Here is a 55056-nt window from a genome sequence, read left to right on the forward strand (position 1 = left end):
TTTGGACGTTGACTTTATGCAGGGCAAAAAGGCTTCGACAGAAGTGATTGCCATCGCAATATTCCAAGAGTTGAAACCAGTGTTTGAGGACCAAAATGTGCAATTACATGGTGTGAAACTGACCGAAACAGAAAACAACTACGTCGAGTATTTCGGCGAATAATTTAGGACCTCTAACATTTCCGTTTGGAGGATTGATACCGGAAAATTTAATATTATAGTGAGCCCACGCAGCGGGTTCTAAATTACCTTATACGAGAATACAATGAGCAAGATAACATCTTTGGATAGCGAAGACCAAGAGGGGTATATTAAAATTGATCAGTATAATCAAAAACATGTCGAGGACATCGCATCGCATTACCCAACGATACTTCGAGCGCTTGGGGAAGACCCAACAAGAGAGGGGCTAATAAAGACGCCCGAGCGGGTAGCTAAAGCCCTGCAATACCTAACGCATGGCTATGATGTGGATGCCGCGCAGATATTGCGTGGAGCGATGTTTGAAGAAGATTACAGCCAGATGGTCGTGGTTAAGGACATCGAAGTGTATTCGATGTGTGAGCACCACATGCTGCCCTTTTTTGGCAAAGCGCACATCGCTTATATTCCAAATGGTCATATTGTTGGTCTAAGTAAGATTCCACGCGTGGTGGATGCCTTTGCTCGCCGCCTCCAAGTGCAAGAGCGCCTCACCAATGAGATTCGCGACTGCATACAAAATACGCTTAACCCTGCTGGGGTGGCCGTCGTAATGGAATGTAAGCACATGTGCATGGCGATGCGTGGCGTGCAGAAACAAAATTCGGTAACCACAACGTCAGCATTCACGGGTGCCTTCCAGAATGATGTTACACGATCGGAATTCCTGCGCCTTATCACCGCAACGCTTAGTTAGTGTAAAAAACAACCCAAAAGAGCCCTTTAAGCATAATTAAAGGGCTTTTTGTTATTTTATCCGGGCGCGATAAGAACTTAATAATTGTTAAATTTTTTTGCTTTACCAGTTGACTTTCTAATTTTGTGACGATGTTTGAAAATCAGGATGCGTTAAATACCTATTTGGAAGGAACATGTGATCCGGAAAATGAGCTTTTAAAACGTATAGCTCGGGAGACCTATCTACGTGAGACGATGCCTCATATGTTATCGGGTCATTTTCAAGGAAGGGTCCTCTCGATGTTATCTCATCTAGTTCGTCCCAAGCGGGCACTAGAGGTTGGAACCTTCACCGGTTATGCGACGTTGTGCTTGGCCGAAGGTCTTGCCGAAGGCGGAGAGCTCCATACAATAGATATCAATGAAGAACTGCAGGAGCGCGTGCAGGGGTATTTTGATGCATCGACCTATAGCAAGGTGATAAACTATCATATAGGCGATGCGGCAGATGTTCTGAACGAAATTCACGGTAATTTTGATCTTGTTTTTATCGATGCCGACAAGAAGCGTAACCTGTATTATTTCGAACATCTTATAAAACGAACGGTAACAGGCGGGTTGATCTTGATCGACAATGTACTATGGAAGGGAAAGGTTTTAGCAGAAAACCCGGACAACCAAACAAAAGCAGTCCTGGAACTGAATCAAACACTGGCAAATGATGATCGGGTTGAGAAACTGATCTTGCCGATTAGAGACGGGCTTTTTGTGCTACGCAAAAAGTAATTGTTGAACTAAAATGAAAAATATGCGTAAGACAGGACTAGGTAATTACATTGCCGCACTGTTAATTTTATTTGTTGCTACCTCAACGTACGCACAAAAATTTTCACCAAGTAGTTACATTGCTGAACATAAAGATATGGCGCAGCAATTGATGATCGAAACAGGAGTCCCCGCTTCTGTAATTTTAGGTGTCGCTTTTCATGAAAGTGCATACGGAAACAGTAAACTCGCAAAGCACTTAAACAATCATTTCGGCATTAAAGGCAAAAATAACAGTAAAAAAATACGGTCGGCATACAAAGGTTATGGTGATTCCGAGGATTCTTACGAAGATTTTGTTGGCCTATTGCAACGCCGAAAAGCCACAGCTAAGCTTTTCAAATCGAAAGATAAAGGTGATTATCGCGGTTGGATTGCGGGTATTGCGCGGGCAGGATATTCAGAAGCGAGCACCTGGTCGGCAAAGGTGATTCACATCATCAACCGTTATGACCTTGATCAATATGATAACGTTGCCAACAAGGAAGATCTAACCGAGCAGCGCGTCGCTACAGCGGGGCCCGCAGCCGGAGAAGACATGTTGCTGCGCTCCATGGAAACCAAGGATTCGGGCATCAAGCTTAACCATACAAATTCCCATGTGGTGCGAAAAGGTGACACCCTTTCGGAATTAGCGAAACGCTACGGAACAACAATACAGAAACTTAAGAATCAAAACAATCTTCGCTCGGCGAACCTATCCATTGGTCAACGTTTAATGCTATAGATGAAAGGAAATATTGTATTTTTCCTGCTCGGGATCTTGCTATTGGGCTCCTGCAGCTCGCGAAAATCGACTGTGTTAAGCGCAGGAAAAGGGAAATCGTCCTCGGTTACGAGTAGCAAAAAAGGAGGCACATCAATATCGGGATTGAGTTATATTGATCGGTATAAAGATATCGCTATCGCCGAGATGAATCAGTATGGCATCCCGGCAAGCATTAAGCTTGCGCAAGCTCTACTGGAATCGGGTAACGGAAATAGCTACCTAGCAACAAAAGCGAATAATCACTTCGGTATAAAGTGTGGCGGAACTTGGAAAGGCAAATCCATGAACAGACCCGATGATCGGGCCCGGGATTGCTTTCGCGTATACCAAAATCCAGAACAGTCATTCGAAGATCACAGTAAGTTTTTGCTGCGTAAGCGCTACGAAAAACTTTTCACGCTTGATAAAGACGACTATAAAGGATGGGCACGTGGACTTAAAGAAGCGGGCTATGCCACAAACCCGCGCTACCCACAACTCTTAATTGACCTGATTGAACGTTACCAGTTGGACAAATACGACCGCTTGGAATCGTCCTACGCCGCCAAAGAGGTGCGTGAGGAAAAGGTGGAAGAAATTATTCACATCAAAGAGGTGGTCGAACCGGATCAGGAGCCCGAACAGTTTAAAAGCGCCGTGGCGATGATTATTCATGAGGTTAAAAGTTCCGACACTTTGCTCAGCATTTCCAAGAAATACGACATTTCTGTCGAACAAATAAAAACACTCAACTCTTTAACTTCCGCGGACCTGTCGGTGGGCCAGATGCTCGTCATATCGAAATAAAAGGCTAAAAGGTGTTAAAATTTGGAAAAGTTAACCGCTTTGCTGTAGTTTTATAGTTGTGAAGTTTTTACATTATCTAATCTTATTTTCTTTTTTACTTACTACTGGTATTGCGCTGCGCGCGCAGACGACCCAGGCGATTCAAGGCATAGTCTTTGATAAAGCTACGGGGCAGCGTATAGGTAGCGTGTTTATAAAGAACGCAAAATCGAAAGCTAATACCTATAACAACGTGCGCGGTGAATTTGGAATCCCTGTGACAGCAGGGGATACCATTATCGCAGCCAAAGAAGGTTTTAGTTCCGACACGTTGGTTTACCAGGATCAGAGAGTGCTCCTAGTATACTTACAGCGTAGCTCAATATACATTGCGCAAGTTGATGTTTTCGCGCGCAAATCGCCCGAGGAGATCTTAGCGCAGCGCCGCAAGGACTACAACAAGGCGTATAAACTGGCCGATCCAGGCTCCATATTCAGCGTGGGTCCCAGCGGCGCGGGTATCAGTATCGGCTCGATCTTTAATATGCTTAGTAAGGAAGGTAAAAATGCCAGGCGATTTACCAAGGTAATCCAGCGGGAGTATGAGGACAACGTTGTGGACTCCAAGTTTACGCCCGATTTGGTGCAAAATTTAACAGGGCTATCGGGCCAAAAGCTGCGCGTTTATATGAGTAACTTCCGGCCGAGTTATGCTTTTGTGATGATGGCCACGCAGTACGAATTATCCGCATACATACGAAGCAAGTATGAAATATTTAAATTAAATCCTAACTTGCGCTATTTACCGAAACTGCCGGATTTAGATTTAGAAGTTAATAATTAAAAACATGACGTTCAATAGGCTAATTGTACTTTTTGCACTTTATGCAACACTCAGTGTGGGCGTTGCTTACGCACAGATCGACCTCAAGGACTTGCGCGCAACGCCGGACACCAATATTGTAGACAAAGCCCCGGCTCCTGTAGATCAACTAAACAATATCATTGTCCCCATTCCGAATTTGGATTTAGAAGTTGATTACTGGAAGCATTGGACTAAGTTTGGAATTAATGCCAACCAGGCGGCTTTCAGTGGCAACTGGAATGCCGGAGGGGTTAATTCCGTGGCTGCCGGTCTTTTGGGATGGCACAAATCGGAGTATAATAAGAATAATTTTCAGTTTACGACTGAAATTGACTTAAAATATGGTATTGTTAGAAATGAAGGCCAGTTAGCGAAGAAGAACAATGACCGCATTTTCTGGGATAATAAGCTCGCTTATAAGCTCTCAAAGAGCTGGGCACTTTATTTCTCGCTCACTTTTGAGTCGCAGTTTGATGTGGGTTACAAATATAAGTTCGATGATGAGCTTGGTCGGGAACTCGTATCAGATACAATATCTAATTTCATGGCGCCGGGATATTTTACCGAATCTTTCGGTTTGGAATATAAGCCCGATGAAACATTTTCCGTTCGTTTCGGTACAGGTACGGCGCGTCAGACACTCCTAATAAATCGGGAGCGTCTTGGTCCGGAGCCAGACTATGGTGTGGAGCCCGGGAAAGAGTTTAAAAATGACCTGGCTTTTCAGCTGACAGCAAACCTCGATCGTAATTTGTCGAAGAATTTAAATATTAAATCAAGGTATAATCTGTTTGCAGACTATAACGATATTGGTGATCCGGATCACCGGCTGGACGTCACCCTGACAACAAAGATCACCAATCTTGTCAACGTGTCCTTGGGCGGTATAGTTGTCTACAACTCGGATGAAGCTCCTGAAGTGCAATATAGCCAGGCACTGGCATTAGGAATGACGTACACTTTACCAAGATAGTTAATTTGCAGTTGAGAGGATTTGGATTCTTATTTTGTATGTTGCTTGTTAGTTGCTCGACAAAGCAAAAAACTTTGGTTAGTAGCAAAGTCTCGGCACCTATACAAGTTGATACCACAAAGATTAACGTAGACTCTGTTGTCATTCCGTCTATTCGCGATACATTTGCCCAGGATGCACGACTTGATATACCAAATATTAGCGCTCCCGAAGATAAAGTCGGCGTGCAGATGCGTGAGGGCATTAATAAGAACGCCGATTGGTCACCAGCAATACATTATGATGTACGGAGGCCAAATTACGTTATCATTCACCACACAGCGCAACGTAGCTTAGCACAGACAGTACGAACCTTTCAGCTGGAGCATACGAAGGTGTCTGCACACTATGTTATAGGAAGAGATGGCCAGGTCGTACAGATGCTTAACGATTATTTGCGGTCTTGGCATGCCGGGCGCTCGAAATGGGGGACTATTACAGATATGAATTCCGTGTCCTTGGGCATTGAGCTGGACAATAACGGGCGTGAACCGTTTTCCGAAGCCCAGATACAGTCCCTGTTGACATTGCTAGAAACCTTGAAGACTAAATACCGTATTCCCTTTACCAATTTCATCGGACATTCGGATATCGCGCCGGCAAGAAAAAACGACCCGAGTGTGCTATTTCCATGGAAGCGGCTAGCAGCACGAGGTTTTGGCGTGTGGTATGATGAGAGTAATTTACAGCCCGTTCCTGCAAACTTTAACTACGTAGATGCTTTGCGTATTATCGGTTACGATGTGTCGAACCTACCCAGGACAATTGCAGCGTTTAAAAGGAAATTTATTCCACAAGATCCCAGCGCTGTCCTTTCTGAATACGACAGGCGGGTGCTGTATAATCTATACCAGCGTTATTATTAACGAACCTTAATGAGCCTAATGTTTCACGTAAAACATTTTAGGCTTTCGCTCTAAAAAAAGAAAGATTTATTGTTTTTCGATAGCGTGAACTTCGGTACGGAAAATCTGCTGTAGTATAAATCCAAATACGATCACACATATACAACCCACTAAATTCAACCACAGATAAGCCATAACGTCGCTCCACCAGAGGGCGAATATGAGTATTTCCGATATTATAGCGGCCCAAAACACGGCCTTGCCCCCTATCTGTTTTACATAGAATGCAACTAAGAAGACACCAAGGATTGTTCCGTAGAACAATGACCCCAAGATATTAACGGCCTCTAGCAAGTTGCCAAGCTGGCTGGCATACAAAGCAACGCCCAGGGTGATAAGTCCCCAAATAAGCGTAAACACCCTTGACGCATTTAAGTACCCTTGATCGGAAGCGCGCTTATTGACAAATCGTTTATAGATGTCGACCACCGTAGTGGAGGATAAGGAATTGATCGCACTCGCGGTTGCACCCATGGATGCTAGGAATATAATTGCAATGAGTAGTCCAATGAAGCCCTTGGGGAACGTGCTGGTAACAAATGACAAGAAGATGTAGTTATTATCGTTAAGTTCGGCGGTAGGGTCGTTCTTGACAAGTAGCTCTTCAACCTGTTTGCGAAGAACTTTGTCTTGTTGGTTTTTAGCTTGTAAGGCCACTCTGCTTTGATCGATTTTGGCTTGATCATCAGACTTCAAGGCGCCGGTAAGCTGCCGAACGACTAGGGTCTTCTCCTCGCTCAGTTGTTCGTGGCGCGCCATAATTTCCGCGTACTCTTCCTTGTAAGCACTATTTTCAATCTTGTTGACCTCTACTTGATTGAAAAATAAGGGCGCGGTATTAAACTGGTAGTATGCAAATACGAGAATGCCGATAAGTAAGATACAAAATTGCATAGGAACCTTTAGTAGCCCGTTCATCAAAAGCCCCATGCGCGAGTCACGCACCGAAGAGCCCGTGAGGTAGCGGCCAACTTGGCTCTGGTCAGTTCCGAAATAAGAAAGCTGTAGGAAGAACCCTCCTATTAAGCCTGTCCATACCGTATATTCATTGCTAAGGTCAAAACTCCAGTCAATGGCATTGGTCTTTCCGGATTTACCTGCTATATGTAGCGCCTCTTTAAAGCCGATATCCGAAGGAAGTAGGTGAACGACCGTCGCTCCTGCTGCCAGGAGTGCCGTAAATATTATGCCCATCTGTAAAAGCTGCGTATAAGAAACAGCCTTGGTCCCCCCCCAGACTGTATAGAGAATGACAATAGAACCAATGATGAGCGTTGTATAGGTCACATCAAGCCCCAAAATACTCGACAGGATGATGGAAGGGGCGAAGATGGTGATTCCGGTGGATATCCCGCGCTGAATAAGAAATAGTATAGCAGTAAGTGCCCTTGTTTGTACGTTGAAGCGTTTTTCTAAGAATTCGTAAGCCGTATAAACTTTCAGTCGGTGGAAAATGGGGACGAATGTGACACATAACACAATCATCGCTATGGGTAGACCAAAGTAAAACTGTACAAAGCTCATTCCCGAGGAATACGCCAGCCCGGGCGCAGATAGAAAGGTAATAGCACTGGCCTGGGTGGCCATTACCGAGAGCCCGACATTATACCAAGGTAACTGCCGGTCGCCGACGATATAACCGTCTATATTCTTGATGCCTCTACTCTTGTACATTCCATAAGCGACAATAAGTAGAAGCGTAAAAAAGAGTACTATCCAGTCAATAGTACTCATGAAAAATGTTGGGTGAACCAATACATGAGTAAAATACAAGCGGCAAGCCACATGCATATCAGCATATAGAAGCTACGCCAGGTTGTTACGAGTGGTGGAAATCCCCTATCTGTCATGTGGTTTATGTGGTAGAAATGCACTAATAAAGAAAATGCCGAAAATTAATCCGATTATAGCGCCTATGATAAATCCTAATAATGTACCGGTAGTCACGATAGATATTAAGGCTCCAAACACAGTTCCAATTACAAGGATAAGGCCTTTGTCGTTCAATTGTACGTTGTCTTCTACTTGATTTTCCATTTTGATATTATGTCTATTTTTTATTTTGTTAACAAATTTACAAATAATCTATTAGCTCCGGGAACTCCGGCGGGTAATTGTCGGAAAAAAGATATGGAAGTATATACGAATTTTCCTTTTCCGTGGTTTAAAATCAGTAGTGAGCCGTTGTGCTGATCTTCGCCCGTGTCGGCCATTGTTAGAGGCGTGCTGTAGGCAGGATCGATATCCTGAGCAAAGTAGAGGCCCCTTTCTTGCACCCACCCATCGAAATCTTTTGCGGTGATTTTATTTGGGTAGCTCCACAGCGGATCGGACGGATCGGTAAACGTTACTTTAGCATCCTCTTGGGTGACCCGTGCGCGACTTAATGTAAATGGTTTCGGAGCAAATTTTTCTTTCTGTAAACGGCTATTCACGTTGTATTGCATAAGTGCAACACCACCTTGTTCCACATAGGCATATATGATAGGGAGTTTATCCGCAAGGTATGGATTAACATTCATTGCACGAATGCCCATGATTACCGCCTGGTAGCCTTTTAGTTGATCCAGCGAGAGTTTGCTCGCATCAATGATATCTACTTGGGTTCCGATGTTGCGTAGGGCCTCGGGCACCAGATCGCCCGCGCCTGCGATATACGCCACCTTTTCTATGGGGTTTACAAGGTCAATGGTGCGTAATGTCGCGCGCGCTGGAGGAAACCAGACCTGCTGGGCAATATGGTCGTAACGAATTTGGTGAAGATCTTTTAATTCATCTCCCTGGTAGCGGAAGCTGAGTGTGGCGCTATCACCATGCTGATCCCCCAAAGCCTCAACCTGCAGCATTTTGGTGATTTTTGGATTGTTTTCATCGAAATCCAACACTATTTCTTGGGGGCTAATTTTCCAGCGCTTAGCCGATAGATCTATGGCTACCTTCGTCTGTTTGGCCTGGCCGGTGTTGTTGCTAAACTGAACAACGATTGTTTTGGCCTGCCCTTTTCTAATCAGCTGGTTGCCCGTTATGGAGGCGGTGATCTGCGGAACGATCTCTAAGAAGGAATATACTTCGCCCTGCACAGGATCAATCAGACGGTGCTGGATCGGCGTGTTTACCGTCAGGCGGACTCCTCCCACCCATATAGTAATAGCGCTGCTGGGCAGATCTGGGTTGCTCGGAAAACCAATATTTTGGGGCTCAACATCAAATTTCCCTTTTCCTACGGGTTTCTCCAGCCAATAAGGTTGCGTGATTTTGGTCGCGGTGTAACTTCCCTTAATCTGCAGGGATTCGTTAAATGGAATCTTTTTGTCCAGTACGTTGTTGTCGATACGTTCAAGGGTAACGTCGACGTGTGGGCTACGGACTATAATCTCCGTATTAAAATCCGTGGTTTCGCCGAGAGTTATTCGGCCTCGGTCCGCAATTGATTCTACTTTTATACCCGCGCAAGCTAGCAGCAGACTTTCTACCTCTTGGGTTTTACGTGTTTTCCAGTAGCCTTCGTCTAGTTTTTGAATTTCTTTCCAAAGTTTTGCTAAACCAGCAATGGAGTTCTGAGGGGAATTCGGGTCGTAACTTTTTATGATCTGCTCGACTTGCGGCTGCACGTGATCGGCATTGGGCACTCTTCCCCAGCTCAAGTCGATCGAATCGAATAGATCTTCGCTGGCGCGCTTGCCCTCGACATGCTCGAATGACTCGACCGAGAGCCCGTTTGTCGCACCGGAACCGAAACCCTGGCTTTTGTGCTGCGAGCGGCTGATGGCAGATATTTCTCCATAAGATTTCCCCAACAAAGGGTTAAATGCTCCGATATCGATTTTTAGTTGCCCCTGGCTCCCTTGCATGCGCATAAAGTTTGCAGTATTCCATATAAGACGAGTGGCCTTCCAAGGAGAAACCTGCTTTAATTGCTCGGGAAACATATCGGGGTTCGCTGCGGCCGTGTAGGCAAGTTGGGCGAGTATAGCGGATGCCTGGTGGTGTCCGTGGCCCCCTCTTTCGTCGGGCGGAAAGCGAGTAATGATTATATCAGGCTGTAATTTTCTGATGATCCAAACAGCCTCACGCAACGCTTCTTGTTTTTGCCAAAAACGGAATGTCTCGTCGTATGTTTTTGAAAAACCGAAGTCGTAGGCCGAGGAAAAATATTGCTCACCGCCGTCGACCTTACGCGCCTGAAGCAGTTCTTGTGTTCGGATTAATCCGAGTTCGACGCCTTGCTCCGTGCCGATCAGATTTTGTCCTCCATCACCTCTGGTTAACGATAGATAAGCGGTGCGCACTTTTCGCTCGGAAGCGAGGTATGCGATAAGTTTTGTGTTTTCGTCATCCGGATGTGCGGCAAAATATAGGGCCGTCCCGAGTACGTTCAGCCGTTCCATTCTGAGTAAGATTTCCGACGAATTAAGGGGAGTGGATGATTGCCCCTGCGCGAGGCTTGCAACGAATAAGGATATGAATAATATAAAGTAACTTCTGCACATAGCCCTAAAAATAGCAAATTTTTTACCACCTGCCCACCGGTAATAGTTAATTGTTTTTCGAAGCAGTGTAGAAACGGTGTATGTGAGCGTTGCTTGTCTATGCATGTAACCGGTCTATGTCTCGTAAAGGGTGAGGACTTGGTTGTGCTTATAGCCGATTTTTTGAAGGGTTAGGTGTCGACAATCGACGTGCAGGACAAAAAATAAAAGGAATCAAATCGCCATTTGATTCCTTTTACCAACAATTAAAAATCTTTTGTCTAAAACTTCCAATTCACACGGTGAATTTTGTAAAAACCAAATAGTAATAGTCCTCAGTTTTAAAATAGTAACCTTTAGTGTTAGTAAAAGTAGGATAAATAATAATAGCTTTTTCGTATACTTGTATAAAACTTTTCCACAAAGGAGAAGTTATGAACAACGGCGTTGAAGAAAGCCTTATTCGTCAATAGTTGCGTACTATTTATCGATCGAACCCAATACGCGTTTCATAAAATTGTTTAACGCGTCTTTTTTAGGAGCTCCGTCTTTTATTAATTTATCGACTTCGATTGCACCATACATATTGGATATTAATTCGCCAATTACGTCGAGCTCTTCATCTTTTAAAGAAGACACCTCGGTTAAAGCTTCAAGCGTTTCAATAGATTCTAATACGAAGTCAGCGTCGTTTTGCTCAATAAACTCGAGTAAATGTTTAATTACTGGTAACTTCATTCAATAAACCTGTTAATCCGTCAATTTTGTTTGTTTGTACTTGATTTACCAACTTGCCTCCTTTGAATGCAGCGAACGTTGGTAAGTTGTCTACGTTCGCGAGTTTTCTTGACTCAGGGTATTTTTCGGCATCTACGATTACGAACGATATTTTTTCGTTTTCAGCAGCCATTTTTTTGAACTTAGGCTTCATAATGCGGCAGTTTCCGCACCACGATGCTGCGTATTGAACCAATACAGTCTCATTGTTGTTTACAAGTTCTTGTAAAGAGTCATTTTCTAATTCTAATAGCATGATAAAATATTTTAATTAGGGGAGAATGAAATATCCTCCCCCCTTGTTAATACAAATAATTAGTTTGCTGAAAGGTATGAAGCAACACCTTCACGTGTAGCGTTCATAGCGTCTTTTCCTTCTTCCCAGTTTGCTGGACAAACTTCACCATGTTTTTGAACATGAGTATAAGCGTCTACTAAACGGATATATTCTTTTACGTTACGACCCAAAGGCATATCGTTTATGGACTCATGGAATACTTTACCGTCTTCGTCGATTAAGTATGTTGCGCGGTAACTGACAGCAGATCCTTCTACTAGAGTACCGTATTCCGGGTGTTCTACCTCGTTCATTTCCAAGATGCCTAAGACACTTGAAAGGTTACGATTTGTATCAGCAATGATAGGGTATTCTACTCCTTCGATTCCTCCATTGTCTTTTGCCGTGTTTAGCCATGCAAAGTGAACCTCGGCAGAGTCGCAAGAAGCACCAACAATAATGGTGTTTCTTTTTGCTAATTCTTCGGAAGCTTCTTGGAAAGCGTGCAGTTCAGTGGGGCAAACAAAAGTAAAGTCTTTAGGGTACCAAAACAATAGTACTTTTTTACCTTCAGATTTTGCCTTTTCAAAAATGTTAAGTGTGAAGTTGTCACCTAAGTAGTCGATCGCGTCAACCGTAATGTTAGGGAAATTTTTACCTGTAAAGCTCATATTATATATTCTTTCTTTTTGTGTTACAAAAGTAAACTTTTTAATAGTGTAAAAGAATCGAATATCTCGATAAAGAATAGTTAAAATCTATTTGTTAAGCGGATTGTTAATAGTTTTTAATTATTGTAATTAAGGATTAAAAATAAGTATTTTTGCTCCTGCTGAAAACATGCGGCGAGGGCCCCGTAGTTCAACGGATAGAATAGATGTTTCCTAAACATTTGATAGCAGTTCGATTCTGCTCGGGGCTACCAAAGTTGCGAAAGAGGCAAAATCCAGACCTAATTCTGGTATGCCTCTTTTTTTATTGGTTATAAGTTGCTGAAAATAAGCGATATATGAGAATATCAGATTTATCCTCGGGGTTCGACATTCGTCTGTTTTCTTGCTATAGCTGATACCCTCCGGGAAGAGCAGAAACTGGATACGTTTTTTGGTGTTATAGTCGGCAGAAACCCACTTTAAGGGCAATTCAAGAGCGAATTGCAAGGCGAAACCGACGTTCTCGTCAAGGTTCGACACCTGTCGGGAGAGCTTCATCAGATTTTCCTCGATTTCGGCCTTTTCCCCATCGTATTTTTTCCGGTATTTCCGGTACAGGTCACCTCCAATTTCTTCCTCAACGTAACGTTCCTCCAGCCTGTTGATCTTTTTTAGGACTTCGGTGTGCTGGTCCTGCAGGTTACGGTAGTCGTCCTGATCCCCTGTGGTCAGTTCGTTGAATTTGACGATAGCCTGCTTGTATACTACCTCGATCATGCCTTTGGCCTTATCCACCTTAAATGTATGAAGTATACGCTCAAAAAGCGTATTGAGCGCGTTTGCGCTTTTATTGTTATTGCATGCTTTTGTGCTGCATTTGTAATAATGCAGGTTCTTTTTCTTTACAATATAACCACGCATGGGCTTTCCGCAGTGGTCGCATACCAGGAAACGCTTGAGCGGAATCTCCGAGTTTTCCCCGTTGATCCGGTATCCCTGCGCGTTTTCCTTGAGCAGGCCATTTACCTTCAGGAAGACCTCGCGTGAGACCAGTCCCTCGTGGTTCCCTTCCACGACCTTTCCCTCCAGCATGTTGTGTACCATCATGCCGCAATAGAATGGGTTGCGTAGTATCTTGGACATATGCTGGTGGCAGACCTTTAGGCCCTTTTCGGCAAGCCTTGCCCTTATGGCCTCGATGGAAAGGTTATCGTGGGCTTTCCAGTGGAACGCCTGGCGGATGAGCCTGCCCTTGGCATTGGCCACTATTTTGCGTTTGCCATTTTGCCTGGTGACCTCGTAACCCATGGGCGGTTGTGTGGGCCAGTCCCCACGCAGGAGCATTTCCCTCGTACCTGCCATGCATTTCTGCCTGCGCAGCTGGTTGTCGAATTCCCCGAACAGGAAGAGCATCTTCTGCTGCATCTGTCCGGATGCGTTGGAGGTGTCGATGGGCTGCGTTACCGATATGATCTCGATACCAAGCCTCCGCAGCTCATTGGTGAGCCAGATGGAATTGTCATTGCGGGAAAAGCGCTCAAGGCTGTACACCAGGATGTAGGATATCTTTCCCTTGAACTTCTTCACGAAGGCGATCATGGCGGTAAACTGCTTCCTTTCGTCGGTTTCCGCACTTTCGTAGGTTCCACCGAAGGTGGCGGCGAGGTTGTACCCCATCTTTTCGGCGTAGAGCGTACAGGCTTTGAGCTGCGTGGCGAGGCTCAGGTTGTCGGCCTGCTGGCTGCTGCTCACCCGTGTGTAGATCACGCAGTCCTTGCTGCTCTTCAATACCTTGGGTTCTTTTTTTCCTTTTGCAAAGGTGTCAAAAAAAAGTGTTTCGGACATAAGCGAACAATTAAAACGTCAGTATTAAATAGTGCTCTAATATACTAAATATCAGTGTTTTTACCTTGATTTTCTTTCTGTTTTTTGTAACATTCGAGTGCGATTTCGACAAAAGTCTTGACAGTGCGTATGACCTCTTCTGCCTGTTCGTCGGTAAAATGGGCGAACATCGGGATCGCCTTGACTTCCTGCACTGTGACATCGTGTTTCCGTGTTATATCTTCCTTTTTAACGTATTTCATAAGGTGGGTGTCTGGGGTAGTGAGAGAATGGTTGATAGAACTGAAAATAAATCAACAATCAGTTGATATACAGCACATTGTTATGTATATTTGTAGTGTAATCAAGGAGGCAATACCATGAAGACTTTTATCTATTTATGCATCACCGCCATGTTTTCCGCCGGAGCCCTGCTCGCTGCGACGACGATGTCCAATCCGTGGCCGGTATTTGCTGTTGTCGTTGGGGTGTGGGTACTGTTCGTGCGTGGCGAGGGGAATCGGGATAGGGAGAATGCACGGCGCAGGCAGCGCGAGGAACTGTTCGATGAGTGGCTGCGTTCGCAGAACCGTGGCGGAAGACATTATTGATGCCGGGCGGCAGGTTATTGGTTCCCGCCGCCGCAAGATTTCAGAAGGTTTTATGTGATGCCCCGGTGGGGTATTTTTCTTTTTTGCCCGTAACAGACCTTACCTTGTAAGGCCCCGGGGGCTGTCCGGTCCGGTTTTCTTCCTTTCCAGCAAGAGTTCGAGGATTTCCATATCGGTTTCGTAGGATTGGCCTTCAAAAAGGTATACGCCGCTTTCATCATATTCAAAGCGGGAAAAATCCTCATAATCGAGACGGGAGTCGGTCAGTATGCCCTGCCCATAGTTTGCCTCGCCGAATATCCCCATAGCGAACTCCGAATACATGTGCATGAACCCGGCCTTGAAATGGTCGGCTGTCTGTACGAGGATTTCCGTGTTGGGCACCCATCTCGTGTCATAATAAAAGGTACCTTCTTCGAGATAGATGTCAAACAGGTAGCCATCGTCCGATTGTATGAACGGTGGTAGCTGGCCTCGACCGGTTTCCTTTTCCCGGGAGGCCATTGCTTGGAACATCTGTTCCATTTCCTCAAGTTTCCGGGGTTCTCCCGTAAATATCACGATGTTGTTGCACCAGTTCGCCATAATCGGTAATTTATAGGGTTCATACCTCGCTGCTTTGTTCTTTTTACCGGTAAAGGCAATGCGCCGGGGCGTCAGCGGTTACGCCCGACCGACAATGGCCTGTCAATGGAAAGGATTTCGATCTGGGATGCCCTGAACACAACATATTCCGCCTGCTCATTGCCGAGATCGGATAAAATGCCGTCATATCCGGCGGCGATCATCATTCCGTGCGCATCCTCGTTGTTGAGGCCATCGCGCATTTCGCCCAGTTCCCCGAGGCTGATCTCATCGTAGATGGTCTGGAGCGCCGTGGCATTGTCCAGCTTGTCCCCGGTTAGGATTTCCCAGATGGTGGATGCCTGGCTTTCATCGCTAAAAATGGAATGCAGCCGCAGGTCGATGGGATTCCTGATGTCGAGATGGGCGGTGATGATCGTATCGCCGAAAAGCAGGGCGTTTTCTTTTTTGTCTGCAAAGAAAAAACCGTGCAGGGTATTGTCCCAAGCGGTATTGCTGCCCCTGAATGTATCCTCGAACCGCTCGAAGAAGGCGTGTGTACCATGGTAGAACAAGGCACGGGGATCGACTGTCGGTCTTTCATATTGTTCCATCATCTTCCCTATCTAAGTGTTCATCGAAATCGGCCTCCAATTGTTCGCCGATGGGATAATTGGCCACGAGCATCTCGGTCTTGGTTTTCTGGTCACCGCCCTTGGCATTGACCGATACCTTCTGCCTGACCGACCATTTCTGCCAGCCATACTTTTTCGTGTATCGCTCCAGTGGGGGTGACGGATAGGATGAAAGCAGGAATTTGCCCTGTATCTTGCTGAGCAGGTAGAGCAGTTCCTCGTAATCCCGTTCGCTGTACCCGTCATAATGGCCGAGGTCGGAATTATAATACGGCGGATCGCAGTAGAAGAAGCTCTCGGGCGTATCCCTGCTGGCGATGACGTAGAGGGCGTCGGCACATTCCATCTGGCACCGTTGCAGCCGGGTAGCGAATATCTTGGTGAACCCGTCCCTTTTGGTGTTGATCTTCCTGGTGGTCGTATTATTGGTCACGTCGAATCCCCAGCTGCCGTCGAGCATGCCGGCAAAGGACTGGGCGCTGAGCATCCATACCGCCCATGCCCGTTTGATATCGGAAAACAGATCGGGGTTGTTGTATATAACCCAGGCCTTGCGGTGCAGGTCACGGCTATGGAGGCTGGTACGTATCTCAGCCTCAAGGCCGGTAAAATCCTGCTTGACCACACGGTAGAAGTTGACCAATTCGCGGTTGGTATCGTTGATGACCTCGACCCTGGAGGGGCGCTTGGCGAAAAGGATGGCGGCCCCACCAACGAAGGGTTCGCAGTAAAGGGTGTGCCGGGGGATGAGTGATATGATCCGGGCGGCGAGCTTCTGCTTGCCGCCATAATAACTGATGGGAGTCCGGAGCCTGATCTTGGTCATGTATACTATATATAAGGTGTGATTGTATCAGAGAATGTCATTGATGGTAAAGTCCATCAGCTGGCCGTCCACCAGCAGGGTGACCCGGCACTTGATATCGGGCATGCCCATGCTGTGTACGGGGAAACGCCTGCCGTTGAGGTGGTAGTGCGGCGAAGAGGGTTCGAGGTTGAGGGTGGCGGAGCCGGATCCCCTAATCCGGTCGATCCGTTGGAATATGCGTTTCATATGCAATGGTTTTAAAGGTGTGGTCGTCTTTTCCCCTGTCATGGGGTGGTCCTGTGGATTGGTAAAAGGCGTGGTCTTAAAAGGTACAGGTGAAGCTTGCCGGGTGGCTGGGCGTACCTTTTAAGTCCACGCGCGGGTGTCCGAAGGTCTGCGGTCGGCCCGGCGCACGAACGCACCCGGCGATAGCGTGGTGCGCGGCGGCGAGGACGTTCCGCAGTCCTACAGGGCAATGGGAGAACCTGTCCTAACGTTGTCTGCTCCTGTCCGTGGAAGTATCGCCGAATTCCCAGGGAAGCTGCGTACGTGAATTGTCCAGGGTCAGCTGGTCGGTACGTTTTTGCAACAGGCAGGCAAAAAGACCTAGTTCCGGGAGTTTGAAAGAGCGATCCCGGAGCAGGCCATCCACCAATTCCCCGGCTTCTTTGAGTTGCCCGCCGGTCTGCGCCTTGTTGATGACCTGCCGGATATGTTCGGCGGAAGGCTCGAGGGCAACCTGCTGCAAACAGATATATTCAAAGAAAGCACGGTCTTCGTATGGAGGCCTGTAGGTCAGGTTGTAACTGACGTCGAACTGCTCTGCAAGGCGGTTGAGTGCAGCGATCGGTGGTGACCACCGCGACTCGAAATTGAACGAGTCGCGGTAAATGGAGATGTCAAGGAACGGTGGCGAATTATATTCCAGGGAAGCACAGTACGCCAATGCCTTATCGCTGTTCGCCCCTGAGAACGTCACGGAGTTGGAGCAATAGTTGGCCATATGCTACCGCCCCCGCTTCTGGCCTTCCTGCTGTTCCGGCTCCTGCTCCCAGGGCAACGGTTCGGCCTGCCGCCCCGTATGATGGGCAGGGTTTTCGGCAGTTGCCTGTTGCTGCCTTTCTTTGTCCCTTGCGGCAGCCCTTTCGGGGAATATGGCCTCATCGCGTATCTCCACCCTGTTCTTATCATAGATGTCGATGGTCTTCATCTGGGGATTGGCGGCGATGGACACGGGGACGTTCTTCTTCCCGATGGTCAACTCGGCATGGAAATAGTTGCCGTTTCGTAGGGTGGCCTGGGCTTCCTGCACTTTTTCGGCGGTATCCAATCCCTTGAGGGGATATTTGCCGAGGGCATCGGCAAGATCATAACCGTATTCCGGCCGGAAGGTACGCAGGGGATGGTTGCCATAAGCATCGGTGATATCGAGGTTGAGCTTGAACCACATGTTCACCTTATCGGGCTGTGTACCCTGCTGCTGGCCATCGTCCCTGGCACGCAGGAAAACCTCCTTTTCGAGCGATAATCCCGAGAGCAGTTTGTGGGCCTGTAGTGCGGTAATCCGATGATCCCGCGCCAGGTCAAAGCGCTGTGACATCACTATGGGATTGTCCGCTTTGCGTAAGGTCACGTCATAGGTATTGAGGAAATACATGTCGCTGTCCTTGGATCGGTTGAAGTTGATGGCGAAGGAAAGGTGGTCGGTACGCGGGGCGTTCATATCCTTTGCGTCCAGCGGCCTGCGCTCGCTGGTGATGCCGAGGCTGAAAGCTGGCATCTCGCGCCGGATGGCGGTTTCCAGCACGTCGTTGAGCCTGCTACCAAAGCCCAGGCCGTCGAGCGTTTTCTTGAGGTACTCCAGATTGTTCTCGTTCATGTTGTTTTGATTTTAAGGGTTAAAAAATTCAGTAAGCGGTCAGAAAAGGGTCATCTGACCCCGATGCGGCAGTTTGTAGCCGTTCTCGATGGCGAGGTTTTCGCCGATGGCGGTCACCAGTTCCCCGATGGAGGCGTAATCCGTGCCGTCAAGGGCCTGCGTATGGAAGAAATGGGAACGGTAGCCGGTTTCGCTGATGATGCCGGACTCCGCGCGGTATTCGATGTGGCTGATCAATGGGTCTTTCTGGTCTTCCGCCTTTTTATCGGGCCAGTAGAACCGGTAATTGACCTGTACGGGAAAATCGAAGACCCTGATCTCGAGGTTGGTGTTCTGTTTGAATTGTTCGGGTATCATGGTGTATTGATTTGTTGGTCCTGCAGGCGGACATGCGCTTCCAGCATGGCCGAAAATGATACCGCTCCCTTTGGTTTGATGGTACGGTAGGCGGATCGCAGTCCGGTGAGCACGCGGAAGCGGTGCAGGGAAAATTCCGGCACGGGGATGCGCAATTGCCCGCCCCTGTGGGAAAAGACGACCTGCCCGTCGTCCAGCCTAAAGACGGTATCCCTGCGCATCAGCCATAGGGCGGCCTTGCAGTCGAGCACCTTGCCACAGAGGTCGTCGTCGAACACGCCGACCGTCCTGGCGTTGGGATAGCGATACCTCAGTGCAAGTAGCTGCGTGGCGGTGGGCAATAGTCCAATAACGGTAAATACATTACTACCGGGCCTGCCGAGCAACTGGGGATGGAGGTGACAGAAACAGAGAGCATCGATCGCGGTGTGGAAAAGGAAATGCTGCCTTGCCATGTGCGGTTCCGCTGCACTGTCCATCACCTTGAGGATCGGTGTACCTGCGGGGGTGATGTCCATCCACGCTGCAAAGTAGTCCCGTACCCGGCTGTCAATATGCTGCAACGACAGCATGGACGCCTAACGGGAACGGCTTTTGCCCAGGTTCCTTTCCTGTTGTTCCAGCTCCTGTGCGGGATCGAATGCTTGTACCGCTGTGTTTTTGGATCGCTGCCACTGCTGCATGTCCAGCATCGCTCTTTGATAGCCCTCAGTATAAGCGTCCTTCTGGCCATTTTTGTTACCGAAGAGATTACGAAGGCCACGGAGCAACAGGTAGGAAATCCCACCATCGAGGATGAGCGAGTACATGAGTGCGTCGCGGTTGGAGGTTACCCCGCTACGGCTGCTAGCGCGGCGTTGCAGGCGCGTTCCCTCGGAAAGCTGGAGGACATCGCCGTTGCGGTACTGCTCTTTCTGGAGGTCGGACAGCTTCTCGCCATTGATCTTTGCCGGAACCTTCACTTTGGTAGGGTCAGTGGATATGAATTCCCTGGTTTCCGGGTCGTACTCGATGACCCACGACTTTTTCTTTCCGTCCCCCGCCTGATAGGTCTTCAGGACATGGGTGAGCGTGCCCTGCTCGAGCTGTTCCGCTTCGGCATCCAGCAGCAGCGGATGTTTCTTGATGTCTCGGTAGATGGGGTGCAGCTGGAGGGTGATGTGGCCATCCGGGGTTCGTTCGAGCGAGAGCTTGGCATCCATCTTTTTGATGTGTATGCCATCGCTGTTGAGGTCGCGGAGGGTGATGAGGTCTGTCCGGTGTCCTGTGAGCAGGGCACCGAGATCTTCCTCCGATAGGTCTGGCCTGCCGTTCCTGATCAGTCCGATTTTCCGTAATTCCCCTATGGGGAGCTCGTTTTCGTTGAATTGATTGTCCATAAAAAATGATTAGTGTTCGTTATCGATCTGTTGGATAAGTCCATGCAAAAACTTCCATGGGTTGATGTAGGTGCCGCCAGCGTGTATGCTGAAATGCAGGTGCTCGCCCGTGGCCCGACCTGATCTGCCGGTCCTGCCGATAGGATATCCTGCGGTAAGCTGCTGTCCCGGTACCACGATGATGCGCGAGAGGTGACCGTAGACGCTCAGCACATCGCCGTGGTCGATGCGCACGAAATTGCCCAGGTTCCTGTGGTAGCCGGTTTCGGCCACCGTCCCGTCCATGATGTTGCGCACTGCCTGCCCACGTGCGGCAAGGTCGATGCCGTTGTGGAAGTCGGGCATGCCGGTTATGGGGTGTTTCCGCCAGCCGAACGGTGAGGTGATCCGGTATTCTTCCAGTGGCAGGCTAATGCCGGGCGCGGATGGTATGGGTTTAGGTACGGCAGGTATCGATGCATGGAACGTCGCGGACACAGGAAGATCCGTCAATGTTGGTTTGGGTATTACAGGATAAAGTGCGATGCTCTTGATGGTATGGGTCTGTGCGACCTGTCCGTGCGATGGGAGCATCAAGGCCAATATCGCGAGCAGCATTCCGGTGCGTGGGATCAGCCGGGTCACCTTCCCAGTCCTTTCTCCCAAAGGGCATCCCTGTCCTGCGGGAGGGTCAGTTCCAGCCTGCTGGACAGGGGCATGGTGGCGAAGCGCAGGGTCTGCTCGTTTGCCAGTGCCATGCCGAGGGCCTCGTGCTGCTGGCGCGGGGTTCCGTTCTCGAGCAACATACTGATGCGGAGCAGGGTCTTGAAATCTTGGGCTTCCATGTGCCGTAAGGCCTCCATCATGTCGCGGTACAGCTCGTTATGCGGCTTGAGTACCAGCAGTGCATCGCTGGCATAGAGCGACCGGCGTGCATCGGCAAAGCTGACCTCTATGACTTCATTGTCATAGCTTACGTGGGAAATCGTTCCGAGGTGCCCCTGCCTGTCCGCAGGGTCTGTGGTCAGCATGGGATGCACCAGCACGGGTTTTCCTATCAAATTTTCCATAATGTTTTTTATTAAGATGAATTGATTGATCTACTGCCTGAAACCCGGCCGCATGGATCCAGTGCGTGCTGGCTGCGGGCGTGGAGGTGTCGGCGGCCTGAACCCGGAAACGATGTCCATGACCTCGGCATTGATCCGATAAAAATTCTGCAAAAGGACTTCGTCCTTCCGTCCACCAAAATCATAGAACACGGGCAGTTCCCGGTAGGCTTCTTCCTCGGCCTTGATGGCCCCGAGGTCAAGGTCGATACGGCAGTTGACGGCCGAAGTCTCGAACTGTCCGGTGTATTCCTCCACAGCATCCGAGGCGAGGATGCCGACCATTTCGCCCGCTTTGAGCGATGCGATCTTGCCCGCAGGGATGAGCGGTTCGAGTTTTTCGTTTATCGACAGGGATGTTTTTGTCCGGTCGATGGATAGGCTTTCGCCCATCTGTTTTACTTTCCCGAAAAGACGTTCCATCCATTCGAGCCCGTCCTTATCGCGGATCGATCCGCTGAGGATGTTCCCGACGATGGAGGTGATCGTATCCGCTGTTTCCTTGCCGTACTGCTGCCGGAACATGGTCAGTCCCTGAACCCCCAAAATGGCACTGACGCGGTTACTTCTGGCCTGTGAGATGATGTTTTCGACCTTATACAGGTATAAAGTCGGCGCTTCGTCGACCACCAGACCGACCGGGATATTGCCCCTTGTGTTGATCAGTTTGGTGATCCGGTTGATGACCACCGAATAGGATGCGGAGTTGGTGCTCTGCGTATTCGGGTTGCTGGCCAGTATAAGGATGGACGGCGCTTGGGGGTTGCTGATCTTGAGGTCGAAGTCGTCACCGGAGAACACCCAGAAGGTTTCCTTGGTGGCCAGCCTGCTGATAAATATCTTGAGCGTACCGACCTGTCCCTCGAGCTGGTCAAATGCCCGTGCCTTGTATGCGGTCATGAAGGGTGAAAGCAGGGATTCGAGTTCCTTGTTACTGAACAGCACCGTAAATATTTCTTCGTAGGAGCGGTTGAGGAATGCCAGTACGTGCGGAAAGCTGGAATATTTGCCACCGTCGTGCTTGCTGAAAAAGTAAATACATGCCGCTAAGAAGTTAACGGCCGACTGCGTGAAAAACTGATCGCTCCCGGACGCCTTGTCTCCTTTTTTCATTGCTTCCACCAAGGCCTCGGCGGTTTCCGATGCCTCGGCCAGGGTCTGCAGGTAGTCGCTCCGCCAAGGGTTGATGCGCCTGCTCTTCTCCGGCTCGTTCAGGTTGATGACATGGAATTGGTAGCCTTTCAGTTTACCCTGTTGTTTGCCGAGCAGGTAATGGTAATAGGTGACCTGACCAAGATCCGGGAACTTGAAATCGAATACGCAGAGCGTCCATTCGAGGGCCACGAGCTGGCGCAGGATCGGCATAAAGACCGAGAAGCTCTTGCCCGATCCGGGTGTCCCGATCACGAGGAGGCCACGAAATAAGTTCTCCAGCACGATAAAACCCTTGCGTACCTTTTTTTTATAATAAAAGAGCATGGGGATGTTGACCGCATAGGGCGTGATCCGCGGTTTGGTGGGCTGCATGAAGGATTCCTCTTCGACGTTCCACTTATCCTTGCCGAGTTTGGAGCTGATGATCTTGGATATATTGTCCATGGCGACGTGCAGGAGCAATGTTCCTCCCAGCGTGCATGCTATGTAGCCCAGATCGTACCAGCTGGTGTAGGGCAATGGCGAGGTTCCGGATCTGCCGTAAAACCAGAGGCTTGTGGCCAGGAGCATCAAGCCTGCTACCAATGGGTAGGTAATGGCATTCCTTGGATTAAGGTCTTTCTGCTTGCGGCTGAGCGTACCGATGGACACGAGGCAGATCAGGATCAGGGTAAAGAGCTTGCTGTGGATCGGGTAATGATATATGGGTATCCGTGCCATACGCACCAGAAAATGCGAGAAGCCGTAGCGTTCGCCTGTTTGACTTGCCACGAGATTTTCGGCATAGACGAACATTAGGATGTCGAGTGCTACGGACAGGTATATGCCGAATTGCAGGAAGCGGTGCATCGCCTGCTGTTCTTTGCTTTCTTCCATAAGTCTTAGCGTTTAAAAGTTGGAAGGCTGCCTTACGGCAGTTTTCCATAAATAATCTGTTTTTTTAGCGGTTAGCTGTGGATGGTAATTCAGTTTGAATACATTATTATTGGTTCTGGCTGTAGCATTTCCGATATTTGTGCCGTTTCCTTATTAAAATAGCCAGTTCACTAAAATTTTGTTATGCACCAAAACACTTTACCAATTGCAGCATTGCTTTTTGTCGTGACCATTTTCGTCCATACGACAGCCGCCCAAACAAAAGTTGGCGTCCGGGCCGGAATGAACCTATCGGGTGTCCATCTGGTTGATGAGCAGGGCGACAAGCAGGAAACGGGAATGATACCACGTTTTCAGATCGGCCTCACGGTGGATATTCCCATTGCTACGGATTTTTACATACAACCAGCCGCCCTATACTCCGGAAAAGGGTTCAAGCAGGACGGAGGCTGGTTAGCCTCATCCGACAGCGAATTCAAAGCAACTGCTTCCTATGTTGAAGTGCCTGTTAATGTGCTTTATAAGCCTCAAATAGGAAATGGTAACCTGATTGTCGGGGCGGGACCCTATGTTGCATACGGAACCGGTGGCAAATGGGAAGCGGATCAGGGGCAGGTTGCCATTGGTGACATCATGATTGAACCCCATGGCGATGTCATCTTCAAAAACGACGTCGCCGACGGTGAATTTGGTAATTATCTATATGGTAAACCATGGGACTTTGGTGTCAATTTCCTTGCGGGATACGAATTCCTGCGCAAATTTTCGGTGCAATTCAATGCCCAATTCGGGGTTTCAAATCTCCGGCCCGATGTCGGTGAGGCAAAACCTGACGGGAAGCTCAGGAATACCGTGTATGGTATTTCCGTTGGATATAAACTGTAACCGTATTTTCTTTCGTGACCTACTATTTTAAGACTGATACGCTCTGATAAAAAACACGAGCTTTGTCCCCGTTTTGAAATGTCAATCGTTATTAGGGCAAACAATAAAATTTTAAAAATCATGAAAGAATTTGCGTTAATTTTTAGACTGAAAGACATTGCCGGTTTCCAGCCATCGCCAGAGCAGATGCAGGAACGAATGAATTGGTTGGCAGGTATTGCTTCCCAAAACAGATTGGTTGATAAAGGTAACACGCTTTTGCCCTTTGCAGGAAGTGCCAAAACCGTTGAATCTGATAACATCGTAACAGATGGCCCCTATACCGAAATCAAGGAGTTTATCAGTGGTTATATCGTTGTAAAAGCCGATACCATTAATGAAGCGGTAGAGATGGCAAAAGGAAACCCGATTTTTAAAATTGGTGGGAGTATTGAGGTAAGAGAAGTTTTAAAACGTGACTAATATATTGGATAACCCATCACATATCGATATTTTACCTCACCTATTCCGACAGGAATATGCAAAAATGACGGCTGTTCTATGCCGTCATTTTGGCTTGCAGCATATTGAAATAGCCGAAGATATTGCAAGCGATACATTTTTAAAAGCATCCGAACATTGGGCTGTCAACGGAATACCTGAAAACCCGACCGCATGGCTTTATACAGTTGCCAAAAACAAAATCAAAGATTATTTTAAACATATTTCTCTTTTTGAAACGCAGATCAAGGAAACCATAAAACCAAATGAAGCCGAAACGGAAAAGGATTTTGAGTTTAGCAATCAACATATTTTCGACAGCCAGTTAGCCATGATTTTTGCGGTCTGTAACCCTAAAAATCCGACTGAAGCTCAAATCTGTTTAGCACTTCAAATCCTTTGCGGTTTTAGTGTAGAAGAAATCGCCAATGCCTTTGTTGCAAAACAGGAGACAATTAAAAAACGACTGCACAGGGCAAGAACCAGTCTCCGAAACGATAATTTTCAAATTAAGAATTTAGGCGATACGGAAATAAAATCAAGATTAGACACCGTTTTAAAGACGCTGTATTTATTGTTTAACGAGGGGTATTTTTCTAAAACCAACAATCAGCAAGTTAGAAAAGAACTTTGTTCCGAAGCTGTACAGCTCACATTGCTATTAACAGAAAGCCCATTGACAAACCTGCCGAAAACCAACGCTTTACTTGCCTTAATGTGTTTTCAAAGCTCACGATTGGAAGCAAGAACAAACGGTAAAGGCGAGGCCGTCTTGTTTGACGAGCAGGATAGAAGTTTGTGGGATAAATCCCTTATCCAAAGAGGAAATTACTATTTAGTAAATGCTACGAATGGGAATGAAATCTCAAAATACCATTTGGAAGCAGGTATTGCGTATTGGCACGCTACACCTACAGACGAAAACAAATGGCAGCATATTCTACAGCTTTACAATCAGCTTATTCTCATCGAGTATTCGCCAATAACGGCATTGAACAGAACATTTGCCTTTGCTAAAGTATATGGACATGAAAGAGCCATTCCCGAAGCCGAAAAACTAAATTTGGCGGACAGTAATTACTATCATGAACTTGTAGGTTACCTATATGCGGATACGGATATTTACAAAGCAATTTATCACTACCGACAAGCCTTTAAACTGACAAAATCCAAGACTGAGAAACAAACCTTAGCAAAGGAAATCGAACGACTAAAAAACCAAAACAGCAGGTAACATCGAATCCACTGCAAGAAATTTTAACGCCGGATGCCCCGGCCATTATCCTGTCCGTCATCATCGGGTTCCCACGGATTGCGTTGTGGAGCCTCTGGAATTCGGAGGATGTGTTCGTCGCCTTCCCTGAAAGCATTGCTGGCTTCGAGTACCCGTTGCATGGCATCCATGTCCTCGCCGGTGATGGTGGCGCTGAACCGCTGTGCCCTTTGGAGCATGCGGATAAAGGTATCCGGCTCGTTCCTGCGCGTGAGCTGGCGGAGCGCGCCGAGGTAGTCCTCCCGGAAAACGGTTGGTATAATGATCTTCGTCTGGCCTGCGGCGGTCAGTTCGGCGTTCATCATGACCCTTGCGAGCCTGCCGTTTCCGTCCAGAAAAGGATGCACCTCGCTGACCATGAACATCATGTAGGCCGCCTTCGCAAAGGGGTGGTTAAGGGCGCGATAGAAATCAAAGCCCCTGATGAGTGTACCCCTGACGAGCGTATGGTCGACGAATTCGGTATCGCCCGCACGGTTATTTCTGTCCTTGAATTCGCCGGGGTTCTTGGTCGGCCTGGCGACCATCAGCGTCCTGTGACGGTAGCGCAGTATTTCCAGCAATTGCCCGGCATCTTCGGGTGTGATGGACATTTCCTGCCGGTTGGCCACGATCTGGTAGGTACCGAGCACGTCGTGGGAGTCCTCGTCCCTTGCGGGCAGGGGCTTTCCGGTCTCGATGATCCGCAGGGCTTCCTGCACATCAAAGCGTGTCCCCTCAATGAAGTTGGAGAAATAGGCCTCGTAGAAGGCGAAGTTACGGAACGCCCTTGCCGTGTCGTTCGCATCGGGCAGACCGGCAAATTCGCGCTGCTGGAGCTGGACGAAAAGTTGTTCGAAGACCTCCAGCCTTGCGGGATCGTAGGGGTGGCCGAAAGCGCGGGCGATGGTGACCGGGGATTTGAGGATATTGGTGGGTTTGGTGGACAGGATTGCCCCGACCATGCGGTCGAGCTTTCCGAATTCCTTTTCCATGCCGAGCGTCCCGGAGATAAGCCTTGCCCGGTCACGCAGTTCGTTGAGTCCTTCCTCGCCCTTGACGCGCACGATCTGGTCGAGCTTTTCCTCGATTTCGGGCAACGGCAGGGTCTTGGACTGGCCTCCGACCTTACGGGATTCCTGCAGGTTTTCCAGCAGGGCACGTTCCTGGCCGGAAACATAGAGGCCATCGGTAAACAAGTTGTCGCTCCCCGTCGCTCCCGGCCCGCGCATGATGTTGAGGGCAATGCCCGGCAGTTCCACTTTGCGGTTGTGTGTATGCGTAAGGAAAATATCCCCGGTCTGGCTGGGCCTGTATTCCAATGCCGAGCGGTGGCTGAGCAGGATGCCGGGATACAGCTGTCCGATGATCCTGAACAGGTTGCGCCGTACAATCTCCGCAGGGTCTTCCTCCAGATTGGGTGTATATACCCTGGGAGCTATCTTTTTCAGCTTGCGTGATTTTTCCAGCTTGCCTATCGTCCTGCTGACCTCGGGGTTGCTCGATGAGAATATGACCTCCTGCAGGTGAAGTGGGATGTCCTTGTCCATGGTGCGGGGTTTTACAAATTTTTCGCCTTAATTATCTGATCCGGTTGCTTTAACACAAATTTTTCGGATTAATTTAGTCAAATATACAAATTTTTCGGATTAGTAAGCTAAATACCCCTGCCGGGTTGCTGTTGCCGGTCGAGCCGGTCGATCTGGAATTCGATCCAATCCTCCACGCTGAATACGATCGCCCGTGAAATTTTGGCGTGCGTCATCGCCCAATCGAGTGCCTCCTGCTGGCGTTCCGGCTGCCCGGTTGCATGGAGCTGGTACATTTCCAGGATATCCACGACTTCCGAAGCGTCCATATCCATCTCGTATACATCCGTTCGCAATTTATCCACTACGATTTCCGGTGGCACGAGCATCAGCAGGGCATCGGTACTGTAGAGGCCGATCATCTGGTTCCTGAACCTGACATAGGCCGAACAGTCTTCATAAAGGACGTGGCTGATCGTTGCCAGATGCCCCTGCATATTCACGGGATCGGTGGTCAGGTCGGGATGCACCATGACTGTTGTTCCTACAAGTTCTTCCATGTAAATCTGTTTTAATAATGGTAAGGCTACCTTCCATATTTGGTTTATTTAACTTGGGGTAGGGCGATTTTTCCCTCTTTTATATATGCGACTTAAATGCTGATAGTTTATTAAAACCTTCTACCGGATCTCTGTTGTGCGCCGAACCTGTTTACCCGGCCTTCTGCCAAATCCCTGACGCTGCAAACAATTGCTTCGGAAAGCTTGTCGTGGCTAACTGCCCAATCAAGTGCCATCTTTTGGGCTTCCGGAAGCCCGGTAGCGTGAAGTTGGTACATCTCAAAAACATCGATGGCATCCGGAATTTGCAAGTCCATTTTGTCCGGATTACGTAGCCTATCTACGACGATGTCTGCGGGAATCAACATGAGGAGGAGGTCTGTGGGGTAAAAGCCGATTTCGCTTTTTTCGAATTTGACACAGGCGGCACGATAGTCATCAAAAATCCGGGTAATTTTTCCCGTGTATCCCTGCATTTCCATGGGATCCTGTAGCATGTCAGGTTGCACCATGACTGTTGTCCCAATCAAGTCTTTCATAATCATCTGATTAAAGGGGTAAAAAGCATTAGAAGCTATCCGCATTGAGGATATCGCCGTACCTGATCTTGAGAGTGATTGTCCTGCCCGATATCTGCTTTTCGGAGAGTTCTACGTTCAGCACCTTGCTGGAGGGGAACGTCGCTTTTTTCAGGACGTATATATTGCGGTAGCTTTTCCTGAACGATCCGTGCGGATAGAGCTGCCAGATCGGTTTGATCTCGATGGATTGCACGTTGGTGGCCTTGGTGATCTTTTTGTCCTCGATCTTGAAGCGCAGCTCGTCGATGTCGTAGGACAGGTTGGTGCTGTTTCGATAGGTGATATCCAGCAGCACGAGGTTGCCAACGGTGTAAACGCTGTTCAGTTCGGCGCGGATCCCGTAGGTGCTTGCCTTGCGGATGGGGACGGGTCTGCGCCTGGAGAGCAGGGATAGCGCATGGCTGCGGAGTTCGGGTGTGGTCAGCTCCACGGGTGTATGGATCGGCCTGGTATGGTGTGGCAGGATATCGAAACCTGTAGCGAGCCCAGCCTCCGGTGCACCGTCGATCAGGTGCAGGTTGTACTGTGCGATGAAGTCCTCGCCGATGACGGTGACGACCCCCAGATTGTGCGAATGCAGGCCCGTGGCCTGTGCGGTGTCAGGCACCCACTTTAGCCGCAGTACGTTCGGCTCGGCCAGGTCGCCCACGACCTCATGGGTGGATATGTCGACGTAACGGATGGGCTGGGGCGATATCAGGTGCAGCGAACTACGGCTGTCAAGCATGATATCGGGGAGTTCTTCCCGGTAGGTTCCGGCGTTCTCCTGTGCGTTCAACTGTATTCCTGCGAGTAGCAGGGTTAGGATAATCAATAGATTCTTCATGATAATGCGAGGGATTTGTTAGTAACTCTTTTGGTTAGTCTGTAATTGTTCGGGATCGATCAGGTACACCAGTGTGTTGTACTTGATCTTGGCCTTGTTCTGCCGGATCATTTTATTGACCGCGGTGGTGGTCGACTGAAACATCTTCTGCACCATGCTCATGACCAGCTGGCTGTTGTTTTCGGCAGCCTGCTGGAGGGTAACCCCCTGGCTGGCATTGCCGCCCAGCTCCTTGGTGAATTCACGGAAAGCGGATGCCGGAACGTACAGCCCCTGTAAGCCGTCGTGGTCGTAGACCTCCAGGCGGACGGGAAGGATGTGCTGGCCGTTCATGATGGAGGTCACGGTCAGGTTGACGCGCTGGCCGGTAAAGCCCGAAATCTGGGCATAGATATAGGTGCCCTTCCTGATGAGGAAGCTCCCTGCCATCATATCCTCGAGCAGGCGTATGCGCAGGCGCGATCCGGCGTATCCCTTGATGTCCTGGTCGACGATAGCGGTGATGAAGGTTTCCTCGCTTTCGGGTCTTATGGTATTGAATACGGCAGCACTGCCCGAGGTTTTTGTGACAGCGAGACGGGTCTGTTCGGCCTGTTGCCCGGCGAGCTGCTGAACCTGCTTGAGGCGCTGCTGCTCGGCACGGTATTCGGGGTCATTGGCCTTGCCCATGCTGTCGAGCAGTTCCATCTGCTGGCGAAAGAGCGCCATGGGATCGGGTTGGGGTGGCTGGGACTGTGCAGCTGGCGGTGAGGTCGGCTGCCGGTTGATGCCTGCAAGTGCCTCCCGTAATGCCCTGTCGTGCGGGTCTGGCGTGCCATTGCCGCCCTGCCGGTCGGTTGCATCGGGGAAAACTCCCGGCTGCGTACCGCCATAGCGTCCTTTCATGGCGCGGTCGATGGAGTCGAGCTTGCGGCGTTCGTGTTCGTTATACAGGGTACCCGGCACCTCGACCGTTGCCTGTTCGTCCTGGAGGCTGCCGATGGCGGTATAGCCATCTGCCTGCCTGTACTGGTTACGGTAAGCGTCGAGCTTGTCGGACAGGGCGCGGTCGCGTACCTGGTCGGAGACCCCGGCCAGATCGGCCTGCAGGGAGTCCCTTCCTGCCTGTGGGGGTTGCTCCTTACCGAAGCTGCTCTTGTATACATAGAAGAATATGCACAGGAATGGCAGCAGGATGAGCGGTATGACGTACCGCGGTTTTTTGAAATCTATGTTCATGGCGCTGGATTTGTTTTCTTATTGTTCATAATGGACCGCTGGATCAGTTCGAAGCGCTGGAGGGCATCGGTGAGCAGGATGCTGTCGGCCGCGCTGAGCGTGTCCTTTTGGACGATCGCCGTAATGACCTGCTGGAGGTCTGCGACCTCGCGGATGGCCGAATAGGTATCGATGATCCCCGTCACTCCGGCCCCTGCACCGCTGGAAGGCGGTGGTGAGAATGCCGGGAGCTTATGTGGCGTACCGACACGCATGACGGTGAAGGCGAGGATGCCCGAGCCGAGCATACAGGCGACCATCACGCCGAAGAAATGGATGGGATAGCGCTCCACCAGCCTGCGGAAGGATGTTCCGGTGCGCCTGATACGTTCGCGCAGTCCTTCCCATGCACGGGCATCGGAAGCGGGGTCAGAAGGTGTTTTTCTGTACATGTTGGATGTCTTTGTTTTCTATTGTTTTCCACCGCGTGATGAGTACGGCGTGCGGGTTGTTGTCCGAGCGTATCTCCAGGTCATTGAGATAGCCCTCGGTGACGAGCGAACGGGTGATGGCGGAGCTGCGCCTGTCGATCTTCTGGGTACCGTAATAGCGGAAATAGCGCTGTGCCATGTCGATTTGTATGCTGTCGGTACGCAGGGTCAGTACGGCACTGGAGGACAGGATGGAGTTGAAAAAACCCTTTTCCTTGAGGTTGTTGTACTGGAGTGCCCCGCTCTCGTCGATGAGGTACATGGCCTGCTTCATCTGGTATTCCATGAACCTGTCGTCCGGGGTGAGCGAGAAGAAGAGGCTGTGGAACCGCCCCACGTGGGATCGGTATTCGGCCTCGCGGTTCATCTGCACGTCGGTCTGCCTTGCGGACATGGGCACGTTCGCGGCATCCATGATGTAAATGCTTTTTCTTGCATCGGCGACCTGCCGGTAGGCAAAGAAGGATACGCCGATGACCATGAGGACGGCCGCGATCAGGCATCCCGCCGAGAGAAAAGTGGCGAGCCGCACCTTGGTTTCTATGTTCTTGATGATCATTGCTGTTTGTTTTACTTCATTCCCTTGGTTAATATCTTGCCCATCATGCGCGACATGCCGCCTGCGCCCCTTCCCATGGTGGATGCTGCCGATGAGATGCCGGAGGTGGAGATGATCCACGTGCTGATGCTCGGTACGGTCAGCATGGTAAGTGCCCCGATGACAAAGGTTCCGATGACCATCCCGAAGGACAGCACGCCGTTCCCGGCGAACCATGCCAGCTTCTCCATGTCCGGCCCTGCGGTACCGACCAGTTCCTGATAGCGCGATATCTCGGCTTCCATGGCATACTGCTGGAAGAGCGATGCGACGTACATCACTAGGTAGGCGATCCCGGAGTACAGGTTGACCGATATGAAACGTGCGGTCCAGGTGCTGAAACTATCCCGGAAGGCGGGCAGGATGCTTGCCGCCACGGAAAACGGGCCAAGGATGATCAGGACGGTCGAGTAGATGATCTGTATGATGAATACGATGTAGACGCAGATCCGGAGCAGCCAGACGGCGAGGGTCTCCAGCAGGGAGGTCATCATCAGCTGTAGCCCGACCTGTAGTCGGTTACGTACCTGCACGACCGAATTCCATACATCCGAAAAGCCTTCCTTGACGGTAGAGGTGACCGATTCCCATGCCCTGCCGTACCAGGTGTCTGCCTCGGTCTTGGCGGTCTCGGTCTCCGCCTGTACGGTGAGCAGCTGGTCAGCGATGTCGACCATGAGCTTGGCACGCTGGAGGCGCAGGTTGTTGACCTCGGTCTGGCTGCCGTCGAACATGGCCTCGGTCTTTGCCGCCACGATGTCCGTTGGGTAGGCGACCACCCGGGTGAAGGTCGGCCACCAGAGGATGACCATGACCAGCCCGAACGGTCGCAGCAGGGGCATGATCTCCAGCTGTTTGTCGCCCGCCATCATCTCGTAGGTCTTGATGGCGAAAAAAACGAGCATGAATATGGCACTGAGTGCCTGCGCATCGGCGATGAAGGCGTCATAGTGCGTCCAGATGGTGTTCTTCATCTGGCGCAGGAAGTGCATCATGCCTTCCTCGTATACGCCATTACCCTGCAAAAAATTGAAGGTATCCTTGAAGGAGTCCGGCACGGACACCGGAGCCCCCTGGGCCAGGATGCCTGTTGCTAAGAATGTAGTCAGGTTCATGGGTTAATTTTTAGAGTTTCGATTTGCCGAGTATATCGTCCGCGATCTGGATGTCCGACCTGCCGGGCGGTGCGGCGATGGGCTGCGCGGTTTCCCTGACATTCCTGTTTGTTTTGAACAGGCCCAGGTACAGCGTTGCCCGCTGTTTCTTGGTTTCCCAGGTCGATAGCAGGGAGCGGTACTCGCCGAGCATGCGGTGGTAGGCCATGATGCGGGATCCGCGTTCGATATTGGTCGTCCTAACCCCCTGGAGCCGCTCGGCAAGTGCGGAAGCCTCCCCAGTGTACCAGTCCAGCATACCGGTACCGGCCAGGTATTCCCTGACCTCGGCAGTAGTTCCGTCCAAGGGATCGGTACCCTGGGTGAGCGGGCGGAACTCGTTACGGTAATAGAGCTGCCAGAGCGGGTCGGCGGCGGATACCGCTCCGGCATGTCCGGCCATTTCGGTCAGGGCGGTATTGCGGAGCGTATCGGCATGTTTCTTATAGGCCTCTTCGGTGTTCTTCATGGCTGCCACCAGGAGCAGGCGCTGGCTCTGGGGGCCTGCTGCGCTGAGCGGCCTGAGGTCGGTCCTCGGGTAATTGGGATGCCATGCCCAGGTCAGCCAATAATTGGGATTGAGTCCGAGAAAGCCACTGGTGGGCGTGAATTTCTTTCTGTCCCACTGCTTGAACACCATGCGCTCCTGCTGGTTGACAATATGCTTGTCGGTTTGGTATTTGACGGTTTGCGCCATGCCCTGCATCAAAGAAAGCAGGGCGATGACGTGCCAAAGGATAAGTTTCAGTATCATGTCTTTAGTCTTTTAGGATTTTTACCTTGTGGATGATGTCGTCCACCATGCGCCTGTCCTGATTGATGTACTGGCCATAGGGGTTGATGCTCCGGAGTATGCCGCGGAGCTTTGCGTAATACATGGAGCGGTGCATGCTGTAGGCCAGCGCCCGCATGACGCGGAGTTCAAGGACGATCTTGCGTAGCAGGGCATCGCGTTTTTCGTAGTCCATCAGTACGTTCTGCCCCTCCTTCAGCACGAATTCGGATACCTCGCTGGCGAGGTTCACGCCACGATTTTTCATGTGGCGGGCCACGTCCTCGGCGAAGAGCAACAGGTAGGGGGCGTCTTTTGCGGTCTGCACCATGAGGTTGCATTCATGGATAATTTCGGTGCCGATCTGTCCGATCTGGCGGACGGTAAGCCCGGTGCGCAGGGCCTGGTCGACCTCGGTGAGCCCCCGGTGGATCATGTCCTGCACCAGCACCACGGAGCTGACATTGAGGTTGATGTCGTCCAGCCTGTCCTTAATGGTACTGAGATAGCTGCCGTGGGTAACCTCGGCAGCCGAGCGTACGGCGGCATTCTCGCCGACGATGGCCAGGTGCTTGCTGTCGTAGACGATGGTGACGTAGCTCTGTCCGTGGCACAGCGTAGCAAGCAGCAGTAGGTATGCCGTTAGAAAAATGGTTCTGTTCATTGCCTGATCTGTTTGATTTTGGAAAGGATGTTTTCGACCAGCTGTCTGTCGCGGTTGATGTACTCGCCGAAAGGGTTCATGGATTCGAGCAGGCGTTTCCGGTTGCTGTAATACATATTGGCAGCAAGCCCGCGGGAGGTTCCGGCGATGCGCCTGAGTTCGGTTAGTACGTGCCCAAACAGCAGTTTGCGGTCGGAAGCCTTCATCTGGTTGATGTCCCCGATACTGATGGCCAGTGCGTAGAGGTACTGGCTGAGCCGGTACGCCCTGTCGGCAAGGTCTGCTTCGGTCTGATAGGCCATCGCGATAAGCAGCGGATCCTGTCCTGCCAGCCTGACGATGGCGGCTTGGTGCTCCACGATCTCCCGGATGATGGGCACCGCCTGCAATCCGATCTGGGTGGCATCGATGGCCAGGCCCAGGGTGTGGAAGCGGCTTTGCAGCGTGCGGTACTTCTGTTTGAGTTCGTCCATTTTGGAACGGTTCACTTCCTCATTGGCGGTGGTGACCGTCTGTCTGTTACGGGCGGTCTTCTGGCGGTCGTTCTCATCCTTGCTGTGCTGCACGAGCTGGTGGAGCAGCTCCACGTTCAGCTGTGCGTTCCCCCTTGGCATCCCTGCCAACAGGAAAAGGGTAGCTATCAGTATCGTCCTCATTGCTTTAAATATTTCGCATTGCGCACAATGTCATCGGCGATGCGCTTGTCCATATTGATGAAGCCCGCATAGGGATTCAGTGAGTTCAGGATGCCCCGTTGTTTTGCCCAATACATGGAGCGGTGCATGCCGTAGGCCACGCCGCGAAGTATGGTCAGTTCGGTAACGATCCGGTTCAGGAGCTTGGCGCGTTCGCCGGAGTCCATGAGGTTCTGCCTGCCACCGACCGTCACAAAGGAGGCGACCTCGGCGGCGAGGTTCGTCGCCCTGGTCTTGAATTCCCTTGCGCCCTGTTCGGCAAAGAGCAGCAGTATGGGGTTGCTCCCGGCGATGTCCATCGCCTTGTTCACGTCCCGGACAATATCGGTACTGATGTCTGCGATATCCTTTACGGCGAGCAGGTTGCGCACCACGGAGGACACTTCGCTGAGCCCTTTGTAGATCTTGTCCTGCAGGTCATTGACGATGACCAGCTGTCCGGTAACGGCCAGTTGCCCCCGCTGGATGAGTGTGAGCTTGTCGTTGGTGGTATTGAGCTGTCCGTTGATCACGGCAGCATGGGCACCCGTGGCCGCTGCGACCGCTGGGTCGATGTAAATCTGGGCATGGAGGTGTATGCCGAAGAGCAGCATGCCCATGAGGATGGCTATTTTTTTCATCGTTTATAATTTGTTTTTTATCTGTGATGAAGCTATCATGACCTTTGTCCTTGACCTGTGTGATTTGAAGGATCATGATGGTTTCATGGCTGGAGATTGGGTAAATGGATTAATCGATGGGTTGCCGACCGGGCGTTATCGGTTGCCCGGCTTTATTGACCCTGGCAACGAATGCACCGAGGGCCAAGCCGCTTGCCTGCATGTCAGAGACAAAGGCACTGAGACCATTCCGGTAATCGCCGTGTGCCCGTACGTAGGTTTCCACGGCACTTTTCTCTGGTTTCTCGGTGGTGTAGCACAGGTACTGGAAGATCGAGACCTCTACGCCATAGACCTCGCCGGTTGTTCCCCTACGGATGTAGACCTCCTTGAACCTGCCACGTCCGTCCCTGTTTTCTAGCTGGTTGATCGTGAAAATCTTGCGGCGTTCTGTCTCAGTGATGGAGAGCAATTTGGCGATGGCATCGTAATTCTCGCGGAATTTCGATTGGTCGAGCAGGCAGATGGTATCCGAGTTGGCAAGGATCGAGTCCTTGACAATGGGGTTTCCGAGGATATCGCCGAGTTCCTGGGTGACCACGATGACCTCCCCCCAGAACTTCCTGACGGTTTTGTAGAGGTACAACAGGTAGGACGCCATGAGCGGAGAGGCTATCGCCTTCCACGCTTCCTCTACGATCAGGGCTTTCCGGCGGTCTTTCCGGTGGCGCATCTTCTGCAGGAATACGTCCATGATGATGAGCGTCACGATGGGAAAAAGCACCTTATTCTCCTTCAGATTGTCTATTTCGAACACAATGAAGCGTTCCGAGAACAGCGAGGCGTCGGCAGCCTCGTTGAGCACGGTGCCGAATTCCTGTCCCGAATGGAACTTGCGCAGGACGTAGCGGTATTCGTCCAGATCGAAGCTGATGGATTCCTGTTCGGTGATATCGCGTATCCTGTCCACCGAGTAGGTGTAGAAGGAGTCGAAGTCGAGCTTTGCCGGTCGCCTTGGGTTCTGCTCGCCCGGGTCGAGCCAGAAATGCTCGTAATAATAGGACGAGAGCACGTTGGATAGCACGGTATCCTCGATCTGGGTAAGCTGACCGTCCGCCCCTTTCCATAGCAGGGCGATCAGCGTTTTCAAAAAGTCCTTTTTTTCGAGGTTGAACTCCTTCTGCGAAATGGCGAAGGGATTCATCGAGATGGGCTTTTCCTCGGTATAGGTGATATACTTTCCGCCGTAATAACTGCACAGCCCGGAGTAGCTGTCGCCGGTATCGACGATGACCACGTCCATGTTGTAGCGGCAGTACTGCTCGACCAGCGCATTCATGAAAAAAGATTTTCCAGATCCCGACGGGCCTAATGTAAATTTTGAGCGGTTATTGATCCTTCCGGTGCGCATGGGCAGGTCTGCCGGGTCAATGCCCACGGGTATGCCCTGCCGGTCGGTGAAGCGGATCAGGAAGTCGGATTCCTCGTCGGTCTGCATGGACTCCTTGAAGAGCAGGCAGATGGCGGCATCCGAGGTGGTCAGGAACCAGTCGTATTTTTTGAGCTCGATGCCGTTGCCCGGGAGTGCCGTGCGGAACAGTTCCAGCTGGTTATAGGCGTTGCGTGAGGGGATGATCCCCTGCTGGAAGAGTGCAGCTTCGATGAAGTTGGCCGCCTTGCCGATCTTATCGCTATCGGCGCAGAGCAGGATATTGAAGTGGGCATTGACGAGCAGCTGGTTCTCCCGCGCTACGTTGACCAGCAATTGATCGATGTCCTCCACGCAGATCATATTGGCCGGATCGGGAACACCCGAATGCCGTTTACGCTTGAGCTCGAGCTTGTTCAGGGTCATCTGCTGGCCGGGTATCTCGATGAGCTGGTTATAGATGATACACCTGTATTCGGGTACGTTGTGCAGGAAGAAGAGGTTATCTACGGGAAAATCCCGTAGGTTTCGGCTGTCCTGCCTTTGGGCGTAGGTGCCGACCGTCTCCGGCAGGTCGATGGTGTCGGTATTGATCAGGCTGATGCTACGCACCGCCCGCTCGCCCATGCCCAGCTCGCTGTCACCGGCGAGCAGGTTGTCCAGCACGATGTTGCTCGAAGCGAAGTCCATCGCCAGCACGCGCGGGACGTAGCCCTGTATCTCCTGCCCGGTAAGGCGGTGCGGGTGCATTCCTGCACCCTGCATCAGGTCATGGAGCTTGTCCATCTGCTGGGCAAAGTCGGCCAGTGCCTTGGGATCGTGGACGTAGAAGGCCCCTTTTTTAACCTGCCGGGTGATGGTCAGGTAGGTGGTGATCGACGTGTATTCCCTGCCGCTGAAATGTCCGTTGTATTTCTGCTGGAGGAATTCGGTAGCCGCTGCCGCCTGATAGGTTTTCCGGGAGAGGATATCCTGTTTCTGGATGATGTGCCCCTCACCGAGGATCTTGATGATGTTGAGCAGTGTACTGTGGTAGGCGGCATAGGGCTCGGGGTCTGCACCGTATTGCGTTACGGGGTTGCGCAGGCGGAATATGGCCGAGAAGTCACCCCGCTCGCCATAGAGCAGGGCCTCCCCGCGGTAATGGTCGATGCCCGCGTAGGGCATCCGGAACGGCGTCTTAGGATGAGTGGTCTGCATAGCTGTCTCTGAGGTTTACGGGATGGATGAATACGCCCTTATGGCGGGTCTTGTCGTGCAGGCCATTCTTCTGGCGGTGGAAGGTATAGGTCAGCCCTCCGGCGATGGCAAGGATGGTGACCAGTCCGCCGAGGTACATGCTGGTCAGTGCACCCGTCAGGCCGCCACCCACAAGGCCCAGGGCAAGGGAGCCGATGCCCCAGCCGATGAACTTGCCCTTGAAACCCCTATATACAAGAGGCTTCTGAAGCCCCTTGTATATGGAGAACCTGCGGATCATCAGACGCCGAAGAAAGCCTTGATGACCACCGATACCAGCACGAGGAATAGGCAGGATCCGCCCCAGCCCATCAGTTCCTTGTTGATGTCCTGGTCGCCCGAGTTCCACTTGATGTAGACCCGGACACCGCCGATGATACCGACCACGGCACCGATGGCGAGCGTCAGCGTGGATACCGGGTCGACGTAGCTGGTCAGCGAAGAGGTCGCTGCGTTGATACCTGTGGTTCCCCCTCCGGTCTGTGCCATCAGGGAGTTTGCCACGGCAACGATGGCCATGGCGGAAGCAAACAGTTTTTTGGTTCTTACTGTCATTGGATTGAAAATTAAAGGGTGTATGGGAAAATGGGAGTTAATTGATCCCGTAGAGGGCTTTGAGGAATGCACCGATAAGGGTCAGGAAGAGGCAGGAAAAGAACCAGCCCATGACCTGTGCATCGATGTGGTGCTGCTTGCCGGACTGCCAGTTGGCATAGATGCGCAGCCCGCCGAGTATGCCCGCGATGGCACCGATGACAAGGACGAGGTCGGAAAGGGAAAAATACCAGCGGTGCATCTCGCCGGAGGCGCGGTAGAATTCGTTGATCCCGGGCTGGGCGATTCCGGGAATGGGCAGGATGGACACCAACAGGGCAATCGCGACCCATGATGGTGGACGCTGCATGGTGTTATGCATAGGATATGTCCCCGGTGTACTCGATGAGGTTGTCCTTGGCCAGATTGAACAACTCTCTGAGCCCGACAGCTCCAGTGGATCGTATCGGGCCGGACAGTCCTTCCGGCTGTGCAGTTGGCGTGGCTGGGGTCCGTGGTGCTGGCTGGGGTTCGGCTTGTGTCGGGAGAGCGGGCGCGGATTCCGGGATCGGATCGTCCGCAGGCACGATGATCTCGGGCCGGACGTCCTCATCGAAGAAGAGCACATCGCCGGAGCTGTCGGCCTTGGGCGGCTTTCGGGAAATGAGCAGGTCGATCAATAGGTTGATGCCATAATAGGCCATGTAGCCCAGGGCGAGGGTAATCAGGAAACTTGTCCAGTTCATGGTGCTGAGTTTTTAAGGGTTTCTTGGATGTGTTCAGCCAGCCAGGGGTGCTGGCCGAGGTATTGGTGCAGGGCGTAGACGATGAAGCGGTTCATGTCGACACCTTTAGCGAGCTTCATGCGCTTGAGCAGGTGCAATGTCCGGGCATCGACCCGGATCATGCTCTTTTCGGAGAGCTCCGGTCGGAAGGCCTCGATAGCTGCAAAGAATGCATCAGCCTTCTGATGCCTGTCGGATACTTTCGGCGGCTTTTTCGGCACTCCCGCCGCCGGGGGATCGGTAATCTTTTTTTCTTTTGCAGGCGGAGGGGACTTGTCCATTTCGCCGGTACGCAGCTTTTCACGCAACTGGTCTGCGAGGGATTTTATTTCGTTCATGTTATTTCCTCCTTTTTGAAATGGGTGGCATAGATCAGGTCGAGCAGCGGAAGGATCGCAGGCAGGACGATGGCGGGTGTGTGCAGGGTATCCACGCGCTGGAAATCGATACGGTCGGTGATGCCCGGGGTTACCCTGCCGAATTTTGCCAGCACCTTGTCGACCTCCTTGCGGGTATCGTAGCGCACGGTTGCCTTGATCCGGTTGGGGACGAAAACGATGGGCGCGCGGTTGTTGATCTTACCGGCGACCATGGCGAAGAGCAGGGTCGAGTCGACCGAGAACTCGTCGTAGTTGAACGGGCAGAGGATCACATCGCCCGAGAGGATGACCGGGATCAGCCCGTCGTCGTCCATCTTGCCGGGCAGATCGATCAGGACGGTCTCACCCGGGTTTCTGGTCAGTACTTCCAGCATCATGGGAAAGTGGGTCAGGTCTACCGCGATGACCTCGTAGGGAGGATCGTTGTCCAGTATTTTCGCCTTTTCGTATTTGGCGGCGACGGACTGCTGGTAGTCCATGTCGAGTACGGTGACCTTGCGCTTGTGCGCAGCGGTGAGGTAATTGGCCAGCAGCAGGGTGAGCGTGCTCTTGCCTGCGCCGCCCTTTTGGTTTCCAATCAATATGACCATAGTGGTGAAGTTTAAGGTGTGGTATTTTCGGGAATTGTTAATTGCCAAAGGCCCTCAAGAGATCGCTCCGCTAAGTTCATCTGGTATTGGTTCGAGCCTTCTGCTTGCGGCGGCGGTTTCGGCCGAGGATGGCCTCGTCGTCGATGTCGTCCGAGATGTTGATGTCAATCGTGGGCAGGACGAAGCCGGGATCGGTGTCGGGATGTATTTGTGGCTGTGGTTCCTGCCTTTGCCCATCATCCGAAATGGCGGTGTCGCCAGATGGCTTATCATCCGGGATGGTATCGTTTTCCCAAAACCTGCCGGATGTTGTTTCCGCGTTTTCGGGGGCGTCCATCTGCTTGGTATTTACATTTTCGGTAGCTGTAAAGCCTGGTTGCTGACCCTCCCTTGTCTGCATGGGTGCGATGAATTCGGCCAGCGGCATAATCTCACCACCCTTGTAGACGGCTTTTCCGGAATGGTCGATCAGCGTGTACCCATAGGGCGGCTTGTCGTCCCTGACATGGAAGAGTACCTGCAATCCTAATTTTTCGTGCAGAAATTTTGCCAGTACCGAGGTATATCCCGCTTCTGAGGCATTCGGTGACGGATCGTGTACTGTACGGTATCTTTCGATGATCGTCCTGATCTGACCGACCCTGCCCTTGTCCTTTTCCCTTGTCTTTATCCGCTCGTCCACTTTGGACGCCTCCAGGCTAGCAAGCTCCCGGCCGTCTTTGCTGATGGCGTATGCCCCGTCCTTCAGCGTCAGTACATAACCCTTTGCTTCCAGTATCATCATGAATTGTGCACGGGTGGAGAAGCTGTAGGCGAGCGCTTTTTGCAGGTGGCCCGTTACGGCCTGTTTTTCGCCCTCGCCCATGACCTGGTTCAGCACCCGGTATGCCCGGAGTTTCTCGTACCTGTCGGATATCTTTTTACCGTCCCTGCCTACGCGTGTGGAGACCACATGAAGATGATTGTTGGCGGTATCCTTATGGTAGATGAGCAGGTAGGGCTGGTCGCCGTAGCCCATGCCGTCCATCCATTGCTGGGCGATGTCCGACAATTCCTCTTTGCTGTGCGCCCGGCCCTTGGTGGAGATAGCGACATGGAACTGCGGATATTTCGTGCGGGTGCTGCGTGCCGATACGGCCTCAAGGTAGTTGATGTAGTCCTGCGGGCGAAGGTCTTCCAGTCCCTGCAGCACTCCGAAGTTCTTGACGAGCAGCAGCTCGCCCCGGTCTTTCTCGACCTTTCCGGTGTTGTACCGGACAGCCTTGAAGGTGGCGGATTTTTTAAGGATCTTGACAATCATCGTATGGTGTTAGGTTTATTTCATTGCCCGGAGCAGCTGGCGGAGTGTCTTTTCGAGTTCGCGCTGGATGCGGATGTAGTCCGTGAACAGTGTATTGAAGTCCGTTGTGACGTCCGAACTTAGCTTACCCTGTCTATTGAGCACATTGGCATGCCTTGCCAGCTGGTTGATGTTGTTGCCTGCCCTGCCCAGCTCGGCACCGACGGCATCGAGTGCGCCGAGCAGTTCTTTTACGTTGACCGTTACGGTGCTGCCAGCACCAAGTACCCGTTTGCGGATGAGTTCCATGCGGTTCATGCCGGAGGTTTTCTGGATGTCGAGCAGAGCCTTGAATTCGTCATCTGTGAGTTTTGCCTTGATGATGCGCGTCCGCTTGCCGGTGAGCATGGGTGGCCTTCCGGCCTTTTTCCTGGGCTTGTCCATGGGCTTAAAAGGGTCTTTGGCCATCGTTTGGGAGAAAAACCAAGTTGCGCAGGTTTTTCCTCCTTTGCCCGAGGCTCCCCATCGGGGTGCCACAGGGCAAAGGCAAGGTGGTTTTCGGGGTACCCGAAAACACAACTTGCAGCTGACAAAACAAAAAGGGGTTTGGGTGGGGTTTTGGCTGCTGACCGGTCGTTTCCACTTGCGGGCGCGGTAGCGGCTGCGGGTGAAAACACCGGGGGCTGTGCGTCGGGCGGCCAAATTTCGTCTTTTTCCCCGAGCTGCCCATTGTTTGGTTTGCCATTCAGCCTATTGCTCGGCTATTTGGCTTGCCCATTGCTTGGCTTGGCAATCCGCCTATCGCTTGGCTATTTAGCTACTTTGTTTGCTTGTTGCTTGACTTGCTAATCCGCCTATCGCTTGGCTATTTGGTTGCTTGGCTTGCTCATTGCTTGGTTTGCCGTTCAGCCTATCACTTGGCTATTTGGTTGCTTGGCTTGCCCATTGTTTGGTTTGCCAATCAGCCTATCGCTTTGCTATTTGGTTACTTGGCTTGTCCATTGCTTGGTTTTGCAGGTTGCCTACCTCCCTCTCGGGTGGGGCGTCTGGGACATATCCCGGCGGTCTTGCAAGTGTTCAAATACGGCATATTCCAACGTATCGACATCGGGGGATAGGTCAGCATTTGCGCCAAACAGTCCGTCCAGGATCTCCATGCACTCGGAGTCATTTAAGGTGTGATCCGCCCGGTAGTTCTGGTTGATGCTATCAACGGCAGGTCTGACGTCATCTATATGCCAGAGGGCGGTAGTACAATATCCCCGCCGCCCAAGTTCCTCTTTAAGTTCATTGTCGGTGTAATTCTCCATTGCTAAAACAAATTTTGATTCTGTAAGATAAATGCACTGTCAGCCTATTGATGGGTTAGTCTATCCGGTAACTGTTTGGCTTGCCGACCGGCAAAATGTCTTATTAATTGGCTACTTTTCTTGCCTATTGCTTGGTTTGCTAATCAGCCTATTGCTTGGCAAATCGGCTACTTGGCTGGTTCTGTCTCCGGCTCATCTTGGGCTGCGTGCATTCCGGTGTCGTGGGGAATGTTATACTTTTTCATTATCCGGACTTGTTCTGCTGTGACCTCGGCAATTATTTTTTTCACCGCTTTCAGCATTTCGCTTCTACCCCGGTTGTAGCCCTTGGCCCAGGTGGGGTAATCGCGGTAACAGTACATTGGATTGAAGGGATTGTGACAACCCGCCGCTATTTTCAGCAGTGTGTCGTACAGGTATCTTGTGGCGAAATAGATGGCGAGGATGAACAGGGCCATCTGCCAGGTGATGATGATTTCCATGGTGTTTGAATTTGATTGTATCGGTGGTTAAAAAATTGCACTTAATTATGTTGGCTCACCTGCGGTAGGTGGCCATGACCTTCTCATAGATGTGGTCTTCCTCCCAGGGGAGACGTTGGGGCGTGCGTGCCATGAGCATCTCGTTGTAGTCCTTGTACCCCTTATAGATATCGGAGCGGTCGAGGGTTTGTGGCAAAGCCTGCATCAATCTGTCGAGGGCCGCCTCGCCTGCTTTGTCGCGGTCGAAGTAGACATTGACTGTGGCAAAGGAGCTGGCCTTGTCTACTGCGGTATCCAGCAGGTTGACCGAGTTGAGGACGATGACCGTATCGGTGGCTTGGGGGTTGTCGCGGAGCCAGCTGAGGTAGTCCATGTAGCCCTCGAACAGGGAGAGGTTGTCGGGACTGCCGGGGATGAGGCTGATGGCCTTGCGGCCAAGGCAGGACTTGAAATCGCGGTCGCCGATCCTGTTGCGGAGTTCCCAGCCACCGGCCTCATTCTGCCAGCCTGCGGAGAAGAATTGCCGTCCCTGTTTGGGGCCTCCGGTTATGCAATAGTACACTTCGCTGAGCCTGCCCTGGGCGGCTTCCCATATTCCGCGGCTTTGTAGGTAGCGGGTGATGGCCGGGTGGGTATCGAGTTCCTTTACGGTCTCGATCCGGTAATTGGCTATCCGGGTTGCCTGCTGGCGTGGGCGTTTCTGCCGACCGGGCTCCTGAGTTGAGGTTTGTACAGGCATCGCCATGATGGAGGTGATCTTCTCGAGAACCTCGGGAAAGGTAGCGGGATGCCAGTAGGCCAACCCAAAGTCGATTACGTTGCCGCCCTTGATGCCGGATCGGTTCGGGCCACCATGGTCATACCATACGTCCATGTGTTCATTGACGCACAGGGAGGGCGTCCTTTCCTCGCGTAGCATGCTGGTGTAAAAAAGTTCTTTGCCGGTTCTGTATGCCGGCTCATGGCCGAGCCGGGCGAGCAGGTCGACCATCGGTACCTGATCCTTGATCTGTTCCGCATTTATTCGTATTGCCATAAGCTGAGTGCTAAAGTGATTTGTTCAAGGCATCCTGAATCAAGTTCGGGACGTCAGGGGCAGGTGTGACACCTCCCTATAAATAGCAAAGGGGGCTTTTGGCCCCCTCTGGTTATATGTTGTTGGTAATTGTATATCGTCTGTATGATATGTGATGACGTATCGCTACGCGAGCGGACGCTCTGTATATATACTGTGATCGGGAATACTCACGTGGGTAACTACATACCCGCCGAAACCGGCTGCCTATGGTTCATCGAAACCGGATTGATTTATCCGTTCGACTGCACTGTAATTCCCGGCGGACCGGGAACGCTTCTTCCCCCAATGTCAAAGAACGTGTCCTTTATTGGGGTCAAAATTGGCAAGGTTGCGGATGGGGCTTTCCCAAGTTGGAAATGTTGGTATCGATTTTTTTATACAGGAAAAGAGGTGTTCAACGATGGGATTTCAACGGTTTGTTAGCGGTAAATTGGTAGGTTTTGGTGCTTACGGGACAGCATGGAGCAAAACCATCCCATTATTTCGCTTTATTTTGGATTTCCAGAATAATGGGGACGGGATTATATACCAATATGGAAAAGTTGGTAAGGATTTATTTTCGTAAAAAAAGTTGTACTATGATCGTATAGCAAAGAAAGGGGTTAAAGCAACCCCTCATCCTGAAACGAAAAATATCCATCGGTCGTGACAATAATGTGATCAAGTATCCGGATCTCCAAAATCTGCCCAGCCATCACGATCTTCTTGGTGATTTCCTTGTCCGCATTGCTGGGCTGCAAGTTGCCGGACGGATGGTTGTGTGCAAGTATCACGCCCGTTGCATTCGCTTTGAGTGCTGCTGTCATGATGAGCTTGATGTCTACGTATGTAGCGGCTACTCCACCTGTGCAGATTTCGCAGACACCGAGTATCCTATTGGCGGTGGTGACCAGCAAGACCTTGAACTGCTCGACAAATTCGATTCGATCCTCATCCCAGCTTTCCAACAATGCCTGATAGGCTAATCTTGACGAGTTGACCTTCGGCCTCATAGATGGCTTTACATTGGTTTTGTAAACATGCTGTACCTCGGCTACGGTGTGCATTGCTTGTGCTGTGCTGTTCGCTTCCATAATCTAATTTTTTGAAGTTTTTGAAAAGAATTAATTATGGTGCTTCGCGCGGGCATTGGTGAGCAAGTCCAAAAAGCAACGGAATAAATGAAAGGTTACGGGGTGGCTCGTGTTTATGCCGGAATTTTTTGGAACGTCTCGAAGCCAATGCCCGAAATTGGTGCCGGAATTAAGGTTTTCGGGCAAAAAGAGAAGATCCTGATCGGTTCAAACTGCCATCCGCCCGGTGCACCACGGTACCGGGTCAGATACGCCGCCGGTTCTTCGATGAATAGCTTTGTGTCGGTATCCTTCCGGTATGCACGGTGTATCGACCCGACAATGGAAACCAGCAGTACAGGGGAGTAAATGGACGGGAAGGCCAACCCGTAACGACGGGTGAAGTCAATATTTCCCCTGGATGGAATTTGCGATGACGAAAAACGATAAATAGGGCGTCAGTAGGAAAAGGCGAACGCCATAGGTGGCATGGAAACGGAGTTTTTCAAGACCGAAAGCTTTAAAGAATTGAAACGGATAGTATCAGGCCACGCAATTAGCGGTTTTCCCTTCATGTCAAAGAACGCGTCGTTTATGGGATCAAAGTTGGTAAGGGTATGGACAGGCTTTCCTAAGATGCAAATGTTGGTGTCGATTTATTTAGTAGTGATTATATCGTCGGACGCACTGAGAAAATGGATGGTGAGCCGTACAATTTTAGGGGTGCAGGGTTAGGGTGTCAGGTTCTGGCTTTTAGGGCCAAAAGGGATGTTCCGCCCCCGTAATGCCGGATTTTTGGGATTTCCGGCATGTTGGGTATTAGATTTATACCGTTCAGGGCATGTTGGTGTGTTTTTTTCGGTTGGTAGTGGTCTATTGTTATTCGGTTTTTGGTCGCTTTTTCTTTGGTTTATACTTCAGTGATTCTTCGATGTGCCTGCGGATGGCCTCTCGCATCTCGTCCAGGAACTTTGTGTAGCTGACGGTCTTTCGCCTGCGGATATCAATGAACATCCGGTATGCCTGCGCCAGGTCGACGTGAAGGCTTTCCTCCAGCCATTCGATGATGTCGGCAATCTCTGCCTTTCCCCCATTGATCCGGTGGGTGTAATAGATGCCGTAGGCGATCTCGATCAGCTCGACCTTGTCCCCCGACCACCAGCGCTTCTTGGCTCCCATCATTTCGGACATAAATGCGCTGTCCGCTTGCTGGTATAAGAAGCGCACACGCCGTATGATCGCATCGCGCAACATTTCGTATGCCCGAAATTTGGCAAACAGGTAACCGAGGTTGGTGGAAAAGCCGCCCTGATCGTGCCGATCTTCCTGTCCCGGAGGGAAATCGGTCTTGTTCCGAGTTAAGAAAAAATCTTCATCCATTGCGTCTTCGTCGGCGAGGTAATACTGGTATTGGAAAGCATACCTGCGGAAGAACCGGTTGATGACTCCCAATTCGTCCGTGTAATAATCGCGGATTTCCTGATCGGTTCCGACCGGAACGCCGACCAGGATGTGGTGCATCTCAATTACGTAGATGTGCCAGCAATGGATATGCGGCTTCTGGTACTTGAAGAAGTTAATCTCCGCCTCGTCGTTGGAAAATTGGTGCTCACGTACCAGTTCCCTTAACTGGCCAAGAGCCGAAACTGTACAATGGAGCGATTCATTCAGGTTCTGTACATGGTCTTTGACCGATCCGTTGATAGCATCCAGCTGCTCCAGCATGCCGGAATACAGCTCTTCCACATGGCTTGTTAACATAGTCCGATGATTTGATGTATTCCCCGAGCCGTTGTATGCCGGGGGAATATCAAAGGTCGGATGCTTAGGGAAAGGTACGTATAGCAGGTTTCACGTATCCTTATACGCCTCAATTGCGTATTTTAACATTAATTCAACATTAAATTTAAGTCAATAGTGTGTATTTGCCGCTCAGGTCTTTGTATGAAAACAATCAGGAGCAGCAGGATGATGTATCCCGATTGTAATGCATACTCACGCGAGCCGGATGTACCTGTACAAAGACAGGAACCCAGCGGTCGGTCCGCCGTATCCTTCCTGATTTTAGCTGCTCAGGTATTTTATAACATTATTGTCATAATTCAGTATAAGTCGTTACATTATTTATAATCATTCTAAATAAAATATATCTTCGTTGCAAATAAGGACGACACTTATTGTTTAGATAAGCCCTGTTTACCTGCATACCATCGCGTATGCAGGTAAGACAGGCACAAGTCTGAATCTGTAGGATGGACAATTTAAACTGTATAATTTTCAAAAAACCCGCTTATGGACAATTCATGGATGGACAGATGGAACGCACGTTATAGCGAAGCGGGATACGCTTATGGAACCGGGCCCAATGATTTCCTGAGGCAATCGCTTTCCGCTATCAGGGATAAAGGAAAAATCCTGTTCCCGGCGGATGGCGAGGGCAGGAATTCCGTGTATGCGGCAACTTCAGGTTGGGATGCATATGCTTTTGATATCAGTGAAGCCGGCAAAAAGAAAGCGCTGAAACTTGCCGGTGAGCATAATGTTTCCCTGGATTACCGGCTTGGTGATCTGCCGACATTGGGTTTCAGACCCGGCCAGTTTGACGCGATTGCTTTGGTCTTTGCACATTTTCCGGCCTCCATCAAGAACGAATACCATAAGAGGCTGGTCGATTTGCTCAAGCCGGGGGGGCATGTCATTTTCGAGGCGTTCAGCAAAAACCATCTTGTATACCGCAGGCGGAATCCTGCTGTCGGTGGTCCCACTGATCTGGAAAGTCTGTTCTCCATTGAAGAATTGGAATCGGATTTCCAGGGGTTTGAGTTTTTAAGCATCCAGGAAATGGAAATAGAACTGAAAGAAGGGCGCTACCATATCGGTAAAGGGAGCGTGATACGCTTTTTGGCGTGTAAAATATAAAATAGCTACAATGGATAATCGAAGACGGGCAGAAGAGGTTTTAAACCACAAAATATCGGAAGATAGATGGACAACCAAAAACAGATCATACTGAACGAACGGCTGCCAAAGGTGATGTGGCAACTGGCCTGGCCCGCCGTGGTGGCCATGGTGCTGTATGGAATGAACAATTTCCTGGACGGGATTTTTGTAGGCCATCTTATCAACAACACGGCACTGGCCGCGGTGGGCGTTGCCTATCCGCTGGCCCAATTTGCCCAAGGATTCGGGTCGCTGATCGGTACCGGTATCGGCTCGGCTATCAGCATCTGGATCGGTGCCAATGAAAAGGAGAAGCTGGAAAAGGCTTTCGGTACGGTCAATTACCTGACACTTTTGTTTTCCATCCTGATCACCGTGCCCTGCTACATCTTTGCCGAAAAACTGGTGTATATGATGGGCGGGCGCGGAGAGATCCTGGCCTTGGGCACCGAATATTTCCGGGCAACGATCCTGGGCAGTTTCTTCTGGATACACGGGTTGGCGTTGAACATGATCATACGGGCCGAAGGGAGGATGAAAACCGCTGCCTGGATGATTGCTGCCGGACTGGCGGTGGACCTCGCGCTTAAGCCGGTGTTCATCCACACATTTGGATGGGGTGTTGCGGGAGCTGCCTGGGCGACCAATATCTCCATGGTCATTTACACGCTGTTGGGGATATGGTATTATGCGGGCGGTAGGTCCTCTTTCAAGACCCGATTCTGGTCACTCAAAAGAGACGCCTCTATCCTGAAGGAGACGATATCATTGGGGATGCCCGGCTTCATCATGATGGTGATGATCGTTATCCAGAACATCGTTGTATTCAATGCACTGGCCAGATACGGCAATGAAATGGACATCACTTTTTTCACGGCGGTCAATCGTTTCTACATTTTGCTGAATACCCCGTTATGGGGGTTGATGCGGGCATTGCAGCCCGTTTCCGGCATGAACTACGGGGCGGGCAACTACGGCCGGAGTATAGGTGCTTACCGTATGTTTTCCTTCACCGGACTTGCGATCCTATTGCCTTTCTGGCTGTTTGTGATGTGCTATCCTTCGGGTGTGATGTCGGTCATGATTCCCGGCATGGTATTCTCCGCAGAGCAGCTGATGGATTTCCGTATCTATATGAGTGTCCTGTTGGCGCTGCCTTTCGTTTTTATGGCCATGGTCTGGTTCCCGTCCATAGAAGATGCCAAACCGGCAACCGTAATCAGTATACTCAGGCAAATGGTATTTTATATACCGGTACTTATCGTAATTCCCCAATTTTTTGGCGTCCGCAGCATTTATACGGCAAGCGCCATTATCGATTGGATCGTTTTCGGAATGGTCATCTATGCTGTCCGGAAAAGTGGCAATAGGTTAACGATGATGAAGAAAGAGCGGCCGTTGGCGGTACAAACCGATTGAATGGCGACAATGAAATAAAAAATGAAAAGTGATTTAAAAGATCGGGAATATGAAACAGGCGACAAAAATAAAATGGGCATTTGCGGCTGCGATAGCGGTTTCTGTCTGCTGGCTGGTAGGCGATATAGCCGTCGTCGGCTTTGAACCCCGTCCCGGCGATTATCCGTTGTTCTCGAAAGACTATGCAGATAAAGTGGATGTGGACATGGCCGTGCATATGCTTAAGGGTTCAACCGGCAGGTTGATGTTCGGTGCATTGATCGGGGCCTTGACAGGGCCCCTGCTGTTAGCTGCAATGTGGCTGGTGCGCCAATTCTTTGCCGAAACAAAGAAATGGTATGCCGTACTGACGTATTATATCCTTTTGGCAGGAGCGGTACTCTCGCCTGCGGCACACGCGGCTTTCTTTTATGTGGGCGAAATCCATAAAGCTATTTACCATACCGACAAAATGGTCCATCCTTACTTGATCGGTACGGCAAACGGTTTTGTGCAAATGCTTACGATATTGTGGGGAACCGCCATCTTCGTCCTGGCTGTTGGCTGGTTGGCTTTCGCTGTCTGCATAGCGCTAAGGAAAACACTGTTGCCGCGATGGTTCGCCATCTTCACGCCTGTTGCCCTGACATTGATCATCATTCCCATAAAGAACGTACTGCCTGCGCCTTATTCCGGCTGGGTGGGCGGTGCTGTGTTCAATATTGCCTACCTGGTTTTCTTTCTGTTATTACTTATGCTGTTCAGGAAGAAACCCCTGGCTTTAAATCAAAAACAATCTGAAAAAATAATTAACAATGCCTAAAGTACCAAAATGGATGGCAGATGCCATGGAATCGCTTTTTAGCGGCAGTTACCATCCTGTAACCGTTACCGAAGTAAACTATCTGGAAGCTGAACTGAAACACGTTCGTTTCGAAGGTGACTTTTCGGCATCAAAAAGAAAGTTCAGGCCCGGAAACGTGATCGAATTCCGCATCAACGAAACGGAATTCCGTCATTACACGCCCTCCCTTTTCGACCACGGACGGGGCGTATGCGATGTTCTGTTTTACCTGCATGGCATGGGGCCGGGAAGCGATTGGGCAGCAACTCTGAAAAAAGGCGATGGGCTGAAGTTATTGGGGCCGGGCGGAAAACTGAAATTTGACATCAATGCCAACGACCATTTTGTTTTCGGCGATGAAACCAGTCTGGGCTTAATGCAAAGTATGTACAGGGCCGCAGAAGCGCAGGATACAACATGTGAATGTCTGGTAGAATTGGATTCCAACCATATTGCATGGACAGATCTTGTAGATATCCCTATCCATCCTGTCGCTAAAAGTCCAAAAGGAAAGGCTGTAACAGCCCTGCCCGAAGTGGATTGTTTTCTCCAGCGTTCGGATAGACATAAAACGGCCTTTTACCTGACCGGGAACGCAAAATCCATACAGGTTATCAGGAAGCACTTGGTAAATAGCGGCATCACAGCATCTCAGATCCAATCAGACCCGTATTGGGTCGAAGGGAAAACGGGGCTCTGATGTCAGACTGACGGAGACCGGCAGCCCCCATCGGTTTCGGGACATTCCAGGTAGCTGAGCCGTTGGCACGTGCAGGACGCAATTCCCGGGCCGGTTCCGCATGCCGTATTCGGAATAATCGGATTGCCTTTTCAGTCGATGTATGCCATAATGGGACGTTTTATATATTAAGCTTTTTTATCCTTGGATCAGATGTTGCCGTGCTGTTCAAGGTTGTTCAGTTTTGCCAACAGTTCCTCACGAGAGGAGACGCCGGTCTTGAGGAAGATGTGTTCGGTGTGCTTGTCGACGGTTCGGTCGGAAATGAAGAGCTTGTCGGCGATCTCGCGCCGGGTGAGGCGGTGGCACAGCAGGATGGCGATCTCGGTCTCCCTGGGGGAGAGCATGTTGCGCTGACAGTTGGCCGTGATCACATCCGTGTCCATGGCGAGCAGGCGAAGGTTGGCCAGCTGGCGCTGATTGGCACGGCCCAGGGTTACGGAGCGGTAGAGCAGCAGGGCACTGAGGGCGAGGAAGCCCAGGTTGGTGAACAGGGTCTCGGTCAGCTGCCCCAATTGGAAGTAGACCACCGGAGCCAGGAATGCCCATGGCATGATGGCCAAGTAGGCCAAAAGCTCTTCAAGGAAAAGGCTCCGGTTACGCTGCTTCCGGTAGCCGACGCGGATCGATCGCCCTATGGCGACGAGCAGTGTCAGCGAATAGGCTGTCGATGCGAGGTAGCCATACCGGTGGGTGAAAGCTATGTCCTGGTGCCATGTCAGCCCCACCAAGAAAAAGGAAACATAGGGCAATATGAGAAAGAGCGGCACACCGTATATGGCCAGGAAGCGAAGTTTCTCCAGCCCGAAAACCCTGTAGAAATAAAAGGGGAAATAGGATACGATGATAAATCCGGCGGTATTGACGATGATGTGCTGGAGGTAGAGGGGCATAGTATAAGCGGGATCGGGAAGCAATCCGTTTGCGACATTAAACCCAATGAGGAGTACCAGCAGGATGATGTAACCCAACCTTGTCCTGTCATGGGTTCGCTGGAGGTAGAGGGCGCTCTGCGCACCAAAAGTGATCAGTCCAATGATGATGGCCAGCAGGGTGACCGGGTGCATTTGTGTACAGCCTATGTTCATGTCAATTCGTTTTTCCGGTTTGAAGTATCTGAAATGACCTGCTTAGGTACGGGATGTACTGTTGCTTAAAGAGGCACTGGTATGCCCGATATACAATACAGACAAGCCCGCACTTAGGCAGGCCTGCACTTGTTTCCGTGTATATCATCAAAAATTACCAGTTTTCTTTAAGCGGAAGCGTGTGCACGCTAAATTTTTTTCGTTATTTAAATTACATTCCTGTTATTTACCCATTTTGTTTATTAAGTGTATCCCTAGTTTTCTTTATCTTTTCCTCTCGAATAGCAAGCGCATAATTTTGTTCTTATTAAGTCCGACTTTCCGGTTTCTTACGGGGGTCCAGTAGAACCAATCGGAAAGCGGAGCCGTATTCGTATTTACACTGTTCATTGTTTGATATATCCTTTCCATTTTAATGTCTTTACATGACGCAGGTTTTCCTCCTGCGGATAGAGCCACATGGTCTTTTTTTCCTGTCTCCTGGTGGTCGGTTTTGGTGGCCTTTTTGATTTTTGTACTTGACATGCTTTCCTTACTTTGGTTTAGTTATCAATAAATAATCCTATACACCTGATACATTCACAGTGCATCATGAACAGCCGTTTTGAAATCAGCAAACTCCCATTCATCAAAGGCAAAGCTGATTTCGGGATTGGGCGTATGGATGATGACTTTCCATTCGCCATCCGGGAATTCCACACATGCTGTCTCGAAGAGCACCTCATCGAGGAAACGGGAAAAATCCGATAATGCCTGCGCATCCAACCGCAAGATAAGGTTGCTGTGCCATATATGGATTATCTGGCAACAAGTGGTCTGTGTGATCGTTGTCTTGCCCTCCCGGCTCAATGTTTTCAGCTTGCACATGCTATTTTGTTTCTTAATTCCTGTAAAACCGGGGCGTGTCCCACTAGCAGGACACGCCCCGGTTGTCCGGACATGAGCCTGTCGGTGTGTCCATGATGTTATCGGCGGTGAGCTGCACGCTCAGGTGCTGCTTCATCCGTTTTTCCTATCCCAAAATTGACCCAAAAGTGTTCTGCTACAAATGTACCTTTCCCGGACCACGGTCAAGAAAAAGGTATATTTTGTTTTTTTTATACACCGAGCAATATACTACGCCAGTCCTGTGATTCGGGGATCCCGGGTTTTCTTTTTCCGAAAAACTGGACGATCAGTTCGCCTTCCCGGTCAAAGACCTCGACACTGCTCACAATGCCATCTACCGTAGGTTTACGGACAATCCACACCGATGCGATCTTATCTTCCCGCAAATGCATGTTAAATTCGTTGTCCAGCACATTGAACCAAACCCCTGTCTGGACCAGCTTTTCTATTTTACCGGTATGGATCTGGATACAGCCTTTGTTGCCAATAAATACCATGATCTCCAGGCTGATTTCCGAGGCTTTGTGTAGGATGGATTTCAGGCCTTCCACGGTGATGGCTTTGGTGTGCCCTTCAGGCGCAATTTCCAAGGCCTTTGTCCGTCCCACCCCATGCTTTTTCAGCATGGAAAAGAAATTGTGTGTATCCTCCAATGCCAGCCAGTCGCGCTGGAAAGCACCGACGTCTATATCTGCGGTGATATCGTTGTCGGTACCGGCCGAAGGCCGAATGTCCTGCTCTACAACCAGTGCTTCATCCGGGGTCTGCATCTTATATTTTGCGATCAAATCCTGATAGGCTTCCGGGACACTTTTCGCGGTCAGGTAGATTTTATGTACTGCTGTCCCGTTCTTTGCAAAGAACTGGATGCTTTTCCGGTCGCCTTCCTGTACGGCAAATACGGCATGCCAGCTGAAAAGGAATAGCCTAAGGTCAATATCTGCATTGGCGATAAAGCCGACTTTACCTGAAAAGCTGGCCCGGGTGTAAATACCCTTACGTTCATGGACGGCGTGGTCATTGCGGGTCAGCGCCATCACATAGCCCAGGTGCGGGATTTCACTAAGGATAGCTTCGAATTCTGGTCGCAGGCGGGTGTTTTCCTGTCCTATGGCGACCAGTTCAGCTTCGGTCACTCCCACCTGTTCGGCAGCGTCGCGAATACGTACTTTAGGATTCTCTTCTTTGAACTGTCTGTACCTGGTTGATAATGTTTCGTTCATTTTAGTTATATTTTAATCGTTATTTTTTGGAAAAGGTGCCAGGGCGGGGAAGATAAGCGGATACCGGTAATCTTTATGTTCGACCTGATTGATACTGACCTGGAATGCGGTCAGCACATTCTC

General features: G+C 50.5%; 68 protein-coding genes, 1 tRNA gene and 1 pseudogene (2 of these 70 cut by a window edge). 19 read left to right on the top strand and 51 right to left on the bottom strand.

All coding sequences use genetic code 11. The features are described 5' to 3' along the window. The 8 genes from FM107_RS02885 to FM107_RS02920 all read left to right on the top strand — a co-directional run. Positions 1–163, top strand: partial view of a 6-carboxytetrahydropterin synthase gene (locus FM107_RS02885; RefSeq protein ID WP_086947004.1) — the end only. 251 nt of this gene lie to the left of the window's left edge; only the last 163 of its 414 coding nucleotides appear in the window; its start codon lies beyond the left edge, outside the window; the stop codon is at positions 161–163. 102 nt (positions 164–265) lie between these two features. After that, positions 266–898 carry a GTP cyclohydrolase I FolE gene (gene folE, locus FM107_RS02890; RefSeq protein WP_086947005.1) on the top strand — a complete coding sequence of 211 codons (633 nt, stop codon included), beginning with the start codon at positions 266–268 and terminating at the stop codon, positions 896–898. Positions 899–1029: 131 nt separating this feature from the next. Then, the gene (locus FM107_RS02895) at positions 1030–1665 is read left to right on the top strand and encodes an O-methyltransferase (RefSeq protein WP_086947006.1); all 636 of its coding nucleotides are present in this window, start codon (positions 1030–1032) and stop codon (positions 1663–1665) included. Positions 1666–1687: 22 nt separating this feature from the next. Further along, on the top strand, positions 1688–2431 hold the full coding sequence (locus tag FM107_RS02900) for a glucosaminidase domain-containing protein (RefSeq protein ID WP_143559404.1): 744 nt from the start codon (positions 1688–1690) through the stop codon (positions 2429–2431). After that, positions 2432–3259, top strand: a complete 828-nt coding sequence (locus FM107_RS02905) for a glucosaminidase domain-containing protein (protein WP_086947008.1) — start codon at positions 2432–2434, stop codon at positions 3257–3259. Positions 3260–3317: 58 nt separating this feature from the next. Continuing rightward, positions 3318–4082 (top strand): hypothetical protein, encoded by a 765-nt coding sequence (locus FM107_RS02910; RefSeq protein WP_086947009.1) that lies wholly within the window; start codon positions 3318–3320, stop codon positions 4080–4082. Positions 4083–4086: 4 nt separating this feature from the next. Beyond that, complete coding sequence (locus FM107_RS02915) at positions 4087–5076, top strand: DUF3078 domain-containing protein (protein ID WP_086947010.1); 990 nt, start codon at positions 4087–4089, stop codon at positions 5074–5076. A 74-nt stretch (positions 5077–5150) separates the two neighbouring features. Next, positions 5151–5981, top strand: coding sequence for an N-acetylmuramoyl-L-alanine amidase (locus tag FM107_RS02920; RefSeq protein WP_256959300.1), 831 nt, complete (start codon positions 5151–5153; stop codon positions 5979–5981). 66 nt (positions 5982–6047) lie between these two features. Here the strand turns inward: FM107_RS02920 and FM107_RS02925 are convergent, their stop codons facing one another. The 5 genes from FM107_RS02925 to FM107_RS02950 all read right to left on the bottom strand — a co-directional run bounded on the left by FM107_RS02925 (position 6048) and on the right by FM107_RS02950 (position 12214). Beyond that, the gene (locus tag FM107_RS02925) at positions 6048–7754 is read right to left on the bottom strand and encodes a sodium:solute symporter (RefSeq protein WP_086947012.1); all 1707 of its coding nucleotides are present in this window, start codon (positions 7752–7754) and stop codon (positions 6048–6050) included. Between the two features lie 323 nt (positions 7755–8077). Next, positions 8078–10408, bottom strand: coding sequence for a PIG-L family deacetylase (locus FM107_RS02935; RefSeq protein WP_256959301.1), 2331 nt, complete (start codon positions 10406–10408; stop codon positions 8078–8080). 561 nt (positions 10409–10969) lie between these two features. After that, positions 10970–11227, bottom strand: coding sequence for a hypothetical protein (locus tag FM107_RS02940; RefSeq protein ID WP_086947014.1), 258 nt, complete (start codon positions 11225–11227; stop codon positions 10970–10972). After that, a complete protein-coding gene (locus FM107_RS02945) occupies positions 11208–11522 on the bottom strand; it encodes a co-chaperone YbbN (protein ID WP_086947015.1) in 315 nt (104 codons plus the stop codon). The genes FM107_RS02940 and FM107_RS02945 overlap by 20 nt, the downstream gene beginning before the upstream one ends. A gap of 59 nt (positions 11523–11581) precedes the next feature. Continuing rightward, entirely contained in the window at positions 11582–12214 is a 633-nt protein-coding gene (locus FM107_RS02950) for a peroxiredoxin (protein ID WP_086947016.1), read from the bottom strand. Positions 12215–12393: 179 nt separating this feature from the next. Here FM107_RS02950 and FM107_RS02955 point away from each other — a divergent pair. Further along, a tRNA-Arg gene (locus FM107_RS02955) sits at positions 12394–12468 on the top strand. Here the strand turns inward: FM107_RS02955 and FM107_RS20160 are convergent. Further along, positions 12428–13117, bottom strand: a complete 690-nt coding sequence (locus tag FM107_RS20160) for a hypothetical protein (protein ID WP_373407986.1) — start codon at positions 13115–13117, stop codon at positions 12428–12430. The two genes, FM107_RS02955 and FM107_RS20160, sit on opposite strands and share 41 nt — an antisense overlap. On the opposite strand from FM107_RS20160, the gene FM107_RS19875 reads away from it, so the two are divergent. Beyond that, positions 13001–13243, top strand: coding sequence for a hypothetical protein (locus FM107_RS19875; RefSeq protein WP_086947017.1), 243 nt, complete (start codon positions 13001–13003; stop codon positions 13241–13243). The two genes, FM107_RS20160 and FM107_RS19875, sit on opposite strands and share 117 nt — an antisense overlap. A 15-nt stretch (positions 13244–13258) precedes the next feature. Here the strand turns inward: FM107_RS19875 and FM107_RS20165 are convergent. Further along, positions 13259–14041, bottom strand: a pseudogene (locus tag FM107_RS20165) (recombinase family protein); the annotation flags it as partial. Positions 14042–14085: 44 nt separating this feature from the next. Further along, positions 14086–14283, bottom strand: a complete 198-nt coding sequence (locus FM107_RS02970; RefSeq protein WP_086947018.1) for a hypothetical protein — start codon at positions 14281–14283, stop codon at positions 14086–14088. 186 nt (positions 14284–14469) lie between these two features. Between FM107_RS02970 and FM107_RS19460 the strand changes: the two genes are divergently transcribed. Further along, a complete protein-coding gene (locus FM107_RS19460) occupies positions 14470–14631 on the top strand; it encodes a hypothetical protein (RefSeq protein ID WP_179204387.1) in 162 nt (53 codons plus the stop codon). A gap of 99 nt (positions 14632–14730) precedes the next feature. Here the strand turns inward: FM107_RS19460 and FM107_RS02980 are convergent, their stop codons facing one another. From FM107_RS02980 to FM107_RS03035, 12 genes are all read right to left on the bottom strand, one after another. Then, positions 14731–15216 (bottom strand): hypothetical protein, encoded by a 486-nt coding sequence (locus FM107_RS02980; RefSeq protein WP_086947020.1) that lies wholly within the window; start codon positions 15214–15216, stop codon positions 14731–14733. Positions 15217–15287: 71 nt separating this feature from the next. After that, entirely contained in the window at positions 15288–15812 is a 525-nt protein-coding gene (locus FM107_RS02985; RefSeq protein ID WP_086947021.1) for a hypothetical protein, read from the bottom strand. Beyond that, a complete protein-coding gene (locus FM107_RS02990; protein WP_086947022.1) occupies positions 15796–16656 on the bottom strand; it encodes a DNA adenine methylase in 861 nt (286 codons plus the stop codon). Before FM107_RS02990 ends, FM107_RS02985 begins: the two co-directional genes overlap by 17 nt. Positions 16657–16683: 27 nt before the next feature. Beyond that, positions 16684–16884, bottom strand: a complete 201-nt coding sequence (locus FM107_RS19305) for a hypothetical protein (RefSeq protein WP_143559405.1) — start codon at positions 16882–16884, stop codon at positions 16684–16686. Between the two features lie 244 nt (positions 16885–17128). Next, on the bottom strand, positions 17129–17641 hold the full coding sequence (locus tag FM107_RS03000) for a hypothetical protein (protein WP_143559406.1): 513 nt from the start codon (positions 17639–17641) through the stop codon (positions 17129–17131). 3 nt (positions 17642–17644) lie between these two features. Next, positions 17645–18517, bottom strand: coding sequence for a hypothetical protein (locus tag FM107_RS03005; RefSeq protein ID WP_086947025.1), 873 nt, complete (start codon positions 18515–18517; stop codon positions 17645–17647). A 39-nt stretch (positions 18518–18556) separates the two neighbouring features. Continuing rightward, entirely contained in the window at positions 18557–18874 is a 318-nt protein-coding gene (locus tag FM107_RS03010; RefSeq protein ID WP_086947026.1) for a hypothetical protein, read from the bottom strand. Beyond that, the gene (locus FM107_RS03015) at positions 18871–19392 is read right to left on the bottom strand and encodes a hypothetical protein (RefSeq protein WP_086947027.1); all 522 of its coding nucleotides are present in this window, start codon (positions 19390–19392) and stop codon (positions 18871–18873) included. The genes FM107_RS03010 and FM107_RS03015 overlap by 4 nt, the downstream gene beginning before the upstream one ends. Positions 19393–19452: 60 nt before the next feature. Continuing rightward, on the bottom strand, positions 19453–20253 hold the full coding sequence (locus tag FM107_RS03020; RefSeq protein WP_086947028.1) for a DUF4099 domain-containing protein: 801 nt from the start codon (positions 20251–20253) through the stop codon (positions 19453–19455). 9 nt (positions 20254–20262) lie between these two features. Next, on the bottom strand, positions 20263–20850 hold the full coding sequence (locus FM107_RS03025; RefSeq protein ID WP_143559407.1) for a M23 family metallopeptidase: 588 nt from the start codon (positions 20848–20850) through the stop codon (positions 20263–20265). Between the two features lie 23 nt (positions 20851–20873). Further along, a complete protein-coding gene (locus FM107_RS03030) occupies positions 20874–21302 on the bottom strand; it encodes a hypothetical protein (protein ID WP_086947030.1) in 429 nt (142 codons plus the stop codon). Between the two features lie 30 nt (positions 21303–21332). Continuing rightward, a complete protein-coding gene (locus FM107_RS03035; protein ID WP_086947031.1) occupies positions 21333–23372 on the bottom strand; it encodes a TraM recognition domain-containing protein in 2040 nt (679 codons plus the stop codon). A 183-nt stretch (positions 23373–23555) separates the two neighbouring features. Between FM107_RS03035 and FM107_RS03040 the strand changes: the two genes are divergently transcribed. The 3 genes from FM107_RS03040 (at position 23556) to FM107_RS03050 (ending at position 25971) form a co-directional block, all read left to right on the top strand. Next, positions 23556–24257: a porin family protein gene (locus FM107_RS03040; protein WP_086947032.1), complete on the top strand. Its 702-nt coding sequence runs from the start codon at positions 23556–23558 to the stop codon at positions 24255–24257. Positions 24258–24377: 120 nt separating this feature from the next. Next, positions 24378–24719 carry a YciI family protein gene (locus tag FM107_RS03045; protein ID WP_086947200.1) on the top strand — a complete coding sequence of 114 codons (342 nt, stop codon included), beginning with the start codon at positions 24378–24380 and terminating at the stop codon, positions 24717–24719. Next, positions 24712–25971 carry an RNA polymerase sigma factor gene (locus tag FM107_RS03050; protein ID WP_256959303.1) on the top strand — a complete coding sequence of 420 codons (1260 nt, stop codon included), beginning with the start codon at positions 24712–24714 and terminating at the stop codon, positions 25969–25971. Before FM107_RS03045 ends, FM107_RS03050 begins: the two co-directional genes overlap by 8 nt. A gap of 23 nt (positions 25972–25994) precedes the next feature. On the opposite strand, the gene FM107_RS03055 is transcribed toward FM107_RS03050, so the two are convergent. The 26 genes from FM107_RS03055 to FM107_RS03200 form a co-directional block, all read right to left on the bottom strand. After that, positions 25995–27539 carry a Fic family protein gene (locus tag FM107_RS03055; RefSeq protein ID WP_086947034.1) on the bottom strand — a complete coding sequence of 515 codons (1545 nt, stop codon included), beginning with the start codon at positions 27537–27539 and terminating at the stop codon, positions 25995–25997. A gap of 107 nt (positions 27540–27646) precedes the next feature. Continuing rightward, positions 27647–28078 carry a hypothetical protein gene (locus FM107_RS03060; RefSeq protein ID WP_086947035.1) on the bottom strand — a complete coding sequence of 144 codons (432 nt, stop codon included), beginning with the start codon at positions 28076–28078 and terminating at the stop codon, positions 27647–27649. 110 nt (positions 28079–28188) lie between these two features. Next, positions 28189–28617 carry a hypothetical protein gene (locus FM107_RS03065; protein ID WP_143559408.1) on the bottom strand — a complete coding sequence of 143 codons (429 nt, stop codon included), beginning with the start codon at positions 28615–28617 and terminating at the stop codon, positions 28189–28191. A gap of 28 nt (positions 28618–28645) precedes the next feature. Then, the gene (gene traN / locus FM107_RS03070; protein WP_086947037.1) at positions 28646–29485 is read right to left on the bottom strand and encodes a conjugative transposon protein TraN; all 840 of its coding nucleotides are present in this window, start codon (positions 29483–29485) and stop codon (positions 28646–28648) included. An 18-nt stretch (positions 29486–29503) separates the two neighbouring features. After that, the gene (locus FM107_RS03075) at positions 29504–30703 is read right to left on the bottom strand and encodes a conjugative transposon protein TraM (protein WP_086947038.1); all 1200 of its coding nucleotides are present in this window, start codon (positions 30701–30703) and stop codon (positions 29504–29506) included. After that, the gene (locus FM107_RS03080) at positions 30700–31134 is read right to left on the bottom strand and encodes a hypothetical protein (protein ID WP_086947039.1); all 435 of its coding nucleotides are present in this window, start codon (positions 31132–31134) and stop codon (positions 30700–30702) included. The genes FM107_RS03075 and FM107_RS03080 overlap by 4 nt, the downstream gene beginning before the upstream one ends. Then, complete coding sequence (traK, locus tag FM107_RS03085; protein ID WP_086947040.1) at positions 31112–31732, bottom strand: conjugative transposon protein TraK; 621 nt, start codon at positions 31730–31732, stop codon at positions 31112–31114. The genes FM107_RS03080 and traK overlap by 23 nt, the downstream gene beginning before the upstream one ends. Before the next feature lie 11 nt (positions 31733–31743). Further along, positions 31744–32886 carry a plasmid transfer protein gene (locus tag FM107_RS03090; RefSeq protein ID WP_086947041.1) on the bottom strand — a complete coding sequence of 381 codons (1143 nt, stop codon included), beginning with the start codon at positions 32884–32886 and terminating at the stop codon, positions 31744–31746. Between the two features lie 10 nt (positions 32887–32896). Continuing rightward, a complete protein-coding gene (locus FM107_RS03095; protein ID WP_143559409.1) occupies positions 32897–33679 on the bottom strand; it encodes a hypothetical protein in 783 nt (260 codons plus the stop codon). Positions 33680–33683: 4 nt separating this feature from the next. Then, the gene (locus FM107_RS03100; RefSeq protein WP_086947043.1) at positions 33684–34361 is read right to left on the bottom strand and encodes a hypothetical protein; all 678 of its coding nucleotides are present in this window, start codon (positions 34359–34361) and stop codon (positions 33684–33686) included. After that, the gene (locus tag FM107_RS03105) at positions 34358–35017 is read right to left on the bottom strand and encodes a hypothetical protein (protein WP_086947044.1); all 660 of its coding nucleotides are present in this window, start codon (positions 35015–35017) and stop codon (positions 34358–34360) included. The genes FM107_RS03100 and FM107_RS03105 overlap by 4 nt, the downstream gene beginning before the upstream one ends. Next, positions 35014–35676, bottom strand: a complete 663-nt coding sequence (locus tag FM107_RS03110) for a hypothetical protein (protein WP_086947045.1) — start codon at positions 35674–35676, stop codon at positions 35014–35016. Before FM107_RS03110 ends, FM107_RS03105 begins: the two co-directional genes overlap by 4 nt. 109 nt (positions 35677–35785) lie before the next feature. Further along, positions 35786–38284, bottom strand: a complete 2499-nt coding sequence (locus FM107_RS03115; RefSeq protein WP_086947046.1) for a TraG family conjugative transposon ATPase — start codon at positions 38282–38284, stop codon at positions 35786–35788. Then, entirely contained in the window at positions 38265–38564 is a 300-nt protein-coding gene (locus tag FM107_RS03120; protein WP_086947047.1) for a DUF4133 domain-containing protein, read from the bottom strand. Before FM107_RS03120 ends, FM107_RS03115 begins: the two co-directional genes overlap by 20 nt. Next, a complete protein-coding gene (locus FM107_RS03125; RefSeq protein ID WP_086947048.1) occupies positions 38564–38878 on the bottom strand; it encodes a DUF4134 domain-containing protein in 315 nt (104 codons plus the stop codon). Before FM107_RS03125 ends, FM107_RS03120 begins: the two co-directional genes overlap by 1 nt. 37 nt (positions 38879–38915) lie before the next feature. Then, a complete protein-coding gene (locus FM107_RS03130; RefSeq protein ID WP_086947201.1) occupies positions 38916–39227 on the bottom strand; it encodes a DUF4134 family protein in 312 nt (103 codons plus the stop codon). A 4-nt stretch (positions 39228–39231) separates the two neighbouring features. Then, positions 39232–39603, bottom strand: coding sequence for a hypothetical protein (locus FM107_RS03135; RefSeq protein WP_086947049.1), 372 nt, complete (start codon positions 39601–39603; stop codon positions 39232–39234). Next, entirely contained in the window at positions 39600–39980 is a 381-nt protein-coding gene (locus FM107_RS03140) for a hypothetical protein (RefSeq protein WP_086947050.1), read from the bottom strand. Before FM107_RS03140 ends, FM107_RS03135 begins: the two co-directional genes overlap by 4 nt. Then, positions 39977–40612 (bottom strand): ParA family protein, encoded by a 636-nt coding sequence (locus tag FM107_RS03145; protein ID WP_086947051.1) that lies wholly within the window; start codon positions 40610–40612, stop codon positions 39977–39979. The genes FM107_RS03140 and FM107_RS03145 overlap by 4 nt, the downstream gene beginning before the upstream one ends. Before the next feature lie 76 nt (positions 40613–40688). Continuing rightward, on the bottom strand, positions 40689–41912 hold the full coding sequence (locus FM107_RS03150) for a relaxase/mobilization nuclease domain-containing protein (protein WP_086947052.1): 1224 nt from the start codon (positions 41910–41912) through the stop codon (positions 40689–40691). Between the two features lie 15 nt (positions 41913–41927). Then, positions 41928–42359: a plasmid mobilization relaxosome protein MobC gene (gene mobC / locus FM107_RS03155; RefSeq protein WP_143559410.1), complete on the bottom strand. Its 432-nt coding sequence runs from the start codon at positions 42357–42359 to the stop codon at positions 41928–41930. Between the two features lie 554 nt (positions 42360–42913). Then, positions 42914–43048 carry a hypothetical protein gene (locus FM107_RS19885; protein WP_256959304.1) on the bottom strand — a complete coding sequence of 45 codons (135 nt, stop codon included), beginning with the start codon at positions 43046–43048 and terminating at the stop codon, positions 42914–42916. Positions 43049–43368: 320 nt separating this feature from the next. After that, positions 43369–43683, bottom strand: a complete 315-nt coding sequence (locus FM107_RS03170) for a hypothetical protein (protein WP_086947056.1) — start codon at positions 43681–43683, stop codon at positions 43369–43371. Positions 43684–43738: 55 nt separating this feature from the next. Next, complete coding sequence (locus FM107_RS03175) at positions 43739–44719, bottom strand: toprim domain-containing protein (RefSeq protein WP_086947057.1); 981 nt, start codon at positions 44717–44719, stop codon at positions 43739–43741. A gap of 644 nt (positions 44720–45363) precedes the next feature. Then, the gene (locus tag FM107_RS03185) at positions 45364–45834 is read right to left on the bottom strand and encodes a JAB domain-containing protein (protein WP_086947059.1); all 471 of its coding nucleotides are present in this window, start codon (positions 45832–45834) and stop codon (positions 45364–45366) included. Between the two features lie 858 nt (positions 45835–46692). Continuing rightward, positions 46693–47574, bottom strand: a complete 882-nt coding sequence (locus FM107_RS03200; protein ID WP_086947062.1) for an RteC domain-containing protein — start codon at positions 47572–47574, stop codon at positions 46693–46695. A 531-nt stretch (positions 47575–48105) separates the two neighbouring features. On the opposite strand from FM107_RS03200, the gene FM107_RS03205 reads away from it, so the two are divergent. The 4 genes from FM107_RS03205 to FM107_RS03220 all read left to right on the top strand — a co-directional run bounded on the left by FM107_RS03205 (position 48106) and on the right by FM107_RS03220 (position 51695). Beyond that, positions 48106–48732, top strand: coding sequence for a bifunctional 2-polyprenyl-6-hydroxyphenol methylase/3-demethylubiquinol 3-O-methyltransferase UbiG (locus FM107_RS03205; RefSeq protein ID WP_086947063.1), 627 nt, complete (start codon positions 48106–48108; stop codon positions 48730–48732). A 66-nt stretch (positions 48733–48798) separates the two neighbouring features. After that, positions 48799–50172 (top strand): MATE family efflux transporter, encoded by a 1374-nt coding sequence (locus FM107_RS03210; RefSeq protein ID WP_086947064.1) that lies wholly within the window; start codon positions 48799–48801, stop codon positions 50170–50172. A gap of 49 nt (positions 50173–50221) precedes the next feature. Next, positions 50222–50974: a DUF6796 family protein gene (locus FM107_RS03215; protein ID WP_086947065.1), complete on the top strand. Its 753-nt coding sequence runs from the start codon at positions 50222–50224 to the stop codon at positions 50972–50974. Next, positions 50967–51695: a siderophore-interacting protein gene (locus FM107_RS03220; protein WP_086947066.1), complete on the top strand. Its 729-nt coding sequence runs from the start codon at positions 50967–50969 to the stop codon at positions 51693–51695. Before FM107_RS03215 ends, FM107_RS03220 begins: the two co-directional genes overlap by 8 nt. A gap of 188 nt (positions 51696–51883) precedes the next feature. On the opposite strand, the gene FM107_RS19660 is transcribed toward FM107_RS03220, so the two are convergent. Continuing rightward, positions 51884–52249, bottom strand: a complete 366-nt coding sequence (locus FM107_RS19660; RefSeq protein WP_218778906.1) for a response regulator transcription factor — start codon at positions 52247–52249, stop codon at positions 51884–51886. Between FM107_RS19660 and FM107_RS19665 the strand changes: the two genes are divergently transcribed. After that, on the top strand, positions 52250–52891 hold the full coding sequence (locus FM107_RS19665) for a hypothetical protein (RefSeq protein WP_218778907.1): 642 nt from the start codon (positions 52250–52252) through the stop codon (positions 52889–52891). It begins immediately after the preceding gene. Positions 52892–53086: 195 nt separating this feature from the next. On the opposite strand, the gene FM107_RS03230 is transcribed toward FM107_RS19665, so the two are convergent. The 4 genes from FM107_RS03230 to FM107_RS03245 all read right to left on the bottom strand — a co-directional run. Then, on the bottom strand, positions 53087–53347 hold the full coding sequence (locus tag FM107_RS03230; protein ID WP_086947068.1) for a hypothetical protein: 261 nt from the start codon (positions 53345–53347) through the stop codon (positions 53087–53089). Positions 53348–53401: 54 nt separating this feature from the next. Beyond that, positions 53402–53689, bottom strand: coding sequence for a DUF6686 family protein (locus tag FM107_RS03235; RefSeq protein WP_086947069.1), 288 nt, complete (start codon positions 53687–53689; stop codon positions 53402–53404). A 230-nt stretch (positions 53690–53919) separates the two neighbouring features. After that, on the bottom strand, positions 53920–54933 hold the full coding sequence (locus FM107_RS03240) for a hemin-degrading factor (protein WP_086947070.1): 1014 nt from the start codon (positions 54931–54933) through the stop codon (positions 53920–53922). Positions 54934–54945: 12 nt separating this feature from the next. After that, positions 54946–55056, bottom strand: partial view of a heme ABC transporter ATP-binding protein gene (locus FM107_RS03245; protein ID WP_086947071.1) — the end only. It continues 693 nt past the right edge of the window; only the last 111 of its 804 coding nucleotides appear in the window; the start codon falls outside the window, past its right edge; the stop codon is at positions 54946–54948.

The sequence above is a fragment of the Sphingobacterium sp. JB170 genome, assembly GCF_900163865.1.
In the GTDB taxonomy this organism is placed as follows: domain Bacteria; phylum Bacteroidota; class Bacteroidia; order Sphingobacteriales; family Sphingobacteriaceae; genus Sphingobacterium.

Bases quoted from the DNA above. Each gene is read 5' to 3' on its own strand.
- folE (WP_086947005.1), top strand. From the start codon at position 266: ATGAGCAAGATAACATCTTTGGATAGCGAAGACCAAGAGGGGTATATT.
- FM107_RS02895 (WP_086947006.1), top strand. From the start codon at position 1,030: ATGTTTGAAAATCAGGATGCGTTAAATACCTATTTGGAAGGAACATGT.
- FM107_RS02900 (WP_143559404.1), top strand. From the start codon at position 1,688: ATGCGTAAGACAGGACTAGGTAATTACATTGCCGCACTGTTAATTTTA.
- FM107_RS02905 (WP_086947008.1), top strand. From the start codon at position 2,432: ATGAAAGGAAATATTGTATTTTTCCTGCTCGGGATCTTGCTATTGGGC.
- FM107_RS02915 (WP_086947010.1), top strand. From the start codon at position 4,087: ATGACGTTCAATAGGCTAATTGTACTTTTTGCACTTTATGCAACACTC.
- FM107_RS02925 (WP_086947012.1), bottom strand. From the start codon at position 7,754: ATGAGTACTATTGACTGGATAGTACTCTTTTTTACGCTTCTACTTATT.
- FM107_RS02935 (WP_256959301.1), bottom strand. From the start codon at position 10,408: ATGGAACGGCTGAACGTACTCGGGACGGCCCTATATTTTGCCGCACAT.
- FM107_RS02940 (WP_086947014.1), bottom strand. From the start codon at position 11,227: ATGAAGTTACCAGTAATTAAACATTTACTCGAGTTTATTGAGCAAAAC.
- FM107_RS02945 (WP_086947015.1), bottom strand. From the start codon at position 11,522: ATGCTATTAGAATTAGAAAATGACTCTTTACAAGAACTTGTAAACAAC.
- FM107_RS02950 (WP_086947016.1), bottom strand. From the start codon at position 12,214: ATGAGCTTTACAGGTAAAAATTTCCCTAACATTACGGTTGACGCGATC.
- FM107_RS19875 (WP_086947017.1), top strand. From the start codon at position 13,001: ATGAAGTATACGCTCAAAAAGCGTATTGAGCGCGTTTGCGCTTTTATT.
- FM107_RS20160 (WP_373407986.1), bottom strand. From the start codon at position 13,117: ATGCGTGGTTATATTGTAAAGAAAAAGAACCTGCATTATTACAAATGC.
- FM107_RS02970 (WP_086947018.1), bottom strand. From the start codon at position 14,283: ATGAAATACGTTAAAAAGGAAGATATAACACGGAAACACGATGTCACA.
- FM107_RS19460 (WP_179204387.1), top strand. From the start codon at position 14,470: ATGTCCAATCCGTGGCCGGTATTTGCTGTTGTCGTTGGGGTGTGGGTA.
- FM107_RS02980 (WP_086947020.1), bottom strand. From the start codon at position 15,216: ATGGCGAACTGGTGCAACAACATCGTGATATTTACGGGAGAACCCCGG.
- FM107_RS02985 (WP_086947021.1), bottom strand. From the start codon at position 15,812: ATGATGGAACAATATGAAAGACCGACAGTCGATCCCCGTGCCTTGTTC.
- FM107_RS02990 (WP_086947022.1), bottom strand. From the start codon at position 16,656: ATGACCAAGATCAGGCTCCGGACTCCCATCAGTTATTATGGCGGCAAG.
- FM107_RS19305 (WP_143559405.1), bottom strand. From the start codon at position 16,884: ATGAAACGCATATTCCAACGGATCGACCGGATTAGGGGATCCGGCTCC.
- FM107_RS03000 (WP_143559406.1), bottom strand. From the start codon at position 17,641: ATGGCCAACTATTGCTCCAACTCCGTGACGTTCTCAGGGGCGAACAGC.
- FM107_RS03005 (WP_086947025.1), bottom strand. From the start codon at position 18,517: ATGAACGAGAACAATCTGGAGTACCTCAAGAAAACGCTCGACGGCCTG.
- FM107_RS03010 (WP_086947026.1), bottom strand. From the start codon at position 18,874: ATGATACCCGAACAATTCAAACAGAACACCAACCTCGAGATCAGGGTC.
- FM107_RS03015 (WP_086947027.1), bottom strand. From the start codon at position 19,392: ATGGACATCACCCCCGCAGGTACACCGATCCTCAAGGTGATGGACAGT.
- FM107_RS03020 (WP_086947028.1), bottom strand. From the start codon at position 20,253: ATGGACAATCAATTCAACGAAAACGAGCTCCCCATAGGGGAATTACGG.
- FM107_RS03025 (WP_143559407.1), bottom strand. From the start codon at position 20,850: ATGCTGCTCGCGATATTGGCCTTGATGCTCCCATCGCACGGACAGGTC.
- FM107_RS03030 (WP_086947030.1), bottom strand. From the start codon at position 21,302: ATGGAAAATTTGATAGGAAAACCCGTGCTGGTGCATCCCATGCTGACC.
- FM107_RS03035 (WP_086947031.1), bottom strand. From the start codon at position 23,372: ATGGAAGAAAGCAAAGAACAGCAGGCGATGCACCGCTTCCTGCAATTC.
- FM107_RS03040 (WP_086947032.1), top strand. From the start codon at position 23,556: ATGCACCAAAACACTTTACCAATTGCAGCATTGCTTTTTGTCGTGACC.
- FM107_RS03045 (WP_086947200.1), top strand. From the start codon at position 24,378: ATGAAAGAATTTGCGTTAATTTTTAGACTGAAAGACATTGCCGGTTTC.
- FM107_RS03055 (WP_086947034.1), bottom strand. From the start codon at position 27,539: ATGGACAAGGACATCCCACTTCACCTGCAGGAGGTCATATTCTCATCG.
- FM107_RS03060 (WP_086947035.1), bottom strand. From the start codon at position 28,078: ATGGAAGAACTTGTAGGAACAACAGTCATGGTGCATCCCGACCTGACC.
- FM107_RS03065 (WP_143559408.1), bottom strand. From the start codon at position 28,617: ATGAAAGACTTGATTGGGACAACAGTCATGGTGCAACCTGACATGCTA.
- traN (WP_086947037.1), bottom strand. From the start codon at position 29,485: ATGAAGAATCTATTGATTATCCTAACCCTGCTACTCGCAGGAATACAG.
- FM107_RS03075 (WP_086947038.1), bottom strand. From the start codon at position 30,703: ATGAACATAGATTTCAAAAAACCGCGGTACGTCATACCGCTCATCCTG.
- FM107_RS03080 (WP_086947039.1), bottom strand. From the start codon at position 31,134: ATGTACAGAAAAACACCTTCTGACCCCGCTTCCGATGCCCGTGCATGG.
- traK (WP_086947040.1), bottom strand. From the start codon at position 31,732: ATGATCATCAAGAACATAGAAACCAAGGTGCGGCTCGCCACTTTTCTC.
- FM107_RS03090 (WP_086947041.1), bottom strand. From the start codon at position 32,886: ATGAACCTGACTACATTCTTAGCAACAGGCATCCTGGCCCAGGGGGCT.
- FM107_RS03095 (WP_143559409.1), bottom strand. From the start codon at position 33,679: ATGATACTGAAACTTATCCTTTGGCACGTCATCGCCCTGCTTTCTTTG.
- FM107_RS03100 (WP_086947043.1), bottom strand. From the start codon at position 34,361: ATGAACAGAACCATTTTTCTAACGGCATACCTACTGCTGCTTGCTACG.
- FM107_RS03105 (WP_086947044.1), bottom strand. From the start codon at position 35,017: ATGAGGACGATACTGATAGCTACCCTTTTCCTGTTGGCAGGGATGCCA.
- FM107_RS03110 (WP_086947045.1), bottom strand. From the start codon at position 35,676: ATGAAAAAAATAGCCATCCTCATGGGCATGCTGCTCTTCGGCATACAC.
- FM107_RS03115 (WP_086947046.1), bottom strand. From the start codon at position 38,284: ATGCAGACCACTCATCCTAAGACGCCGTTCCGGATGCCCTACGCGGGC.
- FM107_RS03120 (WP_086947047.1), bottom strand. From the start codon at position 38,564: ATGATCCGCAGGTTCTCCATATACAAGGGGCTTCAGAAGCCTCTTGTA.
- FM107_RS03125 (WP_086947048.1), bottom strand. From the start codon at position 38,878: ATGACAGTAAGAACCAAAAAACTGTTTGCTTCCGCCATGGCCATCGTT.
- FM107_RS03130 (WP_086947201.1), bottom strand. From the start codon at position 39,227: ATGCAGCGTCCACCATCATGGGTCGCGATTGCCCTGTTGGTGTCCATC.
- FM107_RS03135 (WP_086947049.1), bottom strand. From the start codon at position 39,603: ATGAACTGGACAAGTTTCCTGATTACCCTCGCCCTGGGCTACATGGCC.
- FM107_RS03140 (WP_086947050.1), bottom strand. From the start codon at position 39,980: ATGAACGAAATAAAATCCCTCGCAGACCAGTTGCGTGAAAAGCTGCGT.
- FM107_RS03145 (WP_086947051.1), bottom strand. From the start codon at position 40,612: ATGGTCATATTGATTGGAAACCAAAAGGGCGGCGCAGGCAAGAGCACG.
- FM107_RS03150 (WP_086947052.1), bottom strand. From the start codon at position 41,912: ATGATTGTCAAGATCCTTAAAAAATCCGCCACCTTCAAGGCTGTCCGG.
- mobC (WP_143559410.1), bottom strand. From the start codon at position 42,359: ATGGCCAAAGACCCTTTTAAGCCCATGGACAAGCCCAGGAAAAAGGCC.
- FM107_RS19885 (WP_256959304.1), bottom strand. From the start codon at position 43,048: ATGGAGATCCTGGACGGACTGTTTGGCGCAAATGCTGACCTATCCCCC.
- FM107_RS03170 (WP_086947056.1), bottom strand. From the start codon at position 43,683: ATGGAAATCATCATCACCTGGCAGATGGCCCTGTTCATCCTCGCCATC.
- FM107_RS03175 (WP_086947057.1), bottom strand. From the start codon at position 44,719: ATGGCAATACGAATAAATGCGGAACAGATCAAGGATCAGGTACCGATG.
- FM107_RS03185 (WP_086947059.1), bottom strand. From the start codon at position 45,834: ATGGAAGCGAACAGCACAGCACAAGCAATGCACACCGTAGCCGAGGTA.
- FM107_RS03200 (WP_086947062.1), bottom strand. From the start codon at position 47,574: ATGTTAACAAGCCATGTGGAAGAGCTGTATTCCGGCATGCTGGAGCAG.
- FM107_RS03205 (WP_086947063.1), top strand. From the start codon at position 48,106: ATGGACAATTCATGGATGGACAGATGGAACGCACGTTATAGCGAAGCG.
- FM107_RS03210 (WP_086947064.1), top strand. From the start codon at position 48,799: ATGGACAACCAAAAACAGATCATACTGAACGAACGGCTGCCAAAGGTG.
- FM107_RS03215 (WP_086947065.1), top strand. From the start codon at position 50,222: ATGAAACAGGCGACAAAAATAAAATGGGCATTTGCGGCTGCGATAGCG.
- FM107_RS03220 (WP_086947066.1), top strand. From the start codon at position 50,967: ATGCCTAAAGTACCAAAATGGATGGCAGATGCCATGGAATCGCTTTTT.
- FM107_RS03230 (WP_086947068.1), bottom strand. From the start codon at position 53,347: ATGTCAAGTACAAAAATCAAAAAGGCCACCAAAACCGACCACCAGGAG.
- FM107_RS03235 (WP_086947069.1), bottom strand. From the start codon at position 53,689: ATGTGCAAGCTGAAAACATTGAGCCGGGAGGGCAAGACAACGATCACA.
- FM107_RS03240 (WP_086947070.1), bottom strand. From the start codon at position 54,933: ATGAACGAAACATTATCAACCAGGTACAGACAGTTCAAAGAAGAGAAT.